This is a genomic window from Prochlorococcus sp. MIT 1303, assembly GCF_001631965.1.
Classification (GTDB): Bacteria; Cyanobacteriota; Cyanobacteriia; order PCC-6307; family Cyanobiaceae; genus Prochlorococcus; species Prochlorococcus marinus_D.
This window is the reverse complement of the sequence record NZ_LVHK01000038.1, coordinates 1-56947: the sequence shown is the minus strand read 5'-3', so window position 1 is coordinate 56947 and position 56947 is coordinate 1. Positions and strand designations below refer to the sequence as shown.

Sequence of the window (56947 nt, the reverse complement as noted above, 5' to 3'; positions counted from 1 at the left end):
GGCTGTGGACAAGTCGTCGTCTGCGAAAAGGCCATGGACCGCTGGATCAAGGAAAGTATCGAGCCTTGGCTCCGAAGCATATGGTTCAAGCATTACTGCGTGGGAAAGACGTCCATCGTCTTGAAGTGAGAACGGCCGTGGCGTTCATCATTGGTCCGCTGTTGTTCGTTATTGGCAGTGTTTTGCTGATGAGCAAACTTGGCTCGGGTGCAGCGCTCTTGGCAATTGGCTCCGTTTTTTTTACGGCAGGAGGTTGGTTTCAGTTGGAACAGGCTTTGTTGGTGACCCGTGGTTTGCTCAATCGGAAGCAGCGCTGGGGCTGGTGTGGAATTTGGTGTGCGCTAACCCAAAGCATTGGCACCGTTCTTTTCAACATGGAGACATTTTCAAGCTGGGGGTTGCCTGCGCTGAATGGAACACCATGGCTAATGCTGGAGGTTGCTCCCAACATTCTCGGGTCCGTGCTGTTTGTTATTTCGGCGATCTTCGGTCTTCTTGAGGTAGGTCATGGCCGTCTCTTCGTCATACAGCCGCACCATCTTGGTTGGTGGGTGGCTGTTATGAATGCCCTCGGATGTCTGTGGTTTATGCAAGCAGCTATCGCTGCTATCCCTGTAGATTTATCCATAGCCGCTGTGCTTAATCCTCAGGTTGCGATCCGAGCAACCTTATTGGGAGCCTTAGCTTTTACTGCTGTAGGTGTGCTGAGCCTTGCCGAGTGTAGTGAGGATGAGGTTAAGAGCTAAAATTGCATTTAGGAGAGTCTTATCTCTTTGCTGATGATCAATAAAGCTTGTCTTACGACATACAAATCAACTCCTCACTAGAAAATCAAGGGAGTTTTACTTTGAAATAATAGGTTTCTATTTCCAGAATGCCCCTATTAAGAAAATCTTCGTGCTCATCTAAATATCCTATGGAGTTTCAGAATTGTCTTTGTGAGAAAACACTCATCTGTACAACTCCTACATCCTGGGGGATGGGATTAGGGCCCCAAGGGATAGCAGAAATCGAATACACGTACAGGCCTGCGGGTGGATTCGTCATCACATTGAAAGCCACAGTGACCTTGGATCCGGGTGGAACAGCTTCCTGAAAGTTGATAGCGATCGATCGATTGCCGTCCTCAAAATTGGCTGATGCCGGTACAGAGGATCCAACCTGACGTGGCATTCCTAAAAATGCCTTTGGTTGAATAGGACCATAATAGAAAGCAGGCTGGACACCTCGAATCTGTTTTAAGCTGATTCCGCCGAGACCAGCATCTGCTCCTTGTGGTAACTCGATCACGAAATAGAACTTTGCTCCACCTTCAAATGCATAGTTGCTGTAGTTAATTAATTTTGCCTTAGTCGGCACTGCCACAAAAGATGTCTGACCATTGATCTCAAGCGCTGGCGTATGGATTGGGAACAGCAAAAACGCCGCAGCCAATGCTGAAGGAATCAGTTGCATCAGCTCGTCAGGAAAGGCTTGGGATTCTGATCAAAGCGATCGTAAATCGGAATTGGAGCTCCCATCTCAGGGCTATCGAGCTGGGCTGTTTGTTCAAGGGCTTGGCGCAGCCGTCGAGCTGATAGCAGTGGCATGTCTCGCGGGACTGAGATGCGATCCCTGAGGTAGCGCAATCCTCTAGCACTACCAGGATCTGGTGAGCAAGAGGCCCCTAAAGCCATTCGTGTGAGCGTGGCCCTTAAGGGTTGATCGAAGCGAATAGCTCCAAGCGGGTTGAGTTCCAAAAGGCGTTGGTGATGCTTCAACACCCTTGACAGAGCAAAACCCTCGGGCCGCGTCTTTGAGTTATCGGGATCAGCCCAGCAGGTTTCCAATTCCGCAAGGCCTTCACCACAATCAATAGCTTCTGCCAGTTCTTGTTGTTTTGGATTAGGTGCAACCCAGCATCCACCCATCTGAGGCGGCAAGTCGTGGGCATGGGTATGGAAGTCACCCTGCGTACCTCGATACACCTCCAATTCTTCGAGGGCCTGAAACCACTTGTGGATGGCGGGATGTTCTTCCCGCAGGCTAAAACCTTTGTAATACGCCAATGAGGCATTCATCCTTTCGACATAGGGGATAAACACCACATCAGCGCTTCCTGGACATGGGCTGGTTGGTGTATTGCTAGCTGGATCCAGCCAAGGTCCTTGTTCTGCTGACAGCTGGTGTTCCATCATCCGAGCTTTGATCTGGAATTGTTCTCGGCAAGCCTGTTCCTGCCTCTGATTCAATCGAGCTGTGCAAAGCCACCGACACCAGGCTCCAAAAAGTTGCCGTTCCAGATCTCGCAACTTAAGGGTGCGCGGTTCCTCCAACTGATGACCTAGAGGACCAAATGCATGCTCTAGAGCTAACAAGATCTGATCACTTTCCATGATTAAGCGACCATCAAGCTCGAGGGCAGGAAGCATTCCTGAAGGCACTTTTTTCTTGAACCAGGCTTCCTTTTCCCCATAGCAGCGCATGGTGACTTTGCGAATCCTGTAGGGGATCTGCTTCCATTCGAGCCAAAGCCACACCTTCTGGCAGTAGGGGCACCAGGCGTGATGATCCCGATAAAGAGTGACCCTTAAAGCTTTTTCAGATTGCCCAAACAGGCGCAAGGTGGCTTGGGCATTGGTGGGGCCATTGATTCGATCAGCCTCCGGCACTGTTAGCTCTGCTAAGGCCTGCCAGTCAAGAGCTTTTGTCGACGCTGCAGGAGGCATAAATCCTTGATTTGAAGCCGCATCATCATGCCTGTTTCGAGTGCCTTTAGGTGCTTAGGCAAGAGGTTCTCGATTCAAATCAAATGACCAACCATTGATTTTGGATAAGCCAAGAGTGTCCGCCAATGCTCGATTGCAGAGAATCCATAACTCGTCGTTTTGAATGAGTCATGACAGGTTTACTGATCATTGTCGTCACGATCCCTGAGTAATCCTGGCGTTGCTTTCTTAAGGAGTTGACAATGGATGCAGTGATCCTCGTCTCTTGGAGCATCCTTTTGATCTGATCGTGCTTGGCGCTGGCTCTGGCGGACTAGCCGCTGCTAAGCGAGCCGCAAGCCATGGTGCCAAGGTCGCCATCGTTGAAGGTGACCGTGTTGGAGGGACCTGCGTCATTCGCGGCTGTGTACCGAAGAAGCTATTGGTCTACGGATCTCTTTATCGGGAACAGCTTGAAGTTGCCCCCAGTTTTGGAGTTGAGTTGAGTGATGCACGGATCAATGCGGGGGTGTTGCTAGCCAATGTGCGTCAGGAAGTGGATCGTCTCAATGCTCTTCACATTGACCTGCTAGCCAAAAACGGTGTTGAGCTTGTGACGGGATGGGGGAGTTTTACGAGCCCAAACAGCGTGGCTGTCTCAAGGAACGGAGCCATCGATGCTTCACAGGAACTTCACGGCGATCACATTCTGATCGCGGTCGGTGGGCGTCCCCATCGTCCTGATATCCCAGGTGCGGAGTTGGGCTGGGTTAGCGATGACATGTTCATGCAAAGCAGCTTCCCCGACCGAGTGGTGGTGGTGGGGGCTGGATTTATTGCCTGTGAATTTGCCTGCATCCTCCATGGCCTTGGCGTCGAGGTCATCCAACTGGTGCGAGGGGATCACTTGCTGCGTGGCTTTGATCGGGAGCTCTCCAGTGCAGTACAGGATGGAATGCAGGGGAAGGGCATTGATCTTCGTTTTGGAGAAAACCCAGCCGCTCTAAAAGGCCAACCTGGTGATCTCGTCTTATCAACCCAGAGTGGGGAACGCTTCTCTTGTGGGGGGGTTCTTCTTGCTACAGGACGACGACCCTTTTTGCAAGGACTCAACCTTGACGCTGCTGGGGTTGTTTTAGAAGGTCGACGTATTTCAGTGGATGCCAACCAATCCACAAATATCCCTCACATCTTTGCTGTTGGTGATGTAACAGACCGCATCAACCTCACCCCTGTGGCAATCGATGAGGGCAGGGCATTCGCCGACAGTGTTTTTGGACAGAAACCCCGCCAGGTCAATCATGACCTCGTTGCCAGTGCTGTCTTCAGCCAACCAGAGCTAGCCACAGTTGGGCTCACTGAAGAGCAGTCGATTGATCGCTATGGCAAAGATCAGGTCAAGGTCTACCGCGCCCGCTTCCGATCCATGGCTCAGGCCTTGCCAAAGCGAGGACCACGTTGTCTTCTCAAGTTAATTGTGGATCGCAACACTGATCGAATCCTTGGTTGTCACATGGTGGGGGAACATGCTGCCGAAATTATTCAGATGGCATCAATCGCACTAGCAATGGGTGCTACAAAGGCAGACTTTGATCGCACCATGGCATTACATCCCACGGTTTCTGAGGAGTTTGTCACCATGACTTAGGGAGTATTGCTGAAGATAAATTCCATACATCCTTTTAGTTGGTCAATTACGCCATTTGAGTGGTCCAGGCAAGGCCTTAGGGGATCTGCTACGGCTCGGCAAACAATGATCTTGGCGATGTATATGTTCTGATGTTCGTGTCACATGATATCGGTATCTTCGCATCAGTTGACTCGATTAGTCTCCATCTTCAGCAGGATGTTTGCTAGATCAATCAACACTATGAGTTATTCGTTCTCTGCGCAGTTGACGCCAATACAACAAGGCTTGAAGCACAATCATCACAAGAACAATCGGTAGAACAATGCAGAGCATTGTCAATCGAAATCCATCCTGCCAAGTGGGTAGGGTGCGGGGGAGAACTTGATCGATCACATAAAAAACGTAGAGCCCTACGAGGATCCCTCCTTCAAGCCGGCTAATTCGTCCCCTGGTCCAAAAAATTGGCATGCAGGCAAGCGTGGTGAGCACCATCACAGGTAGATCTCGCTCAATGATCAAGCGATCGACTTGCAGCCCAGCCCCACCAGAGATCAAGGCACAACTGCTCAGGACCAGAAGTTGATTGAGCAAGCTGCTGCCCACCACATTGCCAATCGCAAGATCTGTGCGGCCTCGTAGAGCAGCCACCAAAGATGTGAACAATTCCGGCATTGAGGTGCCAGCAGACACGATCGTGAGTCCGATGACGGTCTCACTCACTCCTAAGAGTGAAGCAGCATCGCTTGCCCCTTTAACCAGCTGGTTCGATCCGACGGTCAACAACAGGATGCCAATCAAAAGGCGGATACAAGCTTTGATCCAACCGCCATTGGCAGTTTCGCTATTGATCTGCGGCTCAGCCTCCTCCATTCCATCCGGTTCCTCCCGGGCCGTACGGATTTCCCATACAGAATTGATCACGAGAGCTATCAAGAGGGCTACTCCGGCCTGCCATGTCACACGACCTGATGAAGCCATTCCCCATACGGCTGCAGACACCGCTAGTAGCAGAGGAACATCACGTCGCACTAAACGACTCTCCACCCTGAGTGGCAGCACAAGGGCACTGCTGCCGAGCACCACCATCACATTAAAAATATTGCTACCAACCACATTGCTCACGGCCAGGGCATCGGAGCCCTTGAGCACTGAACTCACACTGACGAACAGCTCCGGGGCACATGTGCCCAAGGCCACCACAGTGAGACCGATCACAAGTTCAGGTATACCGAAGATCAGTGCAAGGGCGACGGAACCCTGCACAAACAGTTCTCCGCCCCCAAACAACAGGCCGATTCCTGCCAGCACTTGTAAAGCCGGTTCAAGGAATTGCGGCATGTGATCCGAACGGACTAAAGGGATTCTGCATCTGAACGCAAACCCTGACCCTCTCTCTCAAAAATCATGGTTGCTTGCGTAAGACGATCTTAAGGTTTTGGTCTTCATACTTGCAAGATTCGCTGTTGCTCAATCGAACCAACGCTGATTTTCAGATGTCTCTCTACTTAGAAAGCGTAACGCTGCAAAAATGCTTCTATCGATGATCTTGATTTTCGCTTCTTGCTCTTCTGCGCTGGCCAAGGCTCTCTCCTGAGAACACAATGTCATTGTCTGTCCTCAGGAATGACTGAGTCATAACGTCAAAAACATCATCTTTGGGAGCACTCCCTGAAAGGGTGTATCACAGCAAATTTATTTTTGGGTCTTGCTTCGGTGCTGAAATCTCTACACCTCATTCTGGGTTGATGGCTTTGGATTCTTTGCCCGACCAACTCATTTTGCGTCAACCGGATGACTGGCATGTCCATCTGAGGGATGGTGCCATGCTGCATGCGGTTCTCGGCAGCACAGCTCGGGTGTTTCGACGAGCAATCGTGATGCCCAATCTCAGGCCACCGATCACGAGTGTAGAAGCAGCAAAAACCTATCGCGACCAGATTTTGGCAGCCCTTCCTGATGGTGTTCCGTTTACGCCATTGATGACGGCCTACCTCAACGAGAGTTTGGCTCCAGATGTTTTAGAGCAAGGGCATCAACAGCATGTTTTCATCGCCGCCAAGCTTTATCCAGCCCATGCCACAACTAATTCCGAGCAGGGAGTCAGTGATCTAAGAGCGATTAACTCACTTCTAGAGACGATGGAGAAAATTGGGATGCCATTGCTCGTTCATGGTGAGGTGAGCGATGTCGATATCGACATTTTCGATAGAGAAGCCTTTTTTATTGAGCACCACCTGGCACCACTAATAGCGCGTTATCCAAATCTTCGTGTAGTGATGGAGCACATCACGACGCAAGAGGCAGTTCAGTTCGTGGAAACAGGTGGACCGAATTTGGCAGCCACTATCACTCCTCATCATTTACATATCAACCGCAATGCAATGTTCCTCGGTGGTTTTCGTAGTGATTTCTACTGCTTACCAGTAGCCAAGCGTGAACGCCATCGACTCGCCCTGCGTCGAGCAGCGACAAGTGGCAAACCATGCTTTTTCCTTGGCACTGATTCGGCACCACACCCTCGCTCTGCAAAGGAGAGTGCTTGTAGTTGTGGTGGCATTTTCAATGCTCATTATGCGATGGAAAGTTATGCCGAAGTCTTTGAGCAGGAAGGAGCACTTGATCGTCTTGAGGCCTTCTCCAGTGAATACGGTCCAGCTTTCTATGGCTTGCCCCTCAATAACACCTCAATCAAACTGATACGACGAGCTCATGTTGTACCAGCTACTTTTAGCGGACAAACGAACGCAGATTCTTCCGAACACTTAGTTCCATTTCATGCTGGCGAACTGTTGGGCTGGTCTGTTTCGGTTGATTGATAAAGCACGCATCGGAGCGCATTAATTGCACCATTGCTCGACCTGGCAATCAAGGATCCGATTGGGGTCTGGCTAGCAACTTGAATCTCTACACAAATGGGGAAAATATTTGGCTCGTTGCCATGATCACCAGTGGGGGCAGGGGGACTTGAACCCCCACGTCCTTTTCAGGACAAGCGATTTTAAGTCGCTTGCGTCTACCAATTCCGCCATGCCCCCGGCAATGGCTGGGCCAAGGCCCGCAATGGCATCCTAGATTTACACGAAGCAGTTTGCTGACAGTGTTTCTACAGGCCGTCACCAGTCCAATCTCGATCAACTCGCTGATGGTGCTCGCTGCCTATGCCTTGTTAGGCGGCCTCTATTTGATTGTTGTCCCTTTGCTCCTCTATTCCTGGATGAACAGACGGTGGCACTGTATGGGCAAATTCGAGCGTCTAAGCGCCTACGGAATGGTGTTCCTATTCTTTCCCGGTTTAATTCTATTCGCGCCTTTTTTGAATCTTCGCCTTAATGGTCAAAGAGAGGTTTGAACATATGACGCGTGCCAAGGTCATTCAGCTGGGCTTTCTTGTTTTGATACTCGGGGGCATCGCTTACAGTGTATTGAGATTTGCTGGCCTGGATAGTATTTCTGCCGGTATCGCTGCTCAATCACTTCTTGTTGTGGTTGTTGTCGCATGGACGGGATCATATCTACTTCGAGTGGTTTCAGGGAATATGACCTTCATGCAGCAACGGCGACGTTATCAACAGGCCTATGAAAATCTATCAGCTGCTGAACTTCAGACTCGCTTCGATGCATTACCTGATGCTGAGAAAGTTTCCTTACTGAAGGATATTGAGGATGAAAATCCTAAGCCACAAGCCCCCTCTGACCCATAGGTTCTAGGGCGTTTGCCCCCCTCACGCCTTCTTCTAATGATTGCTATGGCAGATTTCTTGGCACCTAAATCCAATACACAAGCCACAATCAGCAGTCGCTTCCAACGAGTACAAGCTGAGGGACGCCTTGCACTCATGCCTTTCCTAATGGCTGGTGATCCTGATCTGGCAACCACTGCTGAGGTATTGCTCAGCCTGGAGCAATCTGGCGCGGACATGATCGAGCTGGGCATTCCCTATAGCGATCCTCTCGCCGATGGTCCGGTGATTCAGGCAGCTGCTTCTCGAGCACTGGCTTCTGGTACGACACCAGCTCGGGTCTTGCAGATGTTGATTGACTTGCGGGGCAAACTTTCCATTCCTGTGATCCTGTTCACCTACACCAATCCATTGTTCAACCGGGGCATGGAGCGTTTCTGTGATGAAGCGGCTGAGGCTGGAGTTGCCGGTCTTGTGGTCCCAGATCTTCCACTTGAGGAAGCTGAGCGTCTTTCTCCCTTGGCTTCTGCTCGTGGACTTGATCTGGTTCTTCTGGTGGCTCCTACTACACCTGCGGAGCGTATGGCAAGGATTGCAGAAAGCAGCAGGGGATTTACCTATTTAGTAAGCGTGACGGGAGTTACTGGAGAACGTTCTGTCATGGAGGAACGTGTTGAATCCTTGGTGCAGCAACTCAAATTGTCCGGCTCCAATCCTGTAGCAGTCGGATTTGGAATTTCTGGGCCTCAGCAAGTACGGCAGGTGCGAAGTTGGGGTGCTGATGGAGCCATTGTTGGCAGTGCTCTAGTGAAACGAATGGCTGCTGCGGCTCCTGGATTTGTTGCTCAAGAAGCGGGTCTTTTCTGCAAGGAGCTGCGCAACGCTGCTGGATGAGTTTTAACTTGGTCATATCTATCATCCTGCCTTAAGACATCAACAAAAAAAGCCCTGGAAGATTTCCAGGGCTTGCGTGATTCAAATGAGGTTGGAACGATCTTCTCTGAATCTCCCTTAGCTCAAAATATGAATCAATCTTCGTCTTCGTCGCTTCCTCCAGCGGGAACTAGGCGAATCTGCTTGCGTCCAAGCTTGATTTCAAACTCATCACCAGGCTTGAGATCAAGTAAGGCTGTATAGGCCTTGCCAATCAATAGATTGCCATTGCCCTGAACAGTAGCTACATAGCTAAGCTTGCGTCCACCCTTACCGATACCTGCAACACCAGTTATTCCAAGGCTTACACCTTTAGCTTCTAGTAGAGCTTCGTAGAAAGCAGTGAAATTAAGGCGTTCTCCACCATCCTTCTTCGTGGAGACATAGCCACAGGCGCGAACAAGATCGGATTTGCTGACATCACCCAGGTCTTTGACTTTCGTGAGGAGGTCGCTGCCGGTGAGCATGATTTGTAAAACGGAAATCTACTTCAACAACATAGCGTTTAGTTACCCATTTGTGCCATCCTTTAAGAGACAAATTTTAGCGATGAGTTTTACGCTGCAGACATGGCACGATTTGTTCTTTGGGGTACTTACTGCGAGAACGCACTTGAAAAGCGAAGCCCTTTTCGTGAAGAACACCTCAATAGGCTTACCACTCTTAAGAAACAGGGCATTCTGATCACTCTTGGTCCAACAGAAGGGAGCACTCATGTTTTTGGGATTTTCGAAGCCGCAAGTCTTGATGTTGTTAGGAAGCTTCTAGAGCAAGACGTTTACTGGAAGGAAGGAATATGGACCTCTCTTGAGGTTTACCCTTGGGTCCAAGCATTCTGAGCTTGAGCCCATATCCAGGCCGCCACGAGCTGATCTCCACTATCGCCGAGAACATCCTCATAGCCAGACATTTGCCCGATTCCTTCTCGAGCCACTCTGGCGATTGCTTGAGGATTATCTAGACCATTGCGCTCTAGTGCTTTGAGCCTAAGGGTTTTGTTACGTCGAATGATATTGCCACCATTTACATGACACCCTGAACAGTGTTGCTTGAATAACGATCCTCCAGCATCGGCATCCAATGCAATGGTGCCAATAGGATGGATCAAGAGTGTAGAGATCAGGATTAATAATCCTGCAGTTTGGCCCCCAAGTTCAAATACAAATCGCCTCAGACGAATCTGTAGGTTCATGCAATCATCAGCAGTAACGCCTCAGTCTGCCGTAGGGATCTGTTGTGATCTGCTGATACCGCTTTAACAGTTGCGCATGAGCTTGGCATCCTCGTGAAAGAGAGGACTGGGCTATCACAAAGGCCTAGAGTAGGTCTTGAGCCGAATCAACTGCTGTTCACTGCTCTCATAGGCTGGCTGATGTAAGGCATGGAAATAGGTTGTGAATCCTGTTCAAAGGTTTTCACGGTTGAGTATTTCTATGCGTGTTGTGATGATCAAAGCGGATGAGGCAACCAAAAAAAATTTCGCTGATGCCTTGAACAATTTGTTGTCAGCATCATTAGTTGGAAATGTATTCTGGAGAAGTGGATGGCAGAACAGGATCTCTACCGATTCCTCGACAAGGTGCAACAGCTTCAAAAAATGATTCAGTCGCTAGAAACTGTCCCTGGCCGACGAGAGCTGCTAGCCGCTTGTGGAGATCACAACCAAGTTGTGAAGTTAGCTCGATCTTGGGGCTTCGAGATTGGACGCCGTTGGGGTGAACTTGAGCCTGTCGAGCAGCTTTCTTCCGATGCCAATCTACTAACGCGGCCATTACCTCCACAAGGACAGGAAGAACAGCATCTTCTCCACGCTGGTTCAAATTGGCGCCTAGAACTAATTCTCTCTTGTGCTGCATCTAGTCCAGAGGGATTCTGGTATGACCAGACTGATCACGAATGGATTGTGCTAATGAAGGGGAGTGCACGAATGCAACTGAAAGATCCCGATGCGTGGGTTGATCTCAGCGTTGGAGATCACCTGCATTTGGCACCTCACCGTCTGCATCGACTGGAACGAACTGATCCTCATCCTGGGACAATTTGGTTGGCTTTGTTCTGGAACGAGCAGAAAGGGCCGGATCAATTGTCGCTCTCTTAACCAGCCAATAAGCCCCGGCCAAAGCAATCGAGGCAATCCCCAGTCCAGCCAGTAACTGAGGTTTATCATCAGATCCTGGTGGCAACACGATCACTTTGCGCGCCACGGCTGTCAGCGCTGTAACAAGCACCAGCTCAATCTGTACCACGTGGCGGCGGAGATAACTGGTGACGTTCTGAAGCACTTCAAGAGCAATCAGCACAGTTAACAGATCACCAAGAACCTTGATTAAGTCATCCCCAAGCCAGCTCTGCTGTGAATCAACGAACAATTCATTGCCAACATTCACGATGAGCTGTATCAATGCCGCAATGATCACAACAACGGTGATCACTGTGAGAACCTTGACAATTACTCTTTCTCCCCAATCCACTAGATTGAGGAAAGAAGGCGTTGCCCGCTTGAGACGGCGCAAGGCGGATCTCAGTTATTGAACGGATTGTAGGAAGGCCGAGCCGGGGTATCGCCGCTGGGATTTTCAATCTTGGTATCGCAGGTAATGGATCCATCCGCCTCTTCAATGCAGTTGTTGGGCACGACTTTGCTGTTCTCACCTGTACTGCTGTTCGGTCCAAGTAGCCAACCCTCCGACTGTGCCTGCAGGCTTAGAGGAGCAGCTAATTGCAGACTGGCAGTCATTCCTAGGCAAGTCACAAGTAAGGGCAAACGCATGATGAAACAGTCATTCAGATCCACTTTGCCTGTCATCTGGTTCAGCTGCCGCAGTCGTCGCGGATTTCTTGCAGAAGTAGGTCTAGTTGGCTGAAAGGATCGGCATCTTTTTGGTTGTTGGATGGAGATGATGCATTCGTTCCAACCCATTCCGCTTCAATTTCACATAGACGTGCCGCCACCCGTGGTATTCCTCCCAGGCGATGTTCACGTTCCAAGACCTCAAGCAAGGCTGGCATGCGAGTCGATACAGCCTGAAGGCTTCGACGCAGATCTGCCTGGGTACGTCCCTGCTGCTTCAACCAATCCTTCAGCAGGAGGGTCAGCTCATCTTCAACTTGACCAGACCATCCTGACATCAGCCGCCAACTGGAAACCACCGATCTAGTTTGCGTCGGGCACGGTCACGAATCTGGGGGGTCATGTGATTGCTCCATAGGCCTACGACTGCGGTAAGTGCAACAAGGTCATCACTAAATCCTGCAACAGGGATCAAATCTGGCACCAAATCAATGGGCATGATGAGGTAGGTCAGTGCAGCGAGCATGGTGAGTCTGGCCTGTGCAGGTGTTGATGCATCCAGGAGCATTTCCAAAGCTTCTAAAGCCGGCCTTGCAAGGCTTCGCCCAGCCTGACGCAACACCTTTTGAAACAGACTCTGATCAATAACGGAACTTTCAAGCACCGTTGCATCGACGGTGGTGTGAGTTGCGGTGGCCTCATCAACCATGGCTTGTCGGCGCCGATGTCATTCCATTTTTACCAGATTTATGGGTATTCATAAGATGAGCACCGCCCCTTCTCGGGGCGGATTTCCTACTTTTCAGTGAGGTTTATCGCTTAAAGGGTGCTGTCTACCAAACCACTCTGAATTCCTGCTTTGCGAAGTTTTCGCAGTGCCCTTTGTACTACCTGCCTGCAGTATTCGCGACTGCAACTCATATGTCGTGCAACTTCCGCGAGGGTGCGCCATTCATGAGATCCGTCGAGGCCAAAACGAAGTGTGACCACCATCCGTTCTTTAGGAGTGAGGTTCGCACGATTGAGCAAAGTCCATACCGATGCAGTTCTTTCCGCCATTTCGGCACGCTCCATAGGAGGGATCTCTTCGCTGGGAAGGACATCCGCAAGTTCTGAAGGATCGGATTTTGACTTCACAACTCCTTGAAGGCTCACTGTCACACTGCGTAATTCACAAGCGAGCAGATCTTCCACTTCGGCCATCGGCAGTCGCATGGTTTTTGCCAATTGCTCAGCAGTGGGAGGCAAGCCGTTGTGCTGCATCAGTCTTGACTTTGCTGCCCTTAATTTGGTTAGCTTCTCATTCACATTGACGGGAATTCGTATCGTCCTGCTCTGGGTCGATAGTGCCCGGTTAAGCCCCTGGCGAATCCACCAATAGGCATAGGTCGAAAATCTATGGCCACGGGTTGGGTCATATTTCTCCACTGCTCTGGTAAGTCCAAGCGTGCCTTCTTGAATCAGATCGAGAAGATCAAGACCCTTGCCCTGGTAGCGCTTGGCAAGATTCACTACAAGTCTTAAATTAGCAGTGATCATCTGATTCTTGGCTTTTTCACCACGACGAATGGTGAGGCGCTGATCATCTGAGTATTCGCATTCGGGCCCTGCTCCACCAGCAAGATGGCAGCGGTCAGTAAGCGCAACCATGGCCTGAACCTTCCGACCCATTGTCAGTTCCTGTTCAGGTGTCAGAAGTTGATGTCGCCCGATCTCCCCAAGATAGGCACTTAAAGAACTCACCATCTGGAACTCAACTCTTAATTGAACCTAGAGCCAAAGTGTTTCCATCCTGACTGCGTAAGGAAGAGTACGGAATTAACTTTTTATGCGTTATTAAACAGTTTCTTCAGGATGTCGTGTTGCTTTGATTGATGCAGACCCCCCTCACCCTCTTCTTCTATTGAGATAGCCGTTCATTGAGCTTGATGTCGCTAGCGTCAAAACGAATTTCATTCATCCCATCCACTTGGGAGTCTTCCTCATGCCTGAGATTGTCAACAATGCTGGAATTGCCTACGTCCACTACCTGAGCTTCATGGTTTGCTTTGCTGCCTTGGTGCTTGAGCGAAAGCTGTTGAAGGCTTCCCCAAATCGTGGAGAAGCCACGGCCATGGTAATCACGGACATCGTTTATGGCGTAGCAGGCTTGGCGCTATTGATCAGCGGCATTCTGCGGGTGTTGTATTTCGGCCAAGGAAGTGACTTTTATACTCAAAACCCTTTGTTCTGGTGGAAGGTAGGAGTCTTTATTGTTGCGGGGACTCTTTCGCTTTATCCAACTGTCACCTATATCCTCTGGGCTATTCCACTGCGCAAGGGAGAACTGCCTGAAGTGAGTTCCTCGTTAGTGACTCGCCTCGGTTGGTTCATCAACATCGAAATCATTGGATTTGCATTCATTCCCCTTTTGGCAACCCTGATGGCCCGCGGCGTCGGCCTTCCTTCTCAATAATCCAAATGGTTCCAGATCCCTGTCCACCAGCGCAAGACGTGCGTGTTTTAAATGGTGGGCTCCAATTACCCGAGTCCAGAAATGGGCTCGGGTATGTCGACAAATTAGCGACCACCAGTTTTGGTTATCCGAGCTTGCCTCATTGGTGTGTATGGATTGAACCAAACCCCAAAGGCTCTGTTGCGGGCCATCGCTGGTTAAAGCGATGGGCCAATGCTGTGGATGCTGCATTCAATAGCTGGTCTGAAGTGATTCCACTAACGAAGGTCGCTGAGATTGAACGCGCTCATGTGATGGTGTTTAGGAAACGCCCTCCGCTGCGACAGCTCCCCTCGGGTTGGCGTGCCAGCAATGGCCGCAGTCTGCTGACGATCATTGAGGCTCGACGCAAAAAAGCAACCCAACTTGAGCCAAAAGTGAAGGTCATGGTTTCACCAGAACTAAGAGCGCCTGTCCTTCAAGCGACAGCCTTGCATGAGCTAGGTCATGCTTTTGGCCTATGGGGGCACAGTGATCATGCTGGCGATGTCATGGCCGTATCCCAGGGGGCATTGCCTGTCTTGACTGTTTCCAAAAGAGATCGGCTCACACTTGAGTGGATCCGTTCACAATCCACCAACTTTGGGCAACCACGTTGATAGGAATTTCACTAAAAAGAATCACTCAATCAGCCACAGTTCAGCATTCAATTTCGACGCGGTGCTCCACGTCTATTAGCGAGCACCTCAAGCACATCTCTCCACTTCACACCATGGTGGGCAAGAGCGACTTGCAGATGAAAGAGAAGATCAGCCGCTTCATTAGCAATTGCCTTCTCATCGTCGTCTTTGCAAGCCATCACAAATTCCGCACTCTCCTCACCAATTTTTTTGAGGATGCGATTGTCTCCACCTTCTAAAAGCTTGTTTGTATAACTGTTGGCTTCAGGTGTGGTGTGGCGTTGATCAATCACCCGAAAAAGTTCACTGCATGCATCCATCGGTGGTGGAAGAGTGAGTGAGTCTCCCTGCGAATGCTGGTTTACCTCTGCGAAGAAACAGCTTCGGGCTCCGGTATGACAACTGACCAAACCGGTTTGTTCGATACTGAGTAAAAGCACATCAGCATCGCAGTCATAACGAATTCCCTTAAGGATCTGCGTATGACCGCTCGTGGCACCTTTATGCCAAAGCTCCTGACGCGAGCGGCTCCAGTAATGAACTTGGCCACTCTTTAATGTTTGCTCTAGGGCAGTGCGATTCATCCAGGCCATCATCAGAACGGCTCCATCAAGCCAGTCTTGGGAGATCGCTGGAATCAAACCAATATCGTCAAAACAAAGTTGGTCGATGAAGGCGGGGCTGAGGGGTTGCATTCGTCCTCAAGGAGCGCAGGAGCGGCCGTGCAATCATCCCTCAGCACCAAACTAGTCATCAACTGCTTCGCTCTCGCATGATCCGCCCCTCCTAAGGCCTTTTAACCTGGAAGCGGATGGAGCAGTGCATCAGCATCTCGAATGCTATGGGTGCTGATTAGAAATTTCCCCCCTAGCCATGGCGAGGGGAGGATCAACAGACACCAGAGACATCAAGGGGTGATGGGTGGGCTTACGGACTGATAAGAGCCACTCAAAGCATTCAGTCTCAGTATCAAGCAGATGGCTTGTCTCAGGCTCAGATAGAAGGGGAAGCTTCCAAATACTGATAAGTTGAATTTCAATGGCTATATCATCGATAAAGCTCTGAACAGACACCTTTCCGATTTTATTTCTACTGGTGTATAGAAACAAGCTACATCGATCTTTAACTAGCAGCAGGTTCAAGCAAATAAATTCAATCAATTCTTGCTCTCTTCTTAGATCTGAGCAATTCAATTCTCCAGATTTAGTACCTGCCAGTTCTCACATCTCCTTTGTCACCAGGCAACGCCATCCAAGATATTGCCACCAATCACAGATCTAATCTTGTCAAAAGGAGCCTGACCTGGGTTTCCGCTGAAAAGAACTTGCCAATTGCGGAAAACATCAAATATCACGCTTCTTCTTGCACTCGGACTGGAGGCACCAACTTGAAAACCTTGACCAGAAATCAATGGATACCCGCAATCATGCCGAAATGTTGCCTGAAGATTTTTTGTTCAATTAGATATACTTTTGCAAATGAGTTGATGATCAAACCCAAGAGCCTTGAATCTAAATCATAGAATTCAGATGAGTCTTTAGATCTTGCCTCTAGATTACCTTCCCCTAGGCAACTCCCTTCAATGGAAAGCATTACATGCATTGCCTTGAAGATTGGCTTCTATTTGAACATGGTTTTGTTCGTCGCTTAAGCTGATCCGTATAGTCACATAGATCGAATCACGACATCAAAGTCACGCTCTACACATAATCTCAAAACACACGCCAACTGCAGTAACTCTCTGGATGAACGACCGTGACTAAGACACTGAAGAATGCTTACACTTGTAGCAAGAATTTCTCTGGATATCCTTGCTGTCATCGTCAATGGCGTCATCCAGGACACTGTCGATTTGTGCATGGCTATAGCCGCAGTTTTACCTTTTGGTTTGCAGCTCAAGAGCTTGATCCCTACGGATTTGTCGTCGACTTTTCCAGTCTTCGGGATCTGGAACAACAACTCAACAACCAATTCGATCACACCTTCCTCGCCAATGCTGATGATCCGCTCCTGTCTCAATGGCAGAGCCTGAATGATCAAGGCGCTATTGATCTAAGGGTGATGGACAACGTAGGAATGGAGTCCAGCGCAGAGCTGGTTTGGCAATGGGCCAATGCCCTTCTGCTTGATCGAGATGGTGGGCGCAGCTGTTGCTGGCGGGTAGAAGCGCGTGAGAATGAAGCCAATGCAGCTTGCTATGAAGCAACACCTACGTGGTTTGAGACGAAGACTTTGCTCTGATCAATTTGCTCGATCGACTCCCCTAATGGGAGCGCGAAGGGGATAAGCATTAGCGAAAACTCAGACGCTCCTGATCCACATCCACATGCACAATCTGACTATCTCCATAAAGGCCCGCAAGGATACTTTTGGCTATTGGAGTTTCAAGCTCGCGTTGTATCGCTCGCTTAAGGGGTCTAGCCCCATAAACAGGGTCATAGCCAGCATTGGCGAGCCAATCAGCTGCTGTATCACTGATCTCTAGGCCAAGCTTGCGATCGCAAAGACGCTCACGCAGCCGATTGACCTGAAGGGCAACGATCTGACGCAGTTCCTCGCGCCTGAGACTATGAAAGATGATTGTTTCATCCAGGCGGTTGAGAAACTCAGGCCTAAAATGAGCGTGCAAAGCATCATGAACTCGCCGCTCCATTTCCCCGTATTGACTATCATCACCTCCCAAGTCGAGAATCGACTGGCTGCCAATATTACTGGTAAGAATTAGCACCGTATTTGTAAAATCAACTGTGCGACCCTGACCATCGGTGACACGTCCATCATCAAGGATCTGTAACATCACATTGAACACATCTTGGTGTGCCTTCTCCACTTCATCGAACAGGATTACCGCATAAGGGCGTCTGCGTACGGCTTCGGTGAGCTGTCCACCGGCCTCATAGCCGACATAACCCGGAGGTGCCCCAATCAGTCTGCTGACACTGTGCTTCTCCATATACTCAGACATATCGATTCGAACCAAAGCCGCCTCGCTGTCAAACAGTTGAGAGGCCAATGCTTTGGATAGCTCCGTTTTACCGACACCAGTGGGGCCTAGAAATAAAAAACTTGCGATCGGGCGGTTGGGATCACTTAAACCTGCCCTAGAACGCTGAATCGCATCCGCAACAGCTTGCACAGCCTGTTCTTGGCCAATCACACGTTGGTGGAGTTCTGCTTCAAGTCCAAGCAGCTTTTCCATTTCCGACTGCACAAGCTTGGCGACGGGAATCCCGGTCCATTTAGCGATGACATCAGCAATATCGTCTTCCGTAACCTCCTCTCGCAGCAGTGATTTATCGCCTGCCTCTCCATCTTGGGCCAGGGCAGTTTCTTTCTCGTTGAGTTGTTTCTGCAATCCCGCCAGAGTTCCATACTCCAGTTCAGCTGCCTTGTTGAGGTCGTAGCTGCGCTTGGCTTGCTCAACTTGCAATTGGACCCGTTCGATTTCTTCTTTGAGCGAAGAAAGGTCGTCAATCGCACCTTTTTCTTGTTGCCACTGTGCATTGAGGGCACTTTGTTGCTCTGCTAATTCAGCAAGTTCGCGTTCTAGTTTTTCCAACCTTTCCTTACTAACGGAGTCGGACTCACGTCCTAGGGAAAGCTTCTCCATCTCGAGCTGCACAATCTTGCGATCGATTTCATCAATTTCCTCAGGCTTGGAAGTGATTTCCATTTTCAGCCGTGCAGCAGATTCATCCATCAAATCGATGGCTTTATCTGGCAAAAAACGATCGGCAATATATCGGCTACTGAGCACAGCTGCAGCAACTAGGGCGTTATCAGCAATGCGCACACCATGATGCACTTCGTAGCGTTCTTTGAGACCACGCAGTATGGAGATCGTGTCTTGCACTGTGGGTTGATCCACAAGCACTTGTTGGAATCTTCTTTCTAAAGCGGGGTCTTTTTCGATGTGCTGTCGGTGCTCATCAAGGGTCGTTGCACCAATGCAGCGCAGTTCCCCTCGAGCCAGCATTGGCTTAAGCAGATTGCTGGCATCCATTGCCCCACCGGTCGCTCCAGCTCCTACAACAGTATGGATTTCATCAATAAAAAGTACGATTTGTCCTTCAGAGGCGGTAACTTCTTTGAGCACCGCCTTGAGTCGCTCTTCGAATTCACCTCGATATTTCGCCCCTGCAATCAAAGCACCCATATCAAGGGCGATTAACTGTCTGTTCTGAAGGGCTGCAGGTACATCGCCATTAACAATCCGCTGTGCGAGGCCTTCAACAATTGCGGTTTTTCCCACCCCTGGCTCCCCAATGAGGACAGGGTTGTTTTTGGTGCGCCTACTAAGAATCTGAATCGTGCGTCGAATCTCATCGTCCCTGCCGATGACAGGGTCGAGTTTGCCTTCGCGAGCAGCAGCAGTCAGGTCTCTGCCATATTTTTCGAGAGATTCGTAAGTTCCTTCTGGGTTCTGATCGGTCACCTTCTGGTTTCCGCGTACCGCGTCAATTGCAACCTTTAGTTTGCCGGCATCCACGCCCGCTTGATTGAGCAACTTGCGGCCGCAACGATTGTCCCCGGCCAATGCAAGTAACAGATGTTCAATCGAGATGAAACTATCGCCAAAAGCTTGCTTATGTTTCTCAGCTTGATCGAGAAGATCATTGACTCCCTTGCCCAGATAGACAGAGTCTGGCGCAGCCTGCAGAGTGGGCTGTTCTTGCAGGTGTGCCTCCACGGCTGTTTGCAAGTTGCCGATCGACACACCTGCTTTTTCTAGGATTCTTCCTGCCAAAGCGTTTTGCTGGAGCAGTGACAACAACAAATGCTCTGTTTCCAGTTGCTGGTGCTTGCGTTGTTGGGCAAGTTGTTGGGCCAAAACGATTGCTGCCCAGCCTTTTTCGGTAAATTGATCCGCCGTAGGTTGCATGTGGTCTTTTACGTTGATTCAACCGTATGTCGACTAACCATTAGCGCCAAGCGGTAAACCGTTCTGATTGGTACGGCTCTTTCGGCAGAGTGTGGTAAGCACCACCAAGAGACAAATCAAACCTCATTGCTGAATTCGTCATCAATAACTGTCATCTATGCATTAAGGTATTTATTTGTTGGTTTAAAGAAGCCTATAGATCAACCATCTATGCACGATTAGATCATCTCTTCATGGCTTAAACTTTTAGCATTCTCTTGATCCAAATACAACGGCCTACCCAATATTTAGATTATCCTTTACTCTAAGCAAAATGTATTACTACTGACACCAATCGTGCTTATACCTTAATTCAATATAAGCACCGTGACCTTCAACCATTTCACCAGCAAATATTTAAAGACTTGTAGCCACTTGCATTCAAGCCAATCATTTGCGAATTGGAGAGATTCTACTTTTTCTAAACCAATCCTCTATCTGCTGTGACTCAGCCTCATTTTGAAGGTCGCAAAGCTTGACAGGAAAACCATAATCTTTAGCTAGATCTATTAACTCCTGATCATTAGAGCAATTCTTCAGCTGGCCTCGTAGCGTTAAACTGTGCTCAGCGGCATGGAGAAGATCAGACAGGCCCTCTCGTGTCATTGCATCATATACATTCTTAGTTTAATAATATATCCAAGCTTTGACGCCTGCAAACCAGCGAGTAACCTTTGCAGACTTGTTTGAGTGATCAAACCTATATCATCCAATAATAAAAATGTAGAAACAAAAAAAATAGTTGCCTCAGGCTTGATATTTTTAGGGTCTCTAATGCCTACTTATCGGTCAGTTAATTTAACTCATTCAACAGTAACCTTTCCAACCATGCCAGCGCCACGATGGGGCTCACAGTAGAAATCATAAGTGCCAGCTGTTGTGAATGTTTCTTCCCAAGATTCACCCGGAGCAAAGGCTAGATCAGAGTGACTTAACTCATCGTGGCCTTCAAATACAGCGTTATGTGGGGCGAGATTATTATTGACGAACTTGATCGTGTCTCCTTCTTGAATCGTTATAGAGCTTGGTTCGAAAGCAAGCATGCCTGAATCGCTGCCTAGTTTCACTTCAGTAGTGGCAGCCTGAACAGAAGAAACTCCAAGCCCAATCACCAAGAGCAGGGCGCAGGCAGCTGCTGCGATAGAGCGAAGCATTGAGGCCATGAGGGCTTACATCATTTCTATGAACACTTTAACCCTTATTGTGAACTTTTCCTCGCTGCGGCAGCCCTGAATCTGCTAACACGGCTTCAAGTGTGGCTGCATGGCTGTGACCTCCGACACGTTCTGGTGTTGTAATTGGATCATGCACAAAGTGCCGTTGTTTGATACTGAAGCGATCCCAGGCATTGATTTCGATCGGTAGCACCTTGATCAGAGCCTCAATCAGCCAACCCCACAGGGGTAAACCAGGCGTCTGCCTGAGCCCACGCCAGCGACAAAGAGTCGCTATAGCTTGATTCACAGAGATTGCGGGTTGACCCATAACCAAACGCCGAACAGCTCCCTGCCCAGCCTCTCGATTGGGGAGTTTGGGGGTCGTTGCCAAGTGGCCACATATGCAAGCAATATCAGCTGCGTGAATGAAATGAAAGCTGGCATCAGCCCGTAGCCAGCGTGCCAGCCAAAGCCAGCGGCTTGCTTCTTCTAACCCTTCAGTGAGATAGCTGGTAGGAAATGGGCTCGTGCCATCGACCCTTCCCCCGAAAACGAGCGTAGGAAAAACAGCCACGATCCGATCAGCCAACGGATGGTGCTCAAGGTCCTGGAGGCACTGAGCCTTGGTTTGAATGTATTCAGTGCCATACGCAAGAGCTTCTGGCAATGGCTGAAGATCCCGATTGAGGATGCTTGCCGTGGAGAAATAAGTGATCTGCTCAAGAACCTCTGGATTGAGAAGCCCGAGCAGAGTTTTAACAGCCACAACATTCACTTGATGGGCTCGCTCTGGATCCCCCCAGGCCGTTGCCGTATGAATCACACGGCTGACCGTGGCTAGCTGATTAGCAAAACAATGGGGGTCACGTAGATCTCCAACCAGCAGTTGAACACGTGGGTGTTGCGCTGAGATGGCCGTGAGTTTGGCCGGGTCTCTGAGCCAGAGCAGTAACTCGGCATCGGAGTTTTCTAGTAGCCAGGCGGCTGTGTACTGCCCAACACAGCCGCTGGCTCCTGTGATCAGGATCCGGGCAGGAGTCAAGCGGCAGATCCGATCAGATTGTCAACAGTCTTGCCAGTTTCGAAAAACACCTTGGCATTGTCCTCAGGTGTTCCAGGCAGGATGCCATGGCCGAGGTTGAGGATGTGCCGGCGACCTCGAGCCTTGCGAACTGCATCGACAATTCGCTCTCGAATCGCTTCTGGTGTGCCAAACAACAGGCCAGGGTCAACATTGCCTTGCACACCTAAGTGCTCGGGAAGTCGAGCGCAGCCATCGGCCATATCAACAGTCCAGTCAAGAGAGATGATATCGACGCCTGTGCGCCCCATTCGTTCCAACACTCCAGCGCTGCCGGAGATGTAGAGAATCATTGGAGTGTCGGGATGAGTGGATTTCACCAGGTCTACGACTCTTTTTTGATAAGGCGCTGCAAAGGTGTCGTAGTCGGCCGGGCTGAGCTGACCGGCCCAGGAATCAAACATCTGCACGACCTGGGCGCCGGAATCGATTTGATAACGCAAATAAGTGGCAATCGATTCAGCGAAATGGTTGAGCAAACGATGCAGAAGATCTGGCTGCTGGAAAGCCATCGCCTTGATCACGGCGTAATTCTTGCTGCTTTTGCCCTCAACCACATAGGCAGCAAGGGTCCAGGGAGCCCCCACAAAACCCAACACAGCAGCCTTATTACCAACGCTCTCGCGCAGGCGTCCGAGCACCTCGCCAACAAAAGGCATGGTTGCGTTTGGCTCCAATGGCTGAAGAGCCTCAATTTGGCTGAGGCTGCGAATCGGCTGTTGGATGAGGGGGCCCTTGCTTTCAACGATGTCGAAGTCGATGCCCATGCCGGGCAAGGGAGTGAGGATGTCTGAGAACAAAATCACCCCATCAGGCTGGAATGCTTCAAAGGGCTGCATCGAGATCTGGTAAGAGAGATCAGGATTTTCAGAACGCTCTCGAAAACTGGGGTAACGGTCCCGGAGATCCCGGTAAACCTTCATGTAGCGTCCCGCCTGGCGCATCATCCACACAGGGGTCCGCTCGACCGACTCACCACGCGCAGCGCGGAGCAATAAGGGCTGGGAGTCGCTCATTACAAGGGTCAGGATCAGTCAGAAAACCTACCTGAAGGCCGTTGTTGTTAAGGCCATCAGTGATGTTGAGAACGCAGCTTCGTCACATGTTCATTGGCTTTGGCTGCACTCAAAGACTTCGCTTCGGGTCATGACGGAAGACCAGCACGCTCAGCGCTGGTAGGCAGAGTTCAAGAGACTGCTCATATCCATGGATATTGAATTGATCAGTGTTTTTACCGCCCATATTGCCGAGATTTCTACCACCGTAACAAGAGCTGTCTGTGTTAAAAACTTCCTCATAATAGCCACCAATAGGCACGCCAATTCTGTAATTTGAATGACTTTGCGGTGTGAAGTTGGCGACGACGACAAGCCAAGTTCCGCCACTACTTTCACGACGCATAAAGCTGATTACAGAATGACGATTATCATTGCAATCAATCCATTGGAATCCATATTGATCAAAGTCATCTTTCCATAGAGCAGGCTCGGCTTTATAAAAAGTGTTGAGGTCATCAACCAATTTCTGCAGACCCTTATGAGGATCATGTGTCAACAGCTCCCATTGCAGATCTCCCCATACATTCCATTCCGATCGTTGACCAAATTCCATTCCCATGAAGATAGTTTTCTTGCCAGGATGGGTCCACATATAGGCAAGCAATGCACGAACATTTGCACATTTCTGCCAGTCATCTCCGGGCATCTTATGGAGAAGATTGCTTTTACCATGCACAACCTCATCATGACTAAGTGCCAGCATGAAGTTTTCGGTGTAGGTATACCAGATCGAAAAAGTGATGTTGTTCTGGTGAAACTGCCTAAACCAAGGATCTAACTCGAAATAATCGAGCATGTCATGCATCCAACCCATATTCCATTTAAGGTTGAATCCCAGGCCGCCCATATCAGTGGGCTGAGTAACCATGGGCCAAGTTGTTGACTCCTCTGCAATTGAAAGTGCTCCAGGGAAGTGCTGGAAGAGAACGTGATTGGCCTGTTGGAGGAATCGAACTGCTTCTGTATTTTCTCGCCCTCCATCTTCATTGGCAATCCATTCTCCATCAGGTCGCAGATAGTCGCGATAAAGCATCGAAGCCACCGCATCAACACGAATACCATCAATATGGAATTGCTCAAACCAATAGACAAGATTGGCAACGAGAAAGTTGCGCACCTCGTTGCGGCTGTAGTTGAAGATCAGCGTGCCCCATTCCTTGTGTTCACCAATGCGTGGATCAGAATGTTCGTAGAGATGGGTTCCATCAAAGAAGGCCAAGCCATGACCATCCTTAGGGAAATGGCCTGGAACCCAATCGATGATCACACCTAAACCTTCGGCGTGGCAGCGATCAACAAATGCACGGAATTCATCCGGACTTCCAAATCGGCTGGTGGGTGCATACCACCCTGTGACCTGGTATCCCCATGAGCCATCAAATGGATGCTCTGAGATTGGCATCAGTTCGATGTGGGTGAATCCCCGATCTTTCACGTAGGGGATTAACTGGTCGGCTAGTTCGGGATAGGTCAGGAGACGAGCTCCGGGCTTCATGTCAGCAGCGAGAACCGGCGCCCGGGGCGTGCCATCCAACTCGATATACGGTTCATCTGTTGCTGCATGAATCCAGCTGCCTAAATGCATTTCATAGACAGAAATTGGCTGATCGAGAGCATTACGACTATCCCGTTGCCGCATCCATTGCTCGTCCTGCCATTGATAGCGATCAAGCCTCGCGACTACGGAGCTTGTCGCTGGGCGCACCTCGTGCTGGAAACCATAAGGATCAGCTTTCTGATAGCAATGGCCGTCCTGGGTTCGGATTTCGTATTTATAAAGGGTCCCTTCTTTAAACCCAGGAATAAACAGCTCCCAAAGGCCTCCCTGGCGACGCTGCATCGGATGATGACGGCCATCCCATCCGTTTAATTCTCCGAGAACAGCCACACTGCATGCATGGGGTGCCCAGAGGCAGAACATCACTCCCTCAACACCCTCACGCTCCATCAGATGAGCGCCCATGCGTTGCCAAATGTGGTGATGGTTACCCTCCGCAAAGAGGTGACGGTCCATCTCCCCCATCCATTCATCGTGGAAGGCCCAGGGGTCGTGCTGCTCATGCACGATTCCTGCGCGTTTAACCCGCAACTGGTATGTGCGGCCGGGATCTTGGTTGAGAGCTGCTTCGAAGATCCAGGAGTGATTGGGCGTTGTCATGGCAGTCGTTCTGCCATCACAAAGCAGCTCTACTTGGCTTGCCTCCGGCATCCAGATGCGCACGATCCATTGCCCCTCATGGGATTGAGGACCCAGCAGAGAGAAAGGATGATCGTGGCGACATTCAGCAAGTCTTTGGCCGTCTTGAACCACCCAGTCGAGGGCAACACTGGTGGTCATGGGGCAAGGACATCGATGGCCGGGAGCTTAGGTCGATTCATGGACCGCAAGGGCAGACTGAGCACCAGAGTGAGCAGTTGAATCAGCGAACGCTGATCAATCAGACCAGATCCGCTGAGAAATCCACGTTGATGATCTCCCCTTGACTGTTGAAAATGACAAAAAGGTTGTCTGTTAAATCGCCAAACTCAATGGTCACTAGAACCAGCTGCTGTTCCCCGCCTTGGCTGGCAACAATCGCATCTTTCACCTTTTGGAAACCTCCGGTGACGCGATTGAGTTTTGTCCACTTGCGTTGCAAGTCTTGTGGTTTCAACTCCTGTTGAAAGCTCAGTTCAAGAAAGGAACGCGCAGCGATCCAGCGAGCAGATACCAAATCGTTAACGAAATCAATGGCTGATTGCTCGATCGGCAATGCTTCACCACTCCATTTCCATGCGATCAATTTCCCTTTCTGATCGAGAACCATGATCAACGGGACGTCGCCATCGATGGTCTCAACCATGGCGTCGACAGTGGTGTCGTCTATGCCTGGTGAGACGTCGACAATGCGACTTGACTTGACTTGAGGGCGCCTTTTCAGACGTTGTTGGATCCGTTCAGTGGTGGTGCTGCTGCGCAGGGGTTCTGAAAGTTGGCCATAGATGGTTTTCGCGTCTTGCACCACTAATGCCTTGAGCAGGATTTGCGCTGTTTTTGTCGCCTCAGCAGGGCTCAAGGTGGTCTTTTGAATGGTCTCCTGCGCTGCCACAGTCGGAAGGGTTAGTGCACTCAGGCCCATGGGCAATCCAAGGGATAGGCTCAGCAGGCAAACAGACAGCTTCAAAACTCTTGGGGCAAATCGAAATCTATTTTGCCGGAGTTCCATGGCAAAAGCCTCAACTTGGATCCATTGAGCTGCAGTGTCATGGTCACCACTTGGCAATGGGGTCCTGGAGGGCCACAGGGATGACGATCGTGGCCTGGGTTGACACCAATGGCCGGCCAGGCTGCACCTGCGAGAGATAGGCGCAGATGTTCTCCTCGCTGCAGGTCTGCAAGTATTGGTTGAAGTTTCACCTTGCGCGGCAGCATGCGCAGGGCCTGCTCTCCTTGCACACGCAGAAAACCTGTTGAGAGCTGCTTCACCTCGTTGTGGCTGCGATTAACAATGGAGAGGGCAACGCAAAGGTCAAATCCCGGTTGATCTGACTGCACGGACAGCTGCAGTAATGGGATCCCATTGAGTTGGAGAGGTTCCTGCAAAGCAGTACTTGTGAAGGTAGCCACATCGGCGCGCTGGTCCACGGCGCTGCGCTCAGCAACTCCTGGTTTTGGGCTGAGATGTCCTCCCACTGCTTGAACCGGTCGCCAAGGGTCATGGACCACATAAACCACGCCGCCACCTTTCTTGTTCTGATGCAGGGTGCCTTCTGAGGGGTCCAAGCAGGCCATCCCTCCACTGACAAGACTCCAGCCGGCATGGGCTGATGTTGTGGTCTGGGTGGGGCTTGCAAATGTCTGCCAAGAACAAGACGTGATATTCCAGATCCGCCCATGGGTTCTTGAATTCGTTAAGGCTTTCGAAGATTGCAGATGGCGATCAAAGAACTCCAGCTGAAGTTGCTGTGCATCAGGCCACCACTGCAGGTGAGTCGCTGGACCGATGTGAAGTTCTGGACTACCACCTACTTGGCTTGATCGTTGATAGAGATCAAGCAGGCCATTCAAATGGGGGTCCCACCAGCCACCCAGAAGCAGCATCGGTTGACGAAGCCAGGAATCCAAGGGCTTGTGCACAACCCAGTCTTGATCGTTTTGGCTCGCTTGCTGTAGCCATCTCAAACTCATTCCATCGGGATCGTGGCGTTTCAGAAGTGCCTGACCCTCATACAGGTAGCTGTCGTCTTCCAAACTGCGGCGAAGCTCTCTCCATGCTTCCCAGTTGCTACAGCGACGAGCTTGTAGTGCTGCAAGTTGCAGCCCCCAGGCCAAGCCAAGATGCCACCAGTGAGCACCTCCCTCACAACTCCAATGGTTGCGCTCATCAACTCCTGCCATCGCTGGTGCCAGACAGTCCGGTGGCGGCGTCCCGGGTTCGGCAAGCAGCTGTGTTAGGCCCTGATAGGAAAACCCATAGGTTCCAAGGCGGCCATTGCATTCTGGTAACTCCCGAACCCATGCATGCGTCTGACTGGTATCAGAAGCTTCTTGCAGGAAGCCATTGAAGTGGCCTTCGGAATCCCCTTGACCACGTACGTCCTGGACCACGACCAGATAGCCGTGACTTGCCCACCAACCAGGATGGATGTAAGTCACAGTTGAGGCGAGCGCACGTCCGTAGGGCTGACGCATCACGAGAGCAGGCCAGGGTCCCTCACCTTTCGGGACCCATAACCTGGCAACGAGCTTGACCCCGTCAGAGAGTGTCAGCGAGGCATCGTGCCAGTTCACGGATCCAGAGCTCGTTCGACCTTCAACGCACATCCGGGCAGTTCATTCCAATCACATAGGTGGCCAGAATCTCAGCGTTATTGGAGCTGAGATTGCGTTGGCGGGCGACTTCTGAGATCGCTTGAGATGAATAAGCAGAAACCCCTTTGGTATTGAGAGTCTTAAATTGACTGCACAATTCGCGCGCTTCGCCTGGGTTGTTTTTGACGCTTTCAAGAAGGCTGGACTGCGCCTTGACATCCGAAGCACTGGCAAGGGCTACGACGATCAGCGCTGGCAAATAGCGCATTGGTCCCAAAGATTCACGCTGTGTTCATTTGAGGCACTCTTGCCGGGATTGTGGGGCTTCGCTAGGTCAGTTCTGCAGTTGCCTAGTACGAGCAAGCTGGATCCAGCGATTCGCTATAGCAAGGTCCACGCTCGATTGTCGATGGTTATTGAGTTGGCGTTGTAACCGTCCCGTCTGATGCACAACATCCTGTGGAGTCGCAGCGGCCAAAGCAGCTGCAGTGGCTAGCCCGGAGTGGATCAGCAAGGCAGCATCCGCCAGTTCTAGATCTAGATCACAAATAAGTGCCGCCATGCCTCGCAATCGTTTCAGGTTGCGGGTCGTCGCAAGCCCTCCCTTAGCAAGTCGGTTGAGGTCCTGGTCCTCGAGGCGTTTCAATGCGCTCCATGTTGTGATCCCTGCGGCCACGAGCAGGGCTTGTTCGTCACGAAAGCTCTGAGGTAAATCTCCCAGAGGTTGATCAACCTGCATCACTTTTTTCGGCTAATGGCAGCGTGATGTTCTGACGCAAGTCGCGTATGACTTCGCCGAGGATGACGGGTTGACTGACACCCTCTCCAACCGATTCCAGCCTGCGTAGCCGCACATGCACTTCACTGCCGTTATATCCACCGCGATGGATGTTGCCTGCTAGTTGCTCCAATGTGGCTTCGACCGCTTCATCCGGAAAGTCGTCGGGGACCTGGGCGACAACAAGGTCCGTGCTGTTGTCAAATACCACGGGTACCACCAGAGCTCCTTCCACCTTGAGGGGGGGGGTATAGCTCACGCCAAAAGCCCAACAGCTTGCCAAAAGAAGAAGGGTGAAGCTGGTCACTCCCACCAGCCGGAAGCGTTGTCCCCAACGAACCAAGAAAGCAATCAGGGTCATTAGGGTTAGGGCTAGGCCTGACCAGGCAAGCCATCCGGTTGCGGTTTCAATCAGCTCTGGAATGGACATGGACTGGTGAACCTCAGGAGAACTACTTATATTTCGCACGCTCCCAGGAAGGTTGACTCAAATCGATGGGAGAGAAGAGTCAATCTTTGGCTAAAGGGCGATGGAAACGCCCTGCTGTTCTACTGCTAACCAGCAGCTTGGTTGTTTGGGTTGGCGCCGATCGAGTTGTTGCGGCCCTTCTTGAACGTCTGCGTCCGCAACTGGAGCAACAGCTTTCTAAACCTCTAGGCCATCCTTTAAAAATTGGTGCCTATCAGGGCCTGCGGCCCTGGGGTATGGCCATTGGTCCCACTGAAGTGCTGTCTGGAAGTCATGACGATTCCACAGCATCGCTCTCTGGTCTAACCATCAGCCTTGCCCCAATGGCCAGCCTGTTCCGTTTGCGACCCGTTGCCGTACTCACCCTTGAAGGATCACGGTTAACGCTGCGTCGTAATCACAAGGGTTTTTACTGGGTCCCTGGTCCATCCAAAGGCGAGCCTCCCCCAAAGGTTGATCTTCAGCTGCGGTTGACTCAGCCCGCCAGGGTCCGCATCGAACCCGCAAACTTGGAGTTCACCGCCACCACACGGGCAGACCTTCAGTTGGCGGAGGGATGGGCCAATGGGTCTGTCCAATTTGTATTGCCAGATCGTGGAAGATTCTTCCTAAAGGGCCGTGGGCGCTGGGATCGTTTAGAGCTTCAGGCCCATGCTCGTTTGGACCAAATCAGCCTTAAACCATTGCAGGGGCTTTTGCCGGGAACGCTGCCCATGCAAATGCAGGGTCAGATTGGCGGTGACCTCCAAGTGAGTCTTAATCAGGGACGTATGGGCTGCAAGGGATCCCTGTCATTGGTTCGATTCCAATTAGCGGGTGGTCCCCTCAAAAAGCCACTCTCATCTCGTGAAGCCAAGATCAACTGTCGTCAAGATCGTCTTCAGTTACCTCTCAGCCAGTGGCGTTACGGCCCTTGGACCGCTTCTCTCAAGGGAGGTGCTCGTCTCAATCACTCCTACAACCTCGACCTCAAGGTCAACCAGGGGCAACAAGGGCATGCCTTCCAAGCCCGTATCAATGGACCTTGGCATGAGCCCAATCTGCACGCCAGTGGCCGTTGGATTCTTGCCCCAAAGATCCCCGTTGATGGTCCGCTGCAACTGAACTTGCAGATGCGCACCAACTGGCGCAATCCCAAGGCCTTCAGGGCCGTTATTGACACGTTTGATGTTCGTGGTCCAGGTCTTCAGGTCCGTGCAAGGGGGCCCCTCTATCCCGAGTTAGGGCTGAGCACCCAGCGCCTGGAATTTGCAGGACCTGCATGGCAGCGCATCCCTGTGCTTGCTGATCTTCTCGGCAGCCAATCCTTGATCAAAGGCAAGCTTCAGCTTGAGGGCCCTTCATCGAGTCCCCAACTTCAGCTAAGCCTTGCTCAGCAACGAAATCCTTTACTGGAAACCTGGTCTCTGCAAGCTGGGTGGTCAGCAGATTCCGGTCTGCTGCGCTTAAGGCAGTTCAACAGTCCCCTGCTCAAAGTTGTGGCGGACTTGCCTCTCTCAGTTGATCAAGGACGCCTACGCAGTGGAGAACTGCAGGCCAATCTGAATTTGAGTCCTTTCCCTTTAGCTGGTGTTGGTCCGCTTCTCGGCACCTCTTTGGCTGGAACCCTTGCTGCTTCAGGTCAGGTGAGAGGGCCATTCTCGGCCCTTCGTCCAAATCTTTCCCTCCGGGTGGTGAATCCAGAGGCGGGAGGGTTGCGGTTGTTGGAAGATTGGCAAGGGAACTTGGCCGGACTCCCTACTGGGGGTAGCACTCTGCTGATGGAATCAGTGGGGGCAGTGATCCCTGGGCAGCTCTCAGCTCGATTGGGACGCGACTGGTTGCCACAGGAGTTGGCGATTAACCGTGGCGATGGCCGTCTCTCGCTAAACGGCATCCCAGCTCGCTATCGCTGGGAGTTGAACAACTTCAAAGTGGATGGGATTGAGGCGGCCCTGTCTGCAAAGCAGCGATTTGAAGGCGTTTATGGTCAACTCAGCGGGTCAGGCAGCCTTGGCCTTCAGCCCCTGGCCATGGAAGGCCAAGTCACCATCAGCAATCCAGGGTTGATGGGCCTGCAATTTCAACAGGCTTTGCTTCAGGGGAGGGTTGCCAACCAGCGCTACAACCTGACTGGTGAGCTGCTACCAGCGGATACAGGCCTGATCAATCTTGCAGCGGGAGGTCGCCTTGGTGGCGAACTCTCTGCTCAGGCAAAGGCACGCGGTCTAAGCGCGCGTTGGCTGATCTCTAGTGCAGAGCAACTTTCTAATTTTAATGATGTTCTTCCAGCTTCGATTGGGCGAGCCCAAGATCTGGGCACTCTGTTGATGCAAACCTTGGGAAGGTCTCTAGATGATCAGCTCAAAGTCTTGGCAGCGGCGCAGGCTTCCGTCAATCGTTTCGACCAGCAAAATCGTCGTAGCAGGATCATCCATCCAGAAGATCTACGTGGGCAGATGGATGCGGTGATCGATCTGAAGGGTCCCGATCTGTCCAAGCTCAATCTGGGGCTAAAGGCCAGCGGTCATCTCTGGACAGAAGGTGAGGATCAGGATCACGCCCTACAAGTCAAACCCATTTTCGCCTCGATTCAAGGACCTCTGCATGGTGGGGAAGGGTCGTTTTCACTGCTTCACGTTCCCTTTTCTCTGCTTTCGTTGGTTGCACCTCTACCTCAAGCACTGCGGGGCGCTCTGGGACTTTCGGGTCGATACAACCTCAGACGGGGAACCCCTGAGATCACAGCTGATCTAGTGATGGAAAGCGCCAGATTGGCTGAAAGCTCATTGAGCTTGGACAAAGGGCAGATTCTCTTGAATGATGCCCTCCTGAACCTCGACTTGGCGCTGCGAAGCTCTTCTTCCAAAGAGGCTGTAACCATTACCGGTCAAGTGCCTCTGGATCCCTCCTTGCCGATAGACGTCAGGGTTGAGAGCCACGGCGACGGCCTACATTTTCTGGCTGATTTTGCTGAAGGTGCGGTCGCCTGGAAGGGCGGTAACTCCGACCTCAAGTTGTTGTTTAGCGGCAGCCTTAGCGCTCCTCAGGCGAATGGATTTTTGGTGGTGCAAAACGGCGAATTCGTCGTCATGGAACAAGTTGTCAAGGGGTTGGAGGCTGCCATGGTTTTTGACTTCAATCGCCTTGAGGTGCAGCGTCTCAACGCAAAGATTGGTTCGAAGGGCATCTTGCAAGGTGCGGGATCCATTGCCTTGCTTCACCCTGCACCTGAAGACCAACCCCTGACGATCGAGATCAGTAAGTCCCGTTTTAAGTTACCAAAGGCTGATGTAGGGGTGGCCGCCAAGCTCAAGTTCACGGGTGCCTTACTGAAACCCTTGATTGGCGGTGAGCTCACGATCAAAGAAGGAACGATCTCACCCGCCGGATCAGGGCTTCTGCGACCGATCAACTCTGCCATTCAATCCACCAAAAGGCCTGGAGCCGGAGAGGCGATAGCGACTTCCAGCAGCCCCAAAGTTGTTAATGCCAACACCCTGCTTGAGGAGCAGTGGGATTTCAAGAAACCCTTGGTCTTGCTTGGACCAGATGTAGAGGTCAGTCGGAGCAAGATGTTGAGCTCCGTTATTCCCAACATCCCCTCCATCAGCTTCGACAACCTGCGTTTAAAGCTGGGGCCAAATTTGCGTATCACTGCCAATGCGCTGGCCAATTTCAGTACAGAAGGGTTGCTCAGCTTGAATGGCCCCCTAGATCCAAAGCTTCAGGCTCGTGGTGTGATTCGGCTACTGAATGGGCGGCTGAATCTTTTTACGACGTTCTTCAGTCTTGATCAGCGAGCTGCGAATGTCGCTGTGTTTACTCCTTCTCTGGGCCTAATCCCTTACGTTGATGTCGCCATGAACAGCCAGGTCTCCGACAGCATCAGCATCGGCACCGACAGTAATGCCGCATCAGCGAATGTATTTGATACCAATGGAACAGGTGCTCTTGGGGCCGGAGGACAGTTCCGCTTGATCAAAGTGATGGTGAAGGCCGAGGGACCTGCAAATCGTCTTTTCCAAAACATTGACTTACGCAGCTCGCCTTCACTGCCTCGTGCTCAATTGCTGGGGTTAATTGGAGGAAATTCACTGGCAGGGTTGTCGGAAGAAGGTGGTGGTGCGGCACTAGCGACTGTGATCGGTCAATCTCTTCTCACGCCTGTTCTTGGAACAATCTCTGATGCTTTCAGTCAGCGAATGCAAATTGCCCTTTATCCTGCATACGTCTCGCCGGTTGTGACGAGTCAACAAGAGCGCGTTTCTGGGCAAGTCCCACCCACGCTCGAGTTGGTCACAGACATTGGTATTGATATCACTAAGCGACTTAACGTTTCTATTTTGGCGACACCAGACCGCAACGATATTCCTCCGCAAGGCACCCTTACTTATCAAATCAGTCCCAGCATGAATCTCTCAGGCTCTATAGACAGCCAGGGAATTTGGCAGAGCCAATTGCAATTATTTTTCCGCTTTTGACCAGTTGGCAACCGACTCAGCTCAGTTCATCGGTGTCGATTTGGGAGGTACCGCGATCAAGTTAGGTCGATTTGATCAGCAGGGCCATCTGTTGGCAGAAACCGAGTTGCCAACCCCTCAACCCTCGGTGCCAGGTGCTGTCACAGTTGCTCTTTGCGAAGCTATCGAGACTGTTGATCCAAACCATCATGCTGCATTTGTGGGAGTGGGCTTACCAGGACCAATGGATGCTGAAGGGCGGGTCGCCAGGGTCTGTATCAACCTGCCTGGATGGCTGGAGGTTCCTTTAGCCGACTGGTTGGAACCACGACTGAATCGGCACGTCACCCTGGCGAATGATGGCAACTGTGCTCTCGTTGGTGAAGCATGGCAGGGCGCGGCCCAAGATTTTCAAAACGTCGTTCTGCTCACTCTTGGCACCGGAGTCGGTGGGGGCGTCATGCTTGGGGGGCAATTGTTTGTCGGTCATAACGGGGCTGCAGCCGAGCCTGGTCTGATTGGGGTGGATTCGGAAGGGCCCAGCTGCAACAGTGGCAACCAAGGCTCCCTAGAGCAGTACGCCAGCATTGGCGCCCTTCAACGACTATGGGCTGGGGACCCAGAAGAATTAAGCGAACGAGCTGCTTCTGGCGATCGCGAGGCTCTCGAGATCTGGGAAACCTATGGCCGCAAACTTGGGGTGGGAATCAGTTCTCTCGTCTATGTTTTCACCCCTCAGCTGGTGCTGGTCGGAGGAGGTCTTGCAGGTGGAGCAATTCATTTCCTACCAGCGGTCCGTCAGGAAGTAGAGAAGCGGGTGCAAGCTGTGAGCAGGGAGGGTTTGCAGATTCGCTCCTGTGCCCTTGGGAATGGAGCTGGTCGCCTGGGGGCAGCTCGACTTGCCCTTCAACGTCTCTTAAGTGTCGGCAATGCCCCTTGAGGCGTAATGATGAGCACAGCTGTGCCGCGCTGTGATGACAACTTCTCCTGGAGTTCCTGAGCCTTCCGCCCAGTTGCTACGACTTGCAGCAGAGGTGCGGCAAGCAGCCATGGCTCTTGGACAAAGTGATGACAACCAGCGGCGTAAGGCCCTGATAGCAATGGCCAATGCTTTGCTGTCAAGCTCTGAGCAGATCGTGAGGGCTAATCGACTCGATTTAGAGAAGGCTCGAACTGAGGGACTTGCTACTGCCCTGATGGCGCGGCTCAAGCTTGATGAAAGCAAACTCAATTCGGCTATCGAGGGGCTCAGGCAATTGGCTCAGTTATCTGATCCCCTTGGTTTGCGTCAGTTGCATCGTGAACTGGATCAAGACCTAGTGCTGGAGCGCATCACCGTTCCTCTTGGAGTCCTGGGGGTCATCTTTGAGGCGCGCCCAGATGCCGTGATTCAGATCGCTTCACTGGCGATTCGCTCTGGCAATGGCGCACTTCTCAAGGGCGGCAGCGAAGCAAGCCATACCAATCAGGCCATCATTGAGGCGTTGAAGAATGGTCTGGCTGAAACAGAGATCGATCCCGAGGCAATTGCCTTACTCACGACCCGTCAGGAAAGCCTTGCCCTACTTCGCCTTGATGGCCTAGTGGATTTGATCATCCCTCGCGGCAGCAACGAACTGGTGCGTTTCATTCAGGACAACACACGAATTCCGGTTCTTGGTCATGCAGACGGAATCTGTCATCTCTATCTCGATGCCGCAGCGGATCTGAAGCAGGCCCTCCAGATTGCAATCGACAGCAAGACCCAGTACCCCGCAGCATGCAACGCTATTGAAACTCTGCTCATTCATCAGTCCATTGCACCGTCGTTTTTAGAACTTGCAATTCCTGCCTTTCGTCAGGCCGGGGTTCGTCTGCTTGGCGATTCAGCTAGCCGGGCTTTAGGAGTAGAAGAGTCAGCAAGTGAAGAGGATTGGGCTACGGAATATCTCGATCTGATTCTGTCAGTGAAAGTGGTGCATGATCTAGAGGGAGCCCTGGATCACATCCGTCGCTATAGCTCCCGTCACACGGAGGCGATTGTCAGCAATGATCAGGAGACGGCTGAGCGTTTTCTCCAAGCTGTCGATAGTGCCGGTGTTTTTCACAATTGCTCCACGCGTTTTGCCGATGGATTCCGTTATGGCTTTGGAGCCGAGGTTGGAATCAGTACTCAAACACTGCCTCCAAGGGGGCCAGTTGGCTTGGAAGGGCTGGTGACCTATCGCTATCGGTTGCGTGGACAAGGCCACATTGTGGCGGACTATGCCAATGGTGAATGCATGTTCACTCACCGGGACCTACCGCTGTGATCAATCGTCTCCCTTTAGGAGCCATTCATGTTAACGATGTGCGCTTGTGGGCTCACGTGGGTGTGCTTGACCATGAAAGACGTGAAGGGCAGTGGTTCAGCTTGGATTTCAGCCTTTGGTTAGACCTTGACAAGGCTGCCCTGGATGATGACCTCAATGCCACTGCGGACTACAGCTTGGCTATTGGTGCAATGCAACAACTCTCCTTTGAACTGAAGTGTTTCACCATCGAACACTTCAGCGAGCGATTGCTAGTGCTCTTGGAAGATCTCTACGGTCCTGTGCCGATGCGAGTGCTTGTGCGTAAATGTGCTGCGCCGGTGCCAGGGTTTAGTGGCAGTGTGGCTGTTGAAAGGTGTCGCAATTGGCCAACACCCTGATCTTTGTCAAGGCTTTTCGCGATGTTTACGCATGTCGCATCAGTGGAGAAACCCCGTCGACCATTGGTGCTTGTACATGGTCTTTGGGATACCCCGCATCTTTTTAGGCGGTTGGTGAAGGCACTCGAACAGCATCAGCTACCTCTACAGATCCCCCATCTGCCTCATCGCCTGGGAGCTGTTCCTCTTTCCAAGCTGGCGGAGACGTTGGATCAGCTCATCGTTGAGCAGTGGGGGGCCGAGACGGTTATCGATGTACTTGGATTTTCGATGGGAGGGGTGATCAGTCGAATTTGGCTGCAACAACTAGGTGGATCACGACGAACGCATCGTTTTCTGAGTGTAGGAAGCCCACAGCGAGGCACCATCACAGCCCAGTGGATTCCCGCCTGTTTGTTTGCTGGTTTAGCGGATATGAAGCGCGGCAGCCCCTTACTGCGCCAGCTCAACGGCGACGTTTCAGCCTTAGAAGACATTGAATGCAGCAGTTATTTCTGTCGATGGGATGTCATGGTTGTTCCAGGCTGGCAAGCCGTATTACCGCTGGGTGAGCAACAGGCCGTTCCAGTAATCACGCATCAACAATTGATGTCTCATCCGCTGGCATTGAAGTTGCTGATTTCAAAGCTTCTCAGTAAGTAACTTGGCGAAGTCGAGTTACCTGACCAAAATGAGCAAATACTCATAAACAAGCATACAAATGTGTTTCTCAGCGTCAGCCAGCTTTACGGCTGCAGCGGTCCTCATGCCCTTAGGGCTTTATACCCACCATCTTGCGTCTGAAGCGAAACGTCCCGGCTACAAACCTCTAGCCCTAGTACCGTTCTTCTTCGGGTTACAGCAATTTATTGAGGGTTTTGTATGGGTGGGATTAGGTCACGGAGAAACAGTAGCTTCACCGGTCGAACCTCTCACTTCAATTACTTCTGTTGGCTTTCTATTTTTTGCCTATTGCTTCTGGATGATATGGATTCCATGGAGCGCATACTCGATTGGGCGTCATTCCGAAAGTGAAGGAGTCAAGAGAGCTTTACGCTGGGTTTGGATTATTGGTTCCATCCTTGGAATCTCATTCTGGCTGCCTTTATTAATACATCCACCGTTGATCCAGCCAGGACTAGTGACAGGCGGAAGGATCGTCTACAACGTCAACACCATCTTCCATAATTTCATCAATACAGAGCCTATTGGAGAACTAATTTATTGGTGTTGGATTGTTATTCCTTTGCTAATTCTTAAAGACAAAGCCGTCAAACTCTTCGGAGTTTTAATTGTATTATCTATCATTCTGACACTGTTTACGTATAGCATGGCTTTCAATTCAGTATGGTGCTTCTACAGTGCTATTCTTTCAATTTTTGTTCTCTGGATCGTAAATCGTCCGGAGATGCGTCGTGCCTGACGCTCTTCTGCAGGGCTTAAGTGGACTCAGTCAAGGCCTTGTTTCCATGGCCGAGGTACTGCTTAAAATGGAGGCTGGAGTTGAATTGTTGCTGGCAGTTGGCCTTTCAATGTCAGCAGCACATTTCTTTTCTCTCCTTGCTAATCGTTTAGGTCCTGTTCAAATTGCCGTGCATTTATTCTTTGATGCGCTAGGCCTAAGCCTAGCTTTTCTATTGGGGATTCTCTGTGACAGCTTGATACTTACTTCTCTAAAGGCTGTGCCTTTACATCCGATTACTTTTGCAAACCATATGCTACCAGCGATTTGGCCAGGATTATTTTATATTCTTGTCGGAGCTCCTTATATTAGTGATCTAATTGCTGTAACACTTTTCGCATGGATTCACCTCAATGTAGTTGTTTTATTAAAAGCTCTTTATGGTATACCTCTCCAGCAAGGCTTGGCCATGGCCCTTCCTGGTTTTGCCTTGGCACTTGTTTTAATTGCGCTCTTGTTTGCTCAGAGGTGGAAATCAAGTTACGCCCAACTAGCAAGAGAAGTTGCTCTTAATCAATGAGTTGGATCTGATCTGAGATCATGCCTAAGACTAGATCTTCGCTTCGCCATCATCGTGAGCTGCTGCTTACAAGCCGCAGGACAGTTGTTGTTTTGATGCTGGCCTCAGCCATCCTTTTGTTCCTGTGCGTAGCTGTGATTCGTCGCGATGCTATTGCATTAGTAACCAGCGAATCGATTGATGAGCTTCTTAAGCTTTCGGCACTTCTGGTGATCATCTTGGTCCCTCTGTCAGGTATTTACTCAGTGATGCTTGACTTTGTCTTCTGGGAAGGGTGGCTTGATGGTCTTCCTGACCCAAGTCATCTATTTGCTGAACGATCCCCGGATATTTCTGGACATCGGCATTACATCATTTACCTGGATGGCATTCATCAAAGTGAAGAAGACCATCCTCCACGGGTTAGTCGATTCCTCTCGCAACTAGAAGAAGGAATTGATCATGAGTCTATTTTAGTCAAAGGCATTGAGGCTTACACAATCATGCCTGTTGCACTGCGTTCAGATTTATACAGTCAGTGGTTCTGGCGAAGTTTATTTTCTCTACAAGAGCATCATCCCAATTCATTAGTTCGTTTTCTAAGCGCCTTTTGTGTACAAGCCAATAATGTGATCAAAGTGGGAATTTCCTCTGACCGCCGTTATGGCCCAGTGATGAATTATGAGCTTGCCTTGAAAATCGCCCGTCGTCTTGAATCGCTTGGCTTCCATCCCAGTAAAGCTGTGCGCCTGGTATTAGTGGGTTACAGCGGAGGAGGAGAAATGGCTATTGGCACAGCGGAGATCTTGCAACAACTTTGTCGTGTTCCAGTACAGGTGATCACTGTCTGTGGAGTGTTCAGTGGGAATGGCGCTTTAGAGGAGATCAATCGTGTGGCTATGGTCGTTGGCGGGAAAGACCCTGTTGCGGCTCTTGGTCAGGTGGCTTACCCCGGGCGTTCGCCACTGTTGCCATTGTCAAACTGGAATCGATGGCAACGCAAAAGGAAGCTTGCTCGCTATGAAATTTCCGGTATGAACCATTGTGGTCACTCAGGACCATTCAGTGATGATTTCAGTTCTAAGGTCGTTGATGCAATTTGTCGTGAACTATGTATGACCAGACAAGCGCCTATCAAGTCAGGCTTTACATAGGTTTTTCGCATTAATGCAAGTTGTTAGTACGACCAGTTTTGCAAGCAATGATTGAAATTTTTAGCGGAGAAACTAGCTAACAGGTGAGCTAAATAAGCTATAACATCCCAGCATTCTATCCCCTCATAAAGATATCTCTTGCGACTCGAAAAGCCGCTGAAGACTTAGCTGCAGACAATAAAGGCCGCCAAAACCTTTCTGATGAAGAGCTGGAAGGTATAGCTGGTGGAACTTTTTCGGTGGCTGGGGCATGTTAAATGCACAATATGTCCTCTCTATTGGCAACACGAATCCATCTTTCTAAAATCCCAATAATGCACTAAGCAGTGCCTCCCATTTTTCAGCATGGGATCTAGGGGGGCAATAATGTTGCGTTTCCGAGAGACCAGTAAGTACGTTACAATCACAGGGTAGATAGGTTTACTTTGGTCTTGGTATTTGAACACTCATCTAAAGCGGTGTACTGAGATTATCTCAAGCTTGTAAGTAATTACTTAGCACTATAAATTTAGCTATCAACGCCTTGGCTCTAAACCAATACTTATACCCCTCAACCCGAATATCAACATCTTCATTCAAAACTATTTCTCTCATAACTCCACCAATAACATTCTCAAGATCGTTGTCAGAGAAGATCTGCCTCCGTTCCACTGGGATTGAGTCATTCTCTTAGACATCAGTCATCGTTGTAAATATTTCTTGGCATCCATTCGACAAACGTAGAGGAGTGAGATGCAGCAGCCTGGCAGAATAGATCCAGTAGTATTGTCTTCGCCCATTTCTTTAACTTATGCATTTTGAAAACAGTTTTGTCAACCAGAAATCAATCTGCGCTGATGCAAACCGGCGAGCATGAACACAACTGCCATTAGTAGATAGCCCATTGCCCAGGAGCTACCAACGCCCCAGCCAAGCTCCAGGACAGTATCGGTCTGGGTGAATCGCCAGGCGTGGATGATCCCAATCCATGAGGCTGCAGATGCGAGGAAAGAAGTAATGCTTGCTGCTAAAAAGCGTTGTTCGATCACATAAACCAACATTGCCGCTAGCAGCATGGCGGTAATAATTTGTCCTTGCTCAAGGGCAAAAGCGCCACTTGCCCATACATCAGCTTCTTGAAGCCTTCCTAATAAAGCTGAATTAAAAGGTTCTGAATTGCTTCCGGCTCCTCCTGCGCGCAAACCAGCCTTGATCAGTGATGCACCCCATCCTGCTAATCCAGGAAGCAGGCCAAGAGCTACTGCCGGTGCATGGGTGCTGGGCGTGGCTTGAAAGGCTTGAGCAGCAATCACGATGCCGATATAGAGCACGATCGCCATGCCTGCCTCAATAGGTACCAACTCTGCGACCAAACCAAAAACACCTAGAAGACAAGCGCTACCCATTACCAAGCCATTTAGCCAGGAATAGCCAATGCGAGCCCCCATTTCCTTCCAGGCTGGATGGCCGATATAAATGGTTGTAGGAAAACAAGACCCCAGACCTGCGGCAGCCATTGTGCCGATGCCATCGATCAATAAAGAGCTTCGAACGCAATAACGATCACCTGCCGCCTCTGCGCTTTCGATGTTTTGAAGAGAACCCAGCACGTTGAATAGGCCCATTGGCACAATCACCCCTAGCCAGGGCAGCAGCTGGCCACGAGCATGCCAAAGATTGGCGATTTCTAGGTGAGGTAGGCGCAAGCCAATCTGACTTGCTTCCTGACTCCAACGGCTAGCGTCGCTATCGATTAATCCAGTACTCCAAGCAAGCCCCACGCCAATAACAACAGCAAGCAAGCCACCAGGAATGGGCAATCGCAAGCGTCCGTAATAGGTGACCAGAACAATTGCTAGTACTGTCAGCCCCACTACAGGTTGGGCATAGGTACGCAGCAGAAAACCAAGAGCGATGTAGCCAAGAGCAATTCCGGCGAGAGTGGCAAGTAATGCAGCCCTAGGCAGCCAGCGACGCAGTACCCCTGCTGTAAAAGCCCCTACTGTTTCGATCAGCCCAGAGCCCAGGCAAGCCACCATCCCTGCTTGCCAGGAGAGGCGAACAGCGCTTGCCTCATCCATTCCCTGGCCCAGTGCGGTGAGTTTCACAGGGAGCATTACCAAAAACACATAAGCAAACAGGCTCACGGTGTTAATTCCGTAGGGCAGAGCTGTCCGATCACTACGTTTTTCGATGCTGGCAAGTTGATGAGCCTGATGCGCGTAGGCAAGGTTGCCTATCAACAGGCTTATTCCTGTGGCAGGAAGGATTGTGCCGAAAACTAATTCATTCGGATAGCCGAGCACGTTGCGGCATAAGGCAATTATCAAGAGGACTTGAATCAAGTTATCGAGGCCAAGTCCTAGGAATCCGTCGACATCTCCACGGACGAAACATTGCGGCCTCCAGTGCTTCTGCTTGAGATCTGAATGCATGGCAGTTGGGTAAGACCAGTTCAATCATGTCTTGCTACTTCCTGATGTTGCAAGACAATGTCTTTTTAAAAGAGCCTTGCTTGGTAAGTAGGAGGCAGTTCGAGTGGGCGATTTATGCTTTTTCAAGCTTCATGTCTGCTTAGTTAGCACGTGTACTTTTCGCAAGCACGATTCCCTTGATTGAATTACCTGTAGCTTCTTTTAGGTATTAAAGGCTTAAATGGACTTGATGCTTAACCAATTCTATGCATCATGATCAAAAGCATCTACTTTGATTTCTCGTGACTAAGAAGCTTGATGAAATCCCCCCAGAGCAAAGTCGTTCTTTCGATAGGCTTGTTAACTTCACTGATGCGGTGGTGCATCATCTGCTTGGCATTGGCTCGCTCGGCTTCCGGTTGATCTATCTATAACTGAAACGTGCGCTGGCATCGCTTTAGAGATCCACTTCGCCGTTGAGGTTCCTCACAAGCGCAAATGGACTGTGGCTGGGTTGACAGCTTGAAAGCCTCTGCATTGCCTCTAATCGTGCAGAGCCTTGCAGGCTCTGATCCTGGGGCAACGTGTCAAGGCCCCATCGGTAGCGATCTACCACACTAGTGTTCACACAAAAGCCCTGATCAAGAAGGATGTCGAGGCTACGGCGTAGTCGTTCTCGCCATATTCCTCCCAGTGTCAGTGAAAATAAATGGGTAGAGCCGTTAAGGCATTGCTCCAGTAGGGCTGTTGAATCAATGCAATAGCCCAGGGCTCCATACCCCCCTAGGTGTAGCTTTTGCGAGCTTGCCTCCATATTGTGCACCGCTGCGATTAATTCGGTGATCTCTATTGCATCGGCGAGGCGTTGCTGTGTTAATGGCTGACTGGGGTATGCGACTGTTCCATTGTGGCGATCGTTCTGCCAGGGCCGATGCAGGTCATTCATCGCGGCCCAGTCATTCATACCTTCTATATCCTGGCAATACTGCAGTAAAATTGAATCATTACCTTGTGGTTGCAGCTCAAGCTCGAAGCTGCAATGCGGCAACAAGCTGAGGATCTCCTGGTTGCGGTCATCCTCTAGACCCGTTCGATATGGCATCGCCAAAGGGACCTGAAGCCATCTCCCGCTTTCATTGACTTGGCTAGCTCCCAGGCCGAAGCTGGCAACACTGGCTCTAATTCGTCCGCAACAGTGCCAACCCTGTCGGTTCAGCAACTCAATGAGTTGACGTCCTGAGGACAGCCCCTCGAATAAGAAAGGTTCAGAGGGATGCAATGCCTCTGGTAGACGATTGGCGGCTAGGCAGTTGAGCACCTGAGCCATGAGCTCATTCATGCGTTGAGAAGACTCGTTCTGAAGCATGACCAACCCCTCGTTGTGCCAGACCAGGCCACTACCGAGTGCAGTGAGACCTTTCCCTAAAGGGGTTCGACCAAGCTGTTTCGGGTCAAAAAGTGCATCACTAGTGATTGGCTGGTTGGCCAGTAATCGACAGTTCTTTAAATTGACCGGCACCCCCACACCATGTCCTGGCTTAGGGCAACTGAGGGTTGGCGCCAGAGTTCCAGGGCACTGGGCGGTTGGTTCTCCGCAGTCGGCAGCAGATGCTGTAGGTCATCAGCTAACGCTGCCAACAGCAAAGGGCTTAGCAAACCATCTTCTAATAGGGTTGCAATCCCTCCTAGACGTTCAGGAAGAACGGCCGGGGCCATCCTCCTGCCTCTCGGCAGCATTCCTATCAGGGGGCTTACACGGCGATGATCGAGATCACGCAACAACTCACTAAGCAACTTTTCTCGGCTTATGCCGCGACGCAAGCTGCTTGTTTCAAGCACCTCCTCAAGTGCAATCAGTGGTGCCGTGTGGATATCGTCATGCTCGTCTTGGCCCCAACTTTGTGATAACGCTAGGGGGGTCAGAGAGTGCGGTATCTCTTCAGCCATCTCCTCACTGATCCGCAGCGCTTGCGGCTAAGCCGGAATGGCGAATCAATGCCTCGGTGGTCGCTGGTCGCCCGCGGAATTGCTCATAGACGTCTGCTGGGGAATGGCTACCTCCCAAACTGAGAACTGTGTCGCGAAAGCGAGCGCCAGTGAGCCGAATTTGATCTTCAAGTTCCAAACCAGCTTCTTCAAAGGCAGCAAAGGCATCAGCACTAAGAACTTCTGCCCACTTGTAGGAGTAGTACCCGGCGGAATAACCACCGGCGAAGATGTGGCCAAAACTACAGAGGAATTGATCTTCGGCGATCGGAAGCATCACCGTGGTGGTCTCAGCAATCTGACGGCGAAGCTGATCTGGGGTCACGCCGAGATCTGGTGTCCAGCAACTATGCAAGCGCAGATCAGTGAGAGCGAAATGCACCTGGCGCAGAGTTGCCAAACCGGCATTAAAGGTGCGGCTGGAGCGCAATTTTGCGAACTCCTCCTCCGGAAGCGGTTCGCCAGTCCGCCAGTGACGTGCCATCCCCATCAACGTGGTGCGATCGAGGCACCAGTTCTCCATGAACTGGCTAGGCAGTTCCACTGCATCCCATTCCACGTTGTTGATTCCTGCAGCCTGTGGATACTCAACGGTCGTGAGCATGTGCTGAAGACCATGGCCGAACTCATGGAACAAAGTCTCAACCTCATCGAAGCTCATCAGACTTGGTGTATCTGCTTGCGGTGGGGTCTGGTTACAAATCAAATAGGCCACTGGAAGAATCGATTGGCCCTCGAGGCTTTTGCTGCGTATCAGGCATTCGTCCATCCATGCCCCCCCTCGCTTGCTGGCTGGTCGGCTATAGGGATCGAGGTAGAACGCTGCCAGGTCTGAACCATTGGCATCCAACACCCGGAAATAACGCACGTCTTGATGCCAGATCGGAGCCTCGCCGTCGGCGCTTTGAATGCGAATGCCAAAAAGACGTTCACAAAGTCCGAACAAACCTTCCAAAACCTGTGGCAGAGGGAACCAAGGGCGCAGCGCTTCTTGATCAAGGTCAAAGCGCTCTTGCCTCAGCCGTTCAGCCCAGAAGTTCACATCCCATGGCTTGAGCTGGCTGGCCTCTGACGCTCCATGTTTTTTGGCACAGGCCTCGAGCTCAATTAACTCCGTTTGAGCTGCGGGTAAAGCGGCAGCACGCAACTCCTCAAGCAACTGCTCGACGGCCTCAACGCCCTCGGCCATTTTGCTGGCCAGGCTGAGTTCAGCCCAGTTCATGTAGCCAAGCCTTTGAGCTTGCTCAAGCCGAAGGCTTAGCAGCTCTTCAATCAATGGTTGATTGTTTAACTCACCTGCACTGGCTCTACTCACATGAGCTTTGTAGAGCGTTTCACGTAGTCCTCGATCTTTTGCATGGGTGATGAAGGGGATGTAGCGGGGCATATCTAGACCTAATCGCCAGGGACCCTGCTCCGCTGTAGGTTCTCCACCGTCTTCTCGGTGATCTCCGGCTTGCTTGGCTGCTGAGGACAAAACCTCCAAGGCCCGCTGCGGCAGTCCTTCAACTTGTGCTGATCGATTGAGGAGCAGGCTCCATCCCTGGGTTGCATCCAGGACGTGATTGCTGAAGCGGGTCGACAGCTCGGCCAGTTGCTCACTGGTGGTATTAAAAGCCTGCTGAGCGTGGTCATCGAGACCCACGCCTCGTTGATCCATGGAGAGTAATTCCGCCTTCAAAATCCGCTGTTGAGTCGAATCCAGTAATGGCCTTGAGGGCTGGTCTTTCAGTCTGCGCAGGGCACGATGAAGTGTTTGGCTTTGGCCCATAAGGTTTCCAAAACGCACCACCTCTGGTTGCTGTGCAGCGTGAGCTTGTCGTAATTCGGAGGTATTGCAGACGCCGTTTAGATGGGATACAACTCCCCAGCTCCAACGCAATTGCTCTTGCAGCTGATGCAGGGGAGACATGACTTGTTCCCAATTAATGCTCTTGCCAGATGCCAAAACTTTGTCTAGGTCTTGTTCCAGCTGGCTGAATTGTTTGTTAAGAGCACAGAGAAGTTCAGGAATGTGATCCTGAACTTGTTGAGACGTAATGGCAGTGAAGTTTGGGATTCCTTCACCCTGGAGGAGGGCTGGTGACTTTATTTCGTTCACAGCAACAGGCATTATTCAGCCAAGGGGTAGCAGGGAACCTTGGGCTACCAAGCTATGGCTAATCAGTCGGTCAGCGAGAGCATTGGTTGAAGCCTCATAGAGATCGATGGCGACTCGAGGCCAAAATCCGATTACCAAAGTGGGCACAATCAGACTGAGCCCAATGGTCAGTTCTCTGGGGTTGATGTCTTCGATCATTGCAAGGGCGGGAATCCTGGGGCCAAAAAAGACCCGTCGACACATCGACAGCAAATAGACGGGGGTCAACACCAGTCCAATCGCCGCCAATACGATCGTGATAACCCTGAATATTGAAGTGAATCCTTCCTGACTAATGATGCCGAGGAAGACGGTGATTTCACTGACAAAGCCGCTCATTCCTGGCAGGGCGAGGGAAGCCAGGGAGCTGGCCAAGAAAAAAGCGAAGGTGATTGGCAAGACCTTGGCCAGGCCACCCATATTGGGGATGGAGAGGGTCTGCGTGCGTTCGTAGAACGTTCCTGTGACGAAAAACATGGCTGCTGCAATCAGGCCATGGCTGATCATCTGCAGCATGGCCCCACTGATCCCGAGAGCATCGATCGCTCCGATACCCAACAGAACGAAGCCCATGTGGCTCACAGAACTGCAGGCAATTCGTCGTTTCACGTTGTCTTGAGCAAAGGCGTTGAGTGCTCCGTAGATGATGTTGACGATCCCAATCACGATCAGGGCCGGCGCTAGCTGAAGATGAGCATCAGGCAGCATTTGCACGTTGAAGCGCAACAGGGCATAGCCACCCATCTTTAGGAGTACCCCTGCCAGCAGCATCGACACTGGTGCGTTTGCTTCTCCATGGGCATCTGGCAGCCAGGTGTGGAGAGGAAACATCGGTAGCTTTACGCCAAAGCCCACCAGAAAGCCCAGATAACAGAGGAGTCCAAGGCTGCCTTCTGGAGATCGATTGGCCAGCTCAGTGAGGTTGAGCGTGAACTCACCACCCGAAAGTGCCAGAGCGAGTCCGCTGATCAGGATCAGTAAAGACGCTAGAGCGGTGTAGAGAATGAATTTGGTGGCGGCATATAGCCGTCTGCTTCCGCCCCAGATGGCAATTAACAGGTAGACCGGAACCAGCTCTAGTTCCCAAGCAAGAAAGAACAGCAGGAAATCTTGAGAGAGGAAAACCAGCCCCTGGGCAGAAGCCTGAACCAACAACAGTGCGAAATAAAGCCTTGTCTTGCTTTGCACCTTCCAGCTAGCTGCCACGGCAAGAAGAGTGATCAGCCCGCTAAGTACAACCAGAGGAGCCGAAAGGCCGTCTGCTCCGAGCGACCACTCCAGGCCGATGAAGGGAATCCAGCTAACCCGTTCAACCAGCTGAAGCCCTCCATCCTGGCCATCAAACATGCGGCTAAACACAACCAGCATGAGCACGAAATCCACCAGCAGAAAGGCCAGTGCAAAATTGCGTGGTGCCTGGGAGTTAGTTGTTTCATTCCCTGGCAACAGAGGCATCAGCAGGGCACCCATTGCCGGCAGCAGCACGATCAGTGAAAGCCAGGGGAATGAGGCCTGGGACGCAGCCGTCAGCGGCAAATTGGCGTCCATGGCAGGCAAGAGAATGCGAAGGAACTGATCAGCCCCGGGGTGGGCGCTTGAGTATATCTACTCATCCTCAACTTGGGGTTGCCAGTGGCTTCCTCCTGTCTGAATGCTAAGCAGTGGTGCCCTACTTGCTACACCCTCGGCCTCCCAAGCTTTTACCATTGCCTGACTGACTGCTTGCCCTTTATCCTCCGGGCACAGAGCCAGCACGCTGGGGCCAGCTCCGCTGATTGCACAACCCCAGGCCCCGGCATTCAGAGCCGCATCGCGAACATCCAAACCACCTTTGATTAATGGCCAGCGATAGGGCTCATGCAATCGATCGTGCATCCCATCTGTAATCAGGTCGCCGTTTCCTGTCCGCAGTCCCTGCAGAAGGAGCGTAAGGGCACCAAGGTTTTCTACGGCATCGCTGATCGGAATGTCTTGAGGCATGGCGCGCCTTGCCTCGCTCGTGCTTAGGCGAATAGAGGGGATTGCTACAACGGCTTTCACGGAATTGATCCAAACACAACGAACCACCCGCCAGCGTTGCGAGGCTGCCTTGGCAGTCAAGCAAAGACCTCCTAGAAGAGAAGGAACAACATTGTCGGGATGTCCCTCAATGTCAATGGCCAGTTCCAACAGTTTTTCTTTGCTGAGCGGTTCGCCCACCAATGCATTGGCTCCGACCAACCCTGCCACGATGGCACTGGCACTGCTTCCTAGGCCTCTTGCGGGGGGTACCGCAAGCCTGACTTTGGCTTCTAGTCCCACCGGTTCGAGCCCTGCAGCTTTCCACACCCTCTGGGCGGCGCGATAAATCAGGTTGTTGGGACCACCGCGTAGGTGGCTTCCCTCACTGCCTTCAATAATGAGTTCAAAGCGTCCGCTATCCCCTTCGATCCGCCGCATGGCAAAACGATTGTTGAGGTCAAGGGCAGCACCAAGGCAGTCGAAGCCAGGGCCAAGGTTGGCTGTGGTGGACGGTACGTCAACAACAATTTTTTGGCCGATACTCGGCTGCGCCATCCCTACTTGTCTACTTAGGTCAGTGTCCCACCTTGCTCAGCAAGCATGTGTGCTCTGCAGGCTGCACTGAACAGGCCCACCTCGGGATCGATCACTGCCATCACTGGCAATTGCTCTAGAAACGGACGGAAACGACCCTTGTTGCGGAAGGCTTCAAGAAAGGTGCTTGAGCGAAGACCTTGAAGCTGCTTCGCAGCGGTACCACCACCCACCCAGAGGCCTCCGACACAGAGTTCCTGCAGAGCTAAATCTCCCGCAGCAGAACCGTAAGCAGCTAGCCAGAGCTGTAAGGCTTCTTGAAGAATTGAATCGCCTTCGCTTGCGGCTTGACTAGCAAGAGCAGGCAGATCCAAGTGGTCGGAATGATCATCAGCACCATGGCGCCAAGCATCGGCCAGATCTCGCAGAGGATGACCATCTGCGTCACTGTGCTGTAGCCGCCAGCGCGCCACGTGACCCAGACCGGTGCCACTGACGACACGTTCCAATGAAAGGCGTTCGAGTTGCAAGTCGGCCTTGAGCCACTCACAAAGTTGCCACTCACATTCACTGCGAGGAGCAAATTCACGGTGTCCGCCTTCACTGGGCAGCGCCACCATCCCATCTTTTGTGGGCAGGCCACGGGCCATTCCAAGTCCAGTACCTGCCCCCAGAACTGCAATTGGTCCTTGCCCAGACAGATGCTGCTGTGGAAGCTGAAGCTCCACCTGCTGCGAGTCGTTGAGAAAGGGTAAGCCGTAAATCAGCACGCCAAAGTCATTAATCAGTTCCAAATGCTTCAGTCCCGTGGCTGCGCAAAGGTCCTTCTCCTTCAGACTCCAGGGCAGATTGGTGATACGTGCCTCACCATGACGAACCGGTCCTGCAACAGCGATGCAGCCGTTATGGGGTTGCTCCATCTCCCCTGGCAAATGGGCGATGAAGTCGCTCAGCATGGGTTCAAGCGAAGTCCACTGATTGGATAGATACCTCCGCCGGTGCTGCTGCTTGAGTTGCTTTTCGTCCCAGCTATAGAGCGCAAGCAAGGTTTTGGTGCCCCCCAAATCACCTGCCAAAAAGGTTCTCAGGGACGGCATGGTGATGACTAATGAGGGAAAGAGCTTCCCTCAGGCTGCATTGACAGCGAGAGATCTGCAACTTTTACGTTGGATAGATTGCTGATTAGCTCAAGGGATAGTGATCCCCATGCCTAGATCGGTTGACAGGGACTAATTGGCCAGCTCTAATTAGCGCCCGCCTGACTTGGCCCTGCTCAACACGGATTGAGATACCGCAACTGGTTTGATTGACGTTTCGCAAGACCTGTCATTTTTTTATGGTTGAGTAATGCTTTCATCGGAGACCATGAAGAAGTTCTGATTCTGCGCAGTACAGAAAGAAACTGCTCCAACGAGAGAGCCAAAGCGCCCAACGAGAAGCAATTGGCTTCTCCTATGACCAGGCCGAATTTGCCATTCAGCTTCTCAACCAGATGGAAGAGAGCTTTCCTCCTAAGCGATGTATTCTCCGATTGTCATTATTACCTAACTCTTGATAACTTGTGTCAAGAGACACCTGATCTGCCTTTAAGAGCAATTGCTTCATCCAGGAGTGATGTGAAGCTATTCAAAGGCATACTGCCAAAGTCCTTACCTTCTCGAGTGCGCACAGCCACCTCTCCACTTTGTTGTTCTTTATCACCAATAATGATTAGAAATGGTACACGCTGAAGAGTATGTTCGCGAACTTTAAAACCAATTTTTTCATTTCTCAAGTCAACTTCAGTTCGATATTCTAGGGCTGATAACTTCTTGCAAACATCCTGACAAGACTGATCATTGCGATCTGTAATCCCCATCACTACCACCTGTACAGGTGCTAGCCAGACAGGCATTCGTCCAGCATAGTGCTCGATCAGAATTCCGATAAAACGTTCAAAAGAACCCAGAATTGCTCGATGCAACATTACTGGTGTTCTGCGCTGACTGTCTTCTGCTACATAAGATGCTCCCAAACGTTCCGGCATCGAGAAGTCAACCTGGATGGTTCCACATTGCCAAACTCTACCAAGACAGTCTTTTAAAGAAAACTCAATTTTAGGTCCGTAGAATGCACCTTCCCCTGGCAATAAGTCCCATGCAAGACCTTTAGCATCCAATGCATCGGACAAGGCCTTCTCTGATTTGTCCCATATCTCATCACTACCAACACGCTTTTCGGGCCTGGTTGATAACTTTATAAGCACCGAGTCAAACCCAAATGATCTGTAAATCTCAAAGACTAGATCAATAAACTTAGAGACCTCTTCCTGAACCTGAAGCTCAGTACAAAAGATGTGAGCGTCGTCTTGAACAAAATTGCGCACACGCATGAGACCATGAAGTGAACCAGACGGTTCATTCCTTAAGCATGAACCAAACTCTGCCAATCTAATTGGCAGGTCACGGTAACTTTTTAGGCCTTGATTAAAGATCTGTACATGGCAGGGACAATTCATCGGCTTGATAGCATATTCCCGATTCTCAGATGTCGTTGTGAACATGTCATCTTTGAACTTCTCCCAATGCCCTGATTTCTCCCATAAGGAGCGGTCTACAACCTGAGGTGTTCGGATTTCTTGGTAATCATGCAGGCTAAGGGTCTCGCGAATATATTGCTCTAAAACCTGATAAATAGCCCAACCCTTGGCATGCCAAAAGATCATCCCAGGAGCTTCTTCTTGAGTATGAAATAAAGACATTTGTTTGGCGATCCTGCGATGATCGCGCTTTTCAGCTTCTTCAAGGCGCTTGAGATACGCTTTCAGCTCTTTGGAACTTCCCCAGGCCGTGCCATAGATGCGCTGCAACATTGTTTTATTTGAATCACCTCGCCAATAAGCACCTGATACTTTCATTAATTTGAAAGTGCGTAAATGCCTTGTGTTAGGAACATGTGGACCTCTACACATATCAGTATATTCTTGATGTCGATATAGCTTAATAATTTCATTCTCAGGAATTTCATCTACGATTTCGATCTTGTAGGGCTCGCATCGCTTTTCGAATTCCTTATGAGCCTCTTCCCTTGAAACTATTTCAACATTGACGTCGTAGTCAAGTTTAACCAGCTCTTTCATGCGAGCCTCAATCGCTTCCAAGTCTTTAGGTGTAAAAGGCTGATCATAAGCGATATCATAATAAAATCCGTCTTCAATAACTGGACCAATAGCCATTTTTGCTTCGGGATATAATTGCTTTACAGCATGACCGATCAAGTGAGCGAATGAGTGGCGAATAGTCTCAATTCCATCTTGGTCTTTAGCCGTGATGATATTGACTTCAGAGTCTTTCTCAATAGGGATACAGGTGTCAAGCAATACGCCATTGACTCGGCCTGCAATAGCCGCCTTTGCTAATCCAGGCCCAAGGCTTTCGGCCACCTCCATAATGGTTACGGGTTGATCAAACTTCTTTTTATTTCCGTCTGGAAGTGTAATAATAGGCATAGGAAGGAGTTTTCTTTGATGAGTTGCAATAGCGTTCTATTTTATCAGCTATATCATTCGCAATCCTTGCACCTCTAAATGCTGGACTAAAATATTTTGCAGATTAGCAACAATGTAGAGACACACTGCGAAAAAGGAACATTGAATCAAATTTCCTAGCAAGTCCAACAAGCAAAATACCAGCATAGACTTCAATGGGAGCTTGCTTAGATTCGTCAGAGCTATTGCCTACGATCTCAAAATGGTTTTTTATACAGCCGATCTAACCGCCTAAGGGATCTTGGCTGTCGTGAGCAAAAGATGTTGGCATTACCTGCCTACCCCCAACACACATCGCTTTGATCTTAATCAATCCGAGAGACGCTTGATGCCTAACAATTTCTGCTTAGGGAATGGTCTGTAATGGGATTCGGGCTTTGCTGATAAACCAGCTACAAGCAGGCCCGTCAGCAAAGCAAGTGAGCAAATCGCTTACTGCCCTGATCGCAATGCTCACGGTCATGGTTGAGGGCATCGATTATGGCTTTGCTCGTGGCAAAAAAGCTGCCGAGAGTGTCTGCTTCTGTTGTGATAGTCATCCTTTTTGGATGTCTCTTTTAGAGAGTGATCCGCAAAGGCAACGCTAGGGTTTGGTTGCAATCAAGGGATGTCTTTCGAGTAGAAGCACACAACTTGTGTTGGTTCTGAAGTTAGATGCTTTTAGCTTGCCAAGGCCTGCTGCTGCAGTTGCCGCAAATTGGCTGAATAAAATTCAGCCAACTCTGCATGGCTCTTGACTGGCTGTCCATAACTGCTGTTGCCAGCCCAATTAGGAAACGAAGCCCATTCCGGTGCAAGACGAGCCATCGCGGAGTGCGTTAAACCAAGAGAATCTATTTCCTTGAGAGCACCGCGCTTGCTAACTAAGTGGAGCGCTGCTTGATCTTGATGTTGTGGTTGGAAATTGGGTAAGTTCAGCTCCTTCGCTACTGCCATCCAAGTTGATGGGATGAATTGATAGGCCCCTGCTGCTGCACTGCTGTAGAACTTCACCACAACTCGGTTGGGGTGTTGAGAGAGGTCCTCAAAGACACCCCCTCCAAACATTGTGCGATATCCGAGGTCTTTTCCTTCTTTCCAAGTGCCTTCTGCATAACGGATGGTGTTCAGAAGGGCTCGACGTTCGGGCGTTATTAAATAGTGCAGCCTTTGGCTTCCATTGCTTTGATCAGCAACGTTCACCCTAAAAGCATGTTCTTTAGGCAACTGGATGCGTTCAGCTTGCAAGGTCTGGCCAGTACCCATGAGAACACTCAGACAGATCATGGCGGAAGTTGCCGTGACCCAATTCGAATGATTCGATTGGCTTGAAAAGCCAAACTGCAATGGGAACAAGCGAAGCACGTAAACCAACTAAACGGTTTGTCACATTGATCAATCCCTCCCCCATATGGCGAGATGGTGATTAATACCCTTGACTCACGCAACAGAGTGTGCATAAGCCTGAAGCTGCCATTGACAACAGATTCTGCGTCTCACGAGACCCTTGCTGATGACTAGAACTCGCTGACTTCAGTGCCGCAAGGATGCCTCGGCCATCACTGGGCTCCAATGATTAGCAAAACTTTTCTTTCAGCCTGTATTAATTAGCTGGCTATCAGGAAGCCAAGGGCCTGGCGAACTCGTTGAAGGGTTGCTTGGGCGGTCTCTTGCGCTCTGGTCCTGCCTTGGTCAAGAACTCTGATGAGTTCAATGCGGTCGCCCATGAGTTGTTGATAGCGATGCTGTATCGGCTCAAGAGCTGACACCGTGGCGTCGGCCAGCAGAGGCTTGAAGGTTCCCCATCCCATTTCTGCGCATTCTTGGGCAGCTGCGTCTCTTCCCCGGCCACTAAGGATGGCGTAAATCCCAAGCAGATTGTCGGCCTCCGGGCGGTCTGGGTTGCCAAATTGCAAGCCCATTTGGGGATCTGTCTTGGCCCGCTTGATTTTTTTTGTGATCAGTTCAGGCGGATCAAGCAGTGTGATACGACTTCCTTCATTGGGGTCACTTTTACTCATCTTGCTACGGCCATCGCTAAGGCTCATCACTCTTGCCCCCTCTTTAATGATCAGGGGATCTGGGACTTTAAGGACAGGTTTCTCTTCACTACCGAAGCGGGCATTGATGCGCTGCTGAGCAATGTCACGGGCGAGTTCTAAATGTTGTTTCTGGTCTTCGCCCACGGGCACCAAATCAGCGTCATAAAGAAGAATGTCTGCTGCCATTAACACCGGATAGTCCAGCAGTCCCACAGAAACGTTGTCCCCCTGTTTGACTGACTTCTCTTTGAACTGGATCATTCGCTCTAGCCAGTTCAGAGGCGTAACACAGTTCAGCAACCAACAGAGCTCACTGTGGGCGGAAACCTGGCTCTGCACAAAGATGCTGCAGAGATCTGGATCCATCCCACAGGCCAGGTAGAGAGCGGCTGTGGAGAGGGTCTCCTCGGCCAAACGTTCTTGATCGTGCGGAACGGTAATGGCGTGTAAATCCACGACACAGACATAGGTGTCATGGCTGCTCTGAAGATCTACCCAGTTGCGGATGGCCCCCAACCAATTGCCCAGATGGAGGGCACCTGTCGGCTGGACGCCGGAAAGGACCCGCGGGCGCTGCATTAATCAGCCCTCACTAGGTGCATTGTCAGGTTCATGCTCTATTGCCTGCACTTTTTCAGTTTCAGCAGCCTGGTCCTGCTCTTGCTCTGCTGAGCGCAATTGTTCGGTTTCAGCAGTCTGGTCCTGTTCCTGAGTTTGTTCTTCATCGCGGTTTTGTTCACTTTCTAGAGCCTTCTCGGGCTCTTGAACCGATGGTTGAGGCTTGGCTGGCCGTGCAAAGGGATCAGGTCGAGCCCCTCGGTGCGTTGGCTGTCTGTCTTTATGAGAGCGATCACTACGCGTTCGCTGAGCTCCTTCTTCTCTTCGTCTGCCACCACTTGGGGCCTTAGAACGTTCACTGGCCACCAGTTCGTCTAATTGGCCATCGTCCAACATCTGGCCAAGGGTACGCAGGGCAAATCCCAGTACGGCCACTGTGGAGCGCAGTTGAAAGGCGTCCTGCAGGGCTCTGGCAGAGCGCATTTCGTTGTCGCTCAAACGGATACGAAATCCGCCGGCTTCACGGTTCCCAGGAGCGCGCCCACCTCGGAATCCAGCCCTTCCGCTCTCCCGGGCACCATCACTATGCCTTTCTTGTCTTTGCGGATCGCTGTAAGAATCAGTCATGGCCTACGGCCTGCAATCAGGGGCAAGTGTGACGCATCGTCGTCTTTCGCGACATGCCTGGGGTTCATGACGAGATTAATTTTTTTTGATCTTCATAAGAGAAACACTTCTTTGTGGCCCGATTTGAGGAACCAAATGAACTCAAAGTCTTCTCTCAGCCTTTTATTAAACGAAGAAGGTCACGTAGGCTGGTCAGGCTTGCACGACAGGTGGTGCCCCGTGAAGCTTCCAGCCCTACTGATCAATCTTGTGCCTCGCTCCCCTGCCTTAATTGGCCGGGTAGCACTCATCACAGGGTCCTTCGTCCTCGGTCAGTGGGTCTTCACTGATGTGATTCATCTGCCTGGCGGTGGTCTTGGTTTGATGGTTGCTGGTGCGGGCGTCTGGTGGTTGTCAAGACCCTCAATACCGGCCCGTTTTGATGCACCAGATTCTGTGCAGGGCTGGATCCGTCGCTGCAAAGAGGTCCTTGATCAGTTTGAGGCCCTAGAGGATGAGGAAGATGTGGTTGCGCTTCGCCAACAGCGCAGCGAGGCCCTTGATGCCGTTCTACAGCGTTCCGAACCACAAAAAGTTTCTTTTGTGAATTCCGGAGAGGGTTCTCTTGAGGATCATCCCGATGTTCAGACAGCCATTGCAGGATCCACTCCACTGAGCATCAGCTGGGCGCGGCCCCTCTCTCAAACAGGCGAGTCTTGGGTCTGGCCCGCAGCTCTACAAGAGCAGGATGTCTTGCTCTATGTCTTGCCTTTGCCCTTGATGGCAGCAGACCTTCTTTGGTTGGAGAGGGTGCCAGCGAATCAACCAATCTGGCTGATCGTCTCTTGGCAAGATTCATCGACTTGGATCGATCAGCAGCAGGCACTTCAAGCTCAGTTGCCACAACGCTTGAGCGGACAGGTACTTCGTTGGACAGGCAATCAAGACGATCTTTCAGAAGCCCTTGCACCGGTGAGACGTCTGTTAGAGCACCCTCAACGAAATCTTGAGATCACGCGTAAGCGCTTGTTGGGCAGTCTGCACCGCAATTGGCAAGCCGAGTTAGAGCAGCTTCGCAGGCAGAGGTTCCTTGGTCTCCAACAGCGCACTCAATGGTTGGTTGCAGGGGCTGTTTTTGCCTCTCCTTTACCCACGACGGATCTTCTAGCCGTGGCTGTGGTCAACGGCTTGATGATTAAAGAGATGGCGGGGATTTGGAAGTGTTCCTTGAAGCCAGAGGTTCTGCAGTTGGCAGCTCGCCAGTTGGCTGGGGCGGCTCTAGCCCAGGGAGTGGTGGAGTGGAGTGGCCAAGCTCTATTGGGCGTAGCCAAACTTGACGGCAGCAGCTGGCTTGCAGCGGGTACTGTTCAGGCGCTCAGCGCTGCTTACCTAACCCGTGTTGTTGGACGCTCAATGGCCGATTGGCTGGCATTGAACAGTGGCGTTGCAGAGCCGGATTTGGAGGCCTTAAAGATTCAGGCACCGCTGCTGGTTGCTAAGGCTGCAGAGCAGGAACGTCTCGATTGGTCCAGCTTTTCACAACAGGGAATAAGCTGGATCAAGGAGTTGGCTCGCCAAACAGGCGCCTCACCGAACCCTGCTTAGGCTGCGCAAACAAGCTTCATGAAGTTTGTTTGCGCACTGCGTCGCAATGTGAGGAAAGCAATTGCTGCAAGTGAGCTTTGCTTACCCATTTTTATATACTTTTAGCGAGTCTTCCCTAACCATGGGTTGAGGCTCGTTAACGTCCTCTTCATACTCAATGACCACCACCATTCGCAGTGGTCGCCTCAGTAGCTGGGAATCCTTCTGCAATTGGGTCACCTCCACCAATAACCGCATTTATGTGGGTTGGTTCGGTGTCCTGATGGTTCCCACGCTGTT

General features: G+C 51.0%; 54 protein-coding genes, 1 tRNA gene and 2 pseudogenes (1 of these 57 cut by a window edge). 23 read left to right on the top strand and 34 right to left on the bottom strand.

Annotation, left to right across the window (positions count from 1 at the left end; all coding sequences use genetic code 11):
- Nucleotides 1–746, top strand: the 3' portion of a protein-coding gene (locus PMIT1303_RS04685; protein ID WP_231901321.1) for a hypothetical protein. The gene continues 157 nt to the left of window position 1, outside the view; the window shows 746 of its 903 coding nt (coding positions 158–903); its start codon lies off the left edge, out of view; the stop codon is at nt 744–746.
- A 178-nt stretch (nt 747–924) separates the two neighbouring features.
- Here PMIT1303_RS04685 and PMIT1303_RS04680 read toward each other — a convergent pair whose 3' ends face one another.
- Together PMIT1303_RS04680 and PMIT1303_RS04675 are read right to left on the bottom strand one after the other, a co-directional pair.
- Nucleotides 925–1455: a DUF2808 domain-containing protein gene (locus PMIT1303_RS04680; RefSeq protein ID WP_063397728.1), complete on the bottom strand. Its 531-nt coding sequence runs from the start codon at nt 1453–1455 to the stop codon at nt 925–927.
- Nucleotides 1455–2708 (bottom strand): glutathione S-transferase family protein, encoded by a 1254-nt coding sequence (locus PMIT1303_RS04675; protein WP_063397727.1) that lies wholly within the window; start codon nt 2706–2708, stop codon nt 1455–1457. The genes PMIT1303_RS04680 and PMIT1303_RS04675 overlap by 1 nt, the downstream gene beginning before the upstream one ends.
- Nucleotides 2709–2973: 265 nt before the next feature.
- Between PMIT1303_RS04675 and gorA the strand changes: the two genes are divergently transcribed.
- On the top strand, nt 2974–4335 hold the full coding sequence (gene gorA / locus PMIT1303_RS04670; RefSeq protein WP_063397726.1) for a glutathione-disulfide reductase: 1362 nt from the start codon (nt 2974–2976) through the stop codon (nt 4333–4335).
- 210 nt (nt 4336–4545) lie between these two features.
- Here gorA and PMIT1303_RS04665 read toward each other — a convergent pair whose 3' ends face one another.
- On the bottom strand, nt 4546–5655 hold the full coding sequence (locus PMIT1303_RS04665; RefSeq protein ID WP_063397725.1) for a calcium/sodium antiporter: 1110 nt from the start codon (nt 5653–5655) through the stop codon (nt 4546–4548).
- Nucleotides 5656–6068: 413 nt separating this feature from the next.
- Between PMIT1303_RS04665 and pyrC the strand changes: the two genes are divergently transcribed.
- On the top strand, nt 6069–7133 hold the full coding sequence (gene pyrC / locus PMIT1303_RS04660) for a dihydroorotase (RefSeq protein ID WP_063397758.1): 1065 nt from the start codon (nt 6069–6071) through the stop codon (nt 7131–7133).
- Nucleotides 7134–7266: 133 nt separating this feature from the next.
- On the opposite strand, the gene PMIT1303_RS04655 is transcribed toward pyrC, so the two are convergent.
- Nucleotides 7267–7352, bottom strand: a tRNA-Leu gene (locus tag PMIT1303_RS04655).
- 107 nt (nt 7353–7459) lie between these two features.
- Between PMIT1303_RS04655 and PMIT1303_RS04650 the strand changes: the two genes are divergently transcribed.
- The 3 genes from PMIT1303_RS04650 to trpA are packed head-to-tail and all read left to right on the top strand — an operon-like array spanning nt 7460 to nt 8891.
- Nucleotides 7460–7666, top strand: a complete 207-nt coding sequence (locus PMIT1303_RS04650) for an NAD(P)H-quinone oxidoreductase subunit L (protein WP_369818707.1) — start codon at nt 7460–7462, stop codon at nt 7664–7666.
- Nucleotides 7647–8018 carry a DUF3007 family protein gene (locus PMIT1303_RS04645; RefSeq protein WP_369818705.1) on the top strand — a complete coding sequence of 124 codons (372 nt, stop codon included), beginning with the start codon at nt 7647–7649 and terminating at the stop codon, nt 8016–8018. The genes PMIT1303_RS04650 and PMIT1303_RS04645 overlap by 20 nt, the downstream gene beginning before the upstream one ends.
- A gap of 45 nt (nt 8019–8063) precedes the next feature.
- Entirely contained in the window at nt 8064–8891 is an 828-nt protein-coding gene (gene trpA / locus PMIT1303_RS04640; RefSeq protein ID WP_041375164.1) for a tryptophan synthase subunit alpha, read from the top strand.
- Nucleotides 8892–9025: 134 nt separating this feature from the next.
- On the opposite strand, the gene PMIT1303_RS04635 is transcribed toward trpA, so the two are convergent.
- Nucleotides 9026–9397: an AbrB family transcriptional regulator gene (locus PMIT1303_RS04635; RefSeq protein ID WP_063397723.1), complete on the bottom strand. Its 372-nt coding sequence runs from the start codon at nt 9395–9397 to the stop codon at nt 9026–9028.
- Nucleotides 9398–9499: 102 nt separating this feature from the next.
- On the opposite strand from PMIT1303_RS04635, the gene PMIT1303_RS04630 reads away from it, so the two are divergent.
- A complete protein-coding gene (locus PMIT1303_RS04630) occupies nt 9500–9769 on the top strand; it encodes a YciI family protein (RefSeq protein ID WP_011129842.1) in 270 nt (89 codons plus the stop codon).
- Here PMIT1303_RS04630 and PMIT1303_RS04625 read toward each other — a convergent pair.
- Entirely contained in the window at nt 9745–10122 is a 378-nt protein-coding gene (locus PMIT1303_RS04625; RefSeq protein ID WP_063397722.1) for a c-type cytochrome, read from the bottom strand. The genes PMIT1303_RS04630 and PMIT1303_RS04625 overlap by 25 nt on opposite strands.
- A gap of 351 nt (nt 10123–10473) precedes the next feature.
- On the opposite strand from PMIT1303_RS04625, the pseudogene PMIT1303_RS12775 reads away from it, so the two are divergent.
- A pseudogene (locus PMIT1303_RS12775) lies at nt 10474–10929 on the top strand (Nif11 domain/cupin domain-containing protein); the annotation flags it as partial.
- Here PMIT1303_RS12775 and PMIT1303_RS04615 read toward each other — a convergent pair.
- The 5 genes from PMIT1303_RS04615 to PMIT1303_RS04595 form a co-directional block, all read right to left on the bottom strand.
- Nucleotides 10892–11443, bottom strand: a complete 552-nt coding sequence (locus tag PMIT1303_RS04615; RefSeq protein WP_063397720.1) for a phosphate-starvation-inducible PsiE family protein — start codon at nt 11441–11443, stop codon at nt 10892–10894. The pseudogene PMIT1303_RS12775 and the gene PMIT1303_RS04615 sit on opposite strands and share 38 nt — an antisense overlap.
- A gap of 8 nt (nt 11444–11451) precedes the next feature.
- Nucleotides 11452–11736 (bottom strand): hypothetical protein, encoded by a 285-nt coding sequence (locus PMIT1303_RS04610; protein ID WP_063397719.1) that lies wholly within the window; start codon nt 11734–11736, stop codon nt 11452–11454.
- A gap of 5 nt (nt 11737–11741) precedes the next feature.
- Nucleotides 11742–12059 carry a hypothetical protein gene (locus PMIT1303_RS04605; RefSeq protein WP_011826450.1) on the bottom strand — a complete coding sequence of 106 codons (318 nt, stop codon included), beginning with the start codon at nt 12057–12059 and terminating at the stop codon, nt 11742–11744.
- Nucleotides 12059–12430 (bottom strand): YkvA family protein, encoded by a 372-nt coding sequence (locus tag PMIT1303_RS04600; protein ID WP_011129836.1) that lies wholly within the window; start codon nt 12428–12430, stop codon nt 12059–12061. Before PMIT1303_RS04600 ends, PMIT1303_RS04605 begins: the two co-directional genes overlap by 1 nt.
- 110 nt (nt 12431–12540) lie before the next feature.
- Nucleotides 12541–13467: an RNA polymerase sigma factor RpoD/SigA gene (locus tag PMIT1303_RS04595; RefSeq protein WP_063397718.1), complete on the bottom strand. Its 927-nt coding sequence runs from the start codon at nt 13465–13467 to the stop codon at nt 12541–12543.
- Between the two features lie 238 nt (nt 13468–13705).
- Between PMIT1303_RS04595 and PMIT1303_RS04590 the strand changes: the two genes are divergently transcribed.
- Together PMIT1303_RS04590 and PMIT1303_RS04585 are read left to right on the top strand one after the other, a co-directional pair.
- A complete protein-coding gene (locus PMIT1303_RS04590) occupies nt 13706–14176 on the top strand; it encodes a DUF2214 family protein (RefSeq protein ID WP_011826454.1) in 471 nt (156 codons plus the stop codon).
- Nucleotides 14177–14181: 5 nt separating this feature from the next.
- On the top strand, nt 14182–14814 hold the full coding sequence (locus PMIT1303_RS04585; RefSeq protein WP_063397717.1) for a hypothetical protein: 633 nt from the start codon (nt 14182–14184) through the stop codon (nt 14812–14814).
- Nucleotides 14815–14861: 47 nt separating this feature from the next.
- Here the strand turns inward: PMIT1303_RS04585 and hisIE are convergent, their stop codons facing one another.
- Complete coding sequence (gene hisIE, locus PMIT1303_RS04580; RefSeq protein WP_063397716.1) at nt 14862–15530, bottom strand: bifunctional phosphoribosyl-AMP cyclohydrolase/phosphoribosyl-ATP diphosphatase HisIE; 669 nt, start codon at nt 15528–15530, stop codon at nt 14862–14864.
- 1060 nt (nt 15531–16590) lie between these two features.
- On the opposite strand from hisIE, the gene PMIT1303_RS04565 reads away from it, so the two are divergent.
- Complete coding sequence (locus tag PMIT1303_RS04565) at nt 16591–17076, top strand: 6-carboxytetrahydropterin synthase (protein WP_063419415.1); 486 nt, start codon at nt 16591–16593, stop codon at nt 17074–17076.
- Nucleotides 17077–17125: 49 nt separating this feature from the next.
- Here PMIT1303_RS04565 and clpB read toward each other — a convergent pair whose 3' ends face one another.
- The 11 genes from clpB to PMIT1303_RS04510 form a co-directional block, all read right to left on the bottom strand.
- Nucleotides 17126–19717, bottom strand: coding sequence for an ATP-dependent chaperone ClpB (gene clpB / locus PMIT1303_RS04560; protein WP_063397713.1), 2592 nt, complete (start codon nt 19715–19717; stop codon nt 17126–17128).
- Between the two features lie 429 nt (nt 19718–20146).
- Nucleotides 20147–20362, bottom strand: coding sequence for a Nif11-like leader peptide family natural product precursor (locus tag PMIT1303_RS14325; protein WP_063397712.1), 216 nt, complete (start codon nt 20360–20362; stop codon nt 20147–20149).
- Between the two features lie 197 nt (nt 20363–20559).
- Nucleotides 20560–20919, bottom strand: a complete 360-nt coding sequence (petE, locus tag PMIT1303_RS04550) for a plastocyanin (RefSeq protein WP_063397711.1) — start codon at nt 20917–20919, stop codon at nt 20560–20562.
- 28 nt (nt 20920–20947) lie between these two features.
- Nucleotides 20948–21955 (bottom strand): NAD(P)-dependent oxidoreductase, encoded by a 1008-nt coding sequence (locus PMIT1303_RS04545; protein WP_063397710.1) that lies wholly within the window; start codon nt 21953–21955, stop codon nt 20948–20950.
- The gene (gene hemE, locus PMIT1303_RS04540) at nt 21952–23010 is read right to left on the bottom strand and encodes a uroporphyrinogen decarboxylase (RefSeq protein ID WP_063397709.1); all 1059 of its coding nucleotides are present in this window, start codon (nt 23008–23010) and stop codon (nt 21952–21954) included. Before hemE ends, PMIT1303_RS04545 begins: the two co-directional genes overlap by 4 nt.
- A 109-nt stretch (nt 23011–23119) precedes the next feature.
- Nucleotides 23120–25390 carry a 1,4-alpha-glucan branching protein GlgB gene (gene glgB, locus PMIT1303_RS04535; RefSeq protein ID WP_063397708.1) on the bottom strand — a complete coding sequence of 757 codons (2271 nt, stop codon included), beginning with the start codon at nt 25388–25390 and terminating at the stop codon, nt 23120–23122.
- 100 nt (nt 25391–25490) lie between these two features.
- Nucleotides 25491–26258: a DUF3887 domain-containing protein gene (locus tag PMIT1303_RS04530; RefSeq protein WP_063397707.1), complete on the bottom strand. Its 768-nt coding sequence runs from the start codon at nt 26256–26258 to the stop codon at nt 25491–25493.
- Nucleotides 26213–27856: a CocE/NonD family hydrolase gene (locus PMIT1303_RS04525; protein ID WP_063397706.1), complete on the bottom strand. Its 1644-nt coding sequence runs from the start codon at nt 27854–27856 to the stop codon at nt 26213–26215. Before PMIT1303_RS04525 ends, PMIT1303_RS04530 begins: the two co-directional genes overlap by 46 nt.
- Nucleotides 27846–28112: a hypothetical protein gene (locus tag PMIT1303_RS04520; protein ID WP_063397705.1), complete on the bottom strand. Its 267-nt coding sequence runs from the start codon at nt 28110–28112 to the stop codon at nt 27846–27848. Before PMIT1303_RS04520 ends, PMIT1303_RS04525 begins: the two co-directional genes overlap by 11 nt.
- A gap of 66 nt (nt 28113–28178) precedes the next feature.
- Nucleotides 28179–28583 (bottom strand): DUF4332 domain-containing protein, encoded by a 405-nt coding sequence (locus PMIT1303_RS04515; protein WP_063397704.1) that lies wholly within the window; start codon nt 28581–28583, stop codon nt 28179–28181.
- On the bottom strand, nt 28573–29052 hold the full coding sequence (locus tag PMIT1303_RS04510) for a Ycf51 family protein (RefSeq protein ID WP_063397703.1): 480 nt from the start codon (nt 29050–29052) through the stop codon (nt 28573–28575). Before PMIT1303_RS04510 ends, PMIT1303_RS04515 begins: the two co-directional genes overlap by 11 nt.
- Before the next feature lie 65 nt (nt 29053–29117).
- Between PMIT1303_RS04510 and PMIT1303_RS04505 the strand changes: the two genes are divergently transcribed.
- From PMIT1303_RS04505 to PMIT1303_RS04470, 8 genes are read left to right on the top strand one after another with little or no spacing between them, the layout of a single operon-like run.
- Nucleotides 29118–33554: a translocation/assembly module TamB gene (locus PMIT1303_RS04505; RefSeq protein WP_063397702.1), complete on the top strand. Its 4437-nt coding sequence runs from the start codon at nt 29118–29120 to the stop codon at nt 33552–33554.
- A 4-nt stretch (nt 33555–33558) separates the two neighbouring features.
- Nucleotides 33559–34473 carry an ROK family protein gene (locus PMIT1303_RS04500; protein WP_063397701.1) on the top strand — a complete coding sequence of 305 codons (915 nt, stop codon included), beginning with the start codon at nt 33559–33561 and terminating at the stop codon, nt 34471–34473.
- 34 nt (nt 34474–34507) lie between these two features.
- Nucleotides 34508–35824 carry a glutamate-5-semialdehyde dehydrogenase gene (locus tag PMIT1303_RS04495; protein ID WP_063397700.1) on the top strand — a complete coding sequence of 439 codons (1317 nt, stop codon included), beginning with the start codon at nt 34508–34510 and terminating at the stop codon, nt 35822–35824.
- Complete coding sequence (locus PMIT1303_RS04490) at nt 35791–36204, top strand: dihydroneopterin aldolase (protein ID WP_063397699.1); 414 nt, start codon at nt 35791–35793, stop codon at nt 36202–36204. The genes PMIT1303_RS04495 and PMIT1303_RS04490 overlap by 34 nt, the downstream gene beginning before the upstream one ends.
- Nucleotides 36205–36225: 21 nt before the next feature.
- Nucleotides 36226–36846 carry a triacylglycerol lipase gene (locus PMIT1303_RS04485; RefSeq protein ID WP_063397698.1) on the top strand — a complete coding sequence of 207 codons (621 nt, stop codon included), beginning with the start codon at nt 36226–36228 and terminating at the stop codon, nt 36844–36846.
- A 58-nt stretch (nt 36847–36904) separates the two neighbouring features.
- The gene (locus PMIT1303_RS04480; RefSeq protein ID WP_063397697.1) at nt 36905–37606 is read left to right on the top strand and encodes a hypothetical protein; all 702 of its coding nucleotides are present in this window, start codon (nt 36905–36907) and stop codon (nt 37604–37606) included.
- A gap of 46 nt (nt 37607–37652) precedes the next feature.
- Entirely contained in the window at nt 37653–38165 is a 513-nt protein-coding gene (locus tag PMIT1303_RS04475) for a hypothetical protein (protein WP_063397756.1), read from the top strand.
- Between the two features lie 20 nt (nt 38166–38185).
- Nucleotides 38186–39298, top strand: a complete 1113-nt coding sequence (locus PMIT1303_RS04470; RefSeq protein WP_063397696.1) for a hypothetical protein — start codon at nt 38186–38188, stop codon at nt 39296–39298.
- Between the two features lie 812 nt (nt 39299–40110).
- Here PMIT1303_RS04470 and PMIT1303_RS04465 read toward each other — a convergent pair.
- Entirely contained in the window at nt 40111–41712 is a 1602-nt protein-coding gene (locus PMIT1303_RS04465; RefSeq protein WP_063397695.1) for a hypothetical protein, read from the bottom strand.
- Nucleotides 41713–41993: 281 nt separating this feature from the next.
- Here PMIT1303_RS04465 and PMIT1303_RS14215 point away from each other — a divergent pair, with 281 nt between their 5' ends.
- Nucleotides 41994–42125, top strand: a complete 132-nt coding sequence (locus PMIT1303_RS14215; RefSeq protein ID WP_255359756.1) for a hypothetical protein — start codon at nt 41994–41996, stop codon at nt 42123–42125.
- Nucleotides 42126–42148: 23 nt separating this feature from the next.
- Here PMIT1303_RS14215 and PMIT1303_RS04460 read toward each other — a convergent pair whose 3' ends face one another.
- From PMIT1303_RS04460 to thrS, 7 genes are all read right to left on the bottom strand, one after another.
- Nucleotides 42149–43210, bottom strand: coding sequence for an ArgR family transcriptional regulator (locus PMIT1303_RS04460; protein WP_231901320.1), 1062 nt, complete (start codon nt 43208–43210; stop codon nt 42149–42151).
- Entirely contained in the window at nt 43195–43638 is a 444-nt protein-coding gene (locus PMIT1303_RS13965) for a hypothetical protein (RefSeq protein WP_231901318.1), read from the bottom strand. The genes PMIT1303_RS04460 and PMIT1303_RS13965 overlap by 16 nt, the downstream gene beginning before the upstream one ends.
- Before the next feature lie 4 nt (nt 43639–43642).
- The gene (locus PMIT1303_RS04455; RefSeq protein ID WP_063397694.1) at nt 43643–45790 is read right to left on the bottom strand and encodes a M3 family metallopeptidase; all 2148 of its coding nucleotides are present in this window, start codon (nt 45788–45790) and stop codon (nt 43643–43645) included.
- A gap of 3 nt (nt 45791–45793) precedes the next feature.
- Complete coding sequence (locus PMIT1303_RS04450) at nt 45794–47365, bottom strand: NAD(P)H-quinone oxidoreductase subunit 4 (protein WP_063397693.1); 1572 nt, start codon at nt 47363–47365, stop codon at nt 45794–45796.
- Between the two features lie 57 nt (nt 47366–47422).
- Nucleotides 47423–48373 carry a homoserine kinase gene (gene thrB, locus PMIT1303_RS04445; protein WP_063397692.1) on the bottom strand — a complete coding sequence of 317 codons (951 nt, stop codon included), beginning with the start codon at nt 48371–48373 and terminating at the stop codon, nt 47423–47425.
- A gap of 14 nt (nt 48374–48387) precedes the next feature.
- Entirely contained in the window at nt 48388–49449 is a 1062-nt protein-coding gene (gene glk, locus PMIT1303_RS04440; protein WP_063397691.1) for a glucokinase, read from the bottom strand.
- A gap of 467 nt (nt 49450–49916) precedes the next feature.
- Complete coding sequence (thrS, locus tag PMIT1303_RS04435; RefSeq protein ID WP_063397690.1) at nt 49917–51839, bottom strand: threonine--tRNA ligase; 1923 nt, start codon at nt 51837–51839, stop codon at nt 49917–49919.
- Nucleotides 51840–52297: 458 nt separating this feature from the next.
- On the opposite strand from thrS, the gene PMIT1303_RS04430 reads away from it, so the two are divergent.
- The gene (locus PMIT1303_RS04430) at nt 52298–52465 is read left to right on the top strand and encodes a hypothetical protein (protein ID WP_156486901.1); all 168 of its coding nucleotides are present in this window, start codon (nt 52298–52300) and stop codon (nt 52463–52465) included.
- Nucleotides 52466–52538: 73 nt separating this feature from the next.
- Here the strand turns inward: PMIT1303_RS04430 and PMIT1303_RS04425 are convergent, their stop codons facing one another.
- The 3 genes from PMIT1303_RS04425 to PMIT1303_RS04415 form a co-directional block, all read right to left on the bottom strand.
- On the bottom strand, nt 52539–53123 hold the full coding sequence (locus tag PMIT1303_RS04425) for a glycoside hydrolase family 104 protein (protein WP_063397755.1): 585 nt from the start codon (nt 53121–53123) through the stop codon (nt 52539–52541).
- Between the two features lie 341 nt (nt 53124–53464).
- Nucleotides 53465–54478 carry a tryptophan--tRNA ligase gene (trpS, locus tag PMIT1303_RS04420; RefSeq protein WP_063397688.1) on the bottom strand — a complete coding sequence of 338 codons (1014 nt, stop codon included), beginning with the start codon at nt 54476–54478 and terminating at the stop codon, nt 53465–53467.
- 3 nt (nt 54479–54481) lie between these two features.
- Complete coding sequence (locus tag PMIT1303_RS04415; protein ID WP_063397687.1) at nt 54482–55084, bottom strand: hypothetical protein; 603 nt, start codon at nt 55082–55084, stop codon at nt 54482–54484.
- 219 nt (nt 55085–55303) lie between these two features.
- Here PMIT1303_RS04415 and PMIT1303_RS04410 point away from each other — a divergent pair, with 219 nt between their 5' ends.
- Complete coding sequence (locus tag PMIT1303_RS04410) at nt 55304–56668, top strand: YcjF family protein (RefSeq protein WP_063397686.1); 1365 nt, start codon at nt 55304–55306, stop codon at nt 56666–56668.
- A 157-nt stretch (nt 56669–56825) separates the two neighbouring features.
- A pseudogene (locus PMIT1303_RS13275) lies at nt 56826–56947 on the top strand (photosystem II q(b) protein); the annotation flags it as partial.

Coding starts and splice junctions, on each gene's coding strand:
- PMIT1303_RS04610 (WP_063397719.1), bottom strand. CDS start 11,736: ATGACAGGCAAAGTGGATCTGAATGACTGTTTCATCATGCGTTTGCCC.
- PMIT1303_RS04630 (WP_011129842.1), top strand. CDS start 9,500: ATGGCACGATTTGTTCTTTGGGGTACTTACTGCGAGAACGCACTTGAA.
- PMIT1303_RS04485 (WP_063397698.1), top strand. CDS start 36,226: ATGTTTACGCATGTCGCATCAGTGGAGAAACCCCGTCGACCATTGGTG.
- hisIE (WP_063397716.1), bottom strand. CDS start 15,530: ATGCAACCCCTCAGCCCCGCCTTCATCGACCAACTTTGTTTTGACGAT.
- PMIT1303_RS04425 (WP_063397755.1), bottom strand. CDS start 53,123: ATGGGTACTGGCCAGACCTTGCAAGCTGAACGCATCCAGTTGCCTAAA.
- PMIT1303_RS04475 (WP_063397756.1), top strand. CDS start 37,653: ATGGCCGAGGTACTGCTTAAAATGGAGGCTGGAGTTGAATTGTTGCTG.
- PMIT1303_RS04680 (WP_063397728.1), bottom strand. CDS start 1,455: ATGCAACTGATTCCTTCAGCATTGGCTGCGGCGTTTTTGCTGTTCCCA.
- PMIT1303_RS04415 (WP_063397687.1), bottom strand. CDS start 55,084: ATGACTGATTCTTACAGCGATCCGCAAAGACAAGAAAGGCATAGTGAT.
- PMIT1303_RS04505 (WP_063397702.1), top strand. CDS start 29,118: ATGGGAGAGAAGAGTCAATCTTTGGCTAAAGGGCGATGGAAACGCCCT.
- PMIT1303_RS04525 (WP_063397706.1), bottom strand. CDS start 27,856: ATGTGCGTTGAAGGTCGAACGAGCTCTGGATCCGTGAACTGGCACGAT.
- trpS (WP_063397688.1), bottom strand. CDS start 54,478: ATGCAGCGCCCGCGGGTCCTTTCCGGCGTCCAGCCGACAGGTGCCCTC.
- PMIT1303_RS04450 (WP_063397693.1), bottom strand. CDS start 47,365: ATGGACGCCAATTTGCCGCTGACGGCTGCGTCCCAGGCCTCATTCCCC.
- PMIT1303_RS04490 (WP_063397699.1), top strand. CDS start 35,791: ATGCATGTTCACTCACCGGGACCTACCGCTGTGATCAATCGTCTCCCT.
- petE (WP_063397711.1), bottom strand. CDS start 20,919: ATGGCCTCAATGCTTCGCTCTATCGCAGCAGCTGCCTGCGCCCTGCTC.
- PMIT1303_RS14325 (WP_063397712.1), bottom strand. CDS start 20,362: ATGACACGAGAGGGCCTGTCTGATCTTCTCCATGCCGCTGAGCACAGT.
- PMIT1303_RS04495 (WP_063397700.1), top strand. CDS start 34,508: ATGACAACTTCTCCTGGAGTTCCTGAGCCTTCCGCCCAGTTGCTACGA.
- PMIT1303_RS04605 (WP_011826450.1), bottom strand. CDS start 12,059: ATGTCAGGATGGTCTGGTCAAGTTGAAGATGAGCTGACCCTCCTGCTG.
- PMIT1303_RS04590 (WP_011826454.1), top strand. CDS start 13,706: ATGCCTGAGATTGTCAACAATGCTGGAATTGCCTACGTCCACTACCTG.
- PMIT1303_RS04625 (WP_063397722.1), bottom strand. CDS start 10,122: ATGAACCTACAGATTCGTCTGAGGCGATTTGTATTTGAACTTGGGGGC.
- PMIT1303_RS04465 (WP_063397695.1), bottom strand. CDS start 41,712: ATGCATTCAGATCTCAAGCAGAAGCACTGGAGGCCGCAATGTTTCGTC.
- PMIT1303_RS04600 (WP_011129836.1), bottom strand. CDS start 12,430: ATGGTTGATGAGGCCACCGCAACTCACACCACCGTCGATGCAACGGTG.
- PMIT1303_RS04585 (WP_063397717.1), top strand. CDS start 14,182: ATGGTTCCAGATCCCTGTCCACCAGCGCAAGACGTGCGTGTTTTAAAT.
- PMIT1303_RS04595 (WP_063397718.1), bottom strand. CDS start 13,467: ATGGTGAGTTCTTTAAGTGCCTATCTTGGGGAGATCGGGCGACATCAA.
- PMIT1303_RS04455 (WP_063397694.1), bottom strand. CDS start 45,790: ATGCCTGTTGCTGTGAACGAAATAAAGTCACCAGCCCTCCTCCAGGGT.
- PMIT1303_RS04675 (WP_063397727.1), bottom strand. CDS start 2,708: ATGCCTCCTGCAGCGTCGACAAAAGCTCTTGACTGGCAGGCCTTAGCA.
- PMIT1303_RS04635 (WP_063397723.1), bottom strand. CDS start 9,397: ATGCTCACCGGCAGCGACCTCCTCACGAAAGTCAAAGACCTGGGTGAT.
- PMIT1303_RS04480 (WP_063397697.1), top strand. CDS start 36,905: ATGTGTTTCTCAGCGTCAGCCAGCTTTACGGCTGCAGCGGTCCTCATG.
- PMIT1303_RS04470 (WP_063397696.1), top strand. CDS start 38,186: ATGCCTAAGACTAGATCTTCGCTTCGCCATCATCGTGAGCTGCTGCTT.
- PMIT1303_RS04645 (WP_369818705.1), top strand. CDS start 7,647: ATGGTCAAAGAGAGGTTTGAACATATGACGCGTGCCAAGGTCATTCAG.
- PMIT1303_RS04530 (WP_063397707.1), bottom strand. CDS start 26,258: ATGGAACTCCGGCAAAATAGATTTCGATTTGCCCCAAGAGTTTTGAAG.
- clpB (WP_063397713.1), bottom strand. CDS start 19,717: ATGCAACCTACGGCGGATCAATTTACCGAAAAAGGCTGGGCAGCAATC.
- PMIT1303_RS13965 (WP_231901318.1), bottom strand. CDS start 43,638: ATGGCTGAAGAGATACCGCACTCTCTGACCCCCCTAGCGTTATCACAA.
- glgB (WP_063397708.1), bottom strand. CDS start 25,390: ATGACCACCAGTGTTGCCCTCGACTGGGTGGTTCAAGACGGCCAAAGA.
- PMIT1303_RS04510 (WP_063397703.1), bottom strand. CDS start 29,052: ATGTCCATTCCAGAGCTGATTGAAACCGCAACCGGATGGCTTGCCTGG.
- glk (WP_063397691.1), bottom strand. CDS start 49,449: ATGCCGTCCCTGAGAACCTTTTTGGCAGGTGATTTGGGGGGCACCAAA.
- thrS (WP_063397690.1), bottom strand. CDS start 51,839: ATGCCTATTATTACACTTCCAGACGGAAATAAAAAGAAGTTTGATCAA.
- hemE (WP_063397709.1), bottom strand. CDS start 23,010: ATGAGCGACTCCCAGCCCTTATTGCTCCGCGCTGCGCGTGGTGAGTCG.
- thrB (WP_063397692.1), bottom strand. CDS start 48,373: ATGGCGCAGCCGAGTATCGGCCAAAAAATTGTTGTTGACGTACCGTCC.
- PMIT1303_RS04515 (WP_063397704.1), bottom strand. CDS start 28,583: ATGCAGGTTGATCAACCTCTGGGAGATTTACCTCAGAGCTTTCGTGAC.
- PMIT1303_RS04650 (WP_369818707.1), top strand. CDS start 7,460: ATGGTGCTCGCTGCCTATGCCTTGTTAGGCGGCCTCTATTTGATTGTT.
- trpA (WP_041375164.1), top strand. CDS start 8,064: ATGGCAGATTTCTTGGCACCTAAATCCAATACACAAGCCACAATCAGC.
- PMIT1303_RS04520 (WP_063397705.1), bottom strand. CDS start 28,112: ATGCGCTATTTGCCAGCGCTGATCGTCGTAGCCCTTGCCAGTGCTTCG.
- PMIT1303_RS04665 (WP_063397725.1), bottom strand. CDS start 5,655: ATGCCGCAATTCCTTGAACCGGCTTTACAAGTGCTGGCAGGAATCGGC.